The 57,671-nt window shown below is 46.1% G+C and carries 42 protein-coding genes; 31 read left to right on the top strand and 11 right to left on the bottom strand.

Features of this window, described 5'->3' with window-relative positions:
• The first annotated feature begins 699 nt into the window (after window positions 1-699).
• The 3 genes from ASG89_RS03125 (at window position 700) to ASG89_RS03115 (ending at window position 4,823) form a co-directional block, all read left to right on the top strand.
• Window positions 700-1,413, top strand: coding sequence for an ABC transporter ATP-binding protein (locus ASG89_RS03125; protein WP_057308850.1), 714 nt, complete (start codon window positions 700-702; stop codon window positions 1,411-1,413).
• Window positions 1,414-1,430: 17 nt separating this feature from the next.
• Window positions 1,431-2,651: an ABC transporter permease gene (locus ASG89_RS03120; protein WP_057308849.1), complete on the top strand. Its 1,221-nt coding sequence runs from the start codon at window positions 1,431-1,433 to the stop codon at window positions 2,649-2,651.
• A gap of 138 nt (window positions 2,652-2,789) precedes the next feature.
• Window positions 2,790-4,823, top strand: a complete 2,034-nt coding sequence (locus ASG89_RS03115; protein ID WP_057308848.1) for a Na+/H+ antiporter — start codon at window positions 2,790-2,792, stop codon at window positions 4,821-4,823.
• 171 nt (window positions 4,824-4,994) lie between these two features.
• Here ASG89_RS03115 and ASG89_RS03110 read toward each other — a convergent pair whose 3' ends face one another.
• Window positions 4,995-5,627: a DUF2306 domain-containing protein gene (locus ASG89_RS03110; protein WP_057308847.1), complete on the bottom strand. Its 633-nt coding sequence runs from the start codon at window positions 5,625-5,627 to the stop codon at window positions 4,995-4,997.
• Window positions 5,628-5,819: 192 nt separating this feature from the next.
• Between ASG89_RS03110 and ASG89_RS03105 the strand changes: the two genes are divergently transcribed.
• The 10 genes from ASG89_RS03105 (at window position 5,820) to ASG89_RS03060 (ending at window position 15,526) form a co-directional block, all read left to right on the top strand.
• On the top strand, window positions 5,820-6,518 hold the full coding sequence (locus tag ASG89_RS03105) for a hypothetical protein (RefSeq protein WP_057308846.1): 699 nt from the start codon (window positions 5,820-5,822) through the stop codon (window positions 6,516-6,518).
• Between the two features lie 124 nt (window positions 6,519-6,642).
• The gene (locus tag ASG89_RS03100; protein ID WP_057308845.1) at window positions 6,643-7,929 is read left to right on the top strand and encodes an RAP domain-containing protein; all 1,287 of its coding nucleotides are present in this window, start codon (window positions 6,643-6,645) and stop codon (window positions 7,927-7,929) included.
• 5 nt (window positions 7,930-7,934) lie between these two features.
• Entirely contained in the window at window positions 7,935-8,801 is an 867-nt protein-coding gene (locus ASG89_RS03095) for a hypothetical protein (protein ID WP_057308844.1), read from the top strand.
• A 16-nt stretch (window positions 8,802-8,817) separates the two neighbouring features.
• Window positions 8,818-9,297 carry a DinB family protein gene (locus ASG89_RS03090; protein WP_057308843.1) on the top strand — a complete coding sequence of 160 codons (480 nt, stop codon included), beginning with the start codon at window positions 8,818-8,820 and terminating at the stop codon, window positions 9,295-9,297.
• Window positions 9,298-9,405: 108 nt separating this feature from the next.
• Window positions 9,406-10,893 (top strand): protein adenylyltransferase SelO, encoded by a 1,488-nt coding sequence (locus ASG89_RS03085; protein WP_057308842.1) that lies wholly within the window; start codon window positions 9,406-9,408, stop codon window positions 10,891-10,893.
• A 258-nt stretch (window positions 10,894-11,151) separates the two neighbouring features.
• Entirely contained in the window at window positions 11,152-11,562 is a 411-nt protein-coding gene (locus ASG89_RS03080; protein ID WP_057308841.1) for a GNAT family N-acetyltransferase, read from the top strand.
• Between the two features lie 187 nt (window positions 11,563-11,749).
• Window positions 11,750-12,757: a sulfonate ABC transporter substrate-binding protein gene (locus ASG89_RS03075; RefSeq protein ID WP_057308840.1), complete on the top strand. Its 1,008-nt coding sequence runs from the start codon at window positions 11,750-11,752 to the stop codon at window positions 12,755-12,757.
• A gap of 38 nt (window positions 12,758-12,795) precedes the next feature.
• Window positions 12,796-13,980, top strand: a complete 1,185-nt coding sequence (gene ssuD / locus ASG89_RS03070; protein ID WP_057308839.1) for an FMNH2-dependent alkanesulfonate monooxygenase — start codon at window positions 12,796-12,798, stop codon at window positions 13,978-13,980.
• Window positions 13,949-14,731: an ABC transporter permease subunit gene (locus tag ASG89_RS03065; RefSeq protein ID WP_057308838.1), complete on the top strand. Its 783-nt coding sequence runs from the start codon at window positions 13,949-13,951 to the stop codon at window positions 14,729-14,731. The genes ssuD and ASG89_RS03065 overlap by 32 nt, the downstream gene beginning before the upstream one ends.
• Before the next feature lie 15 nt (window positions 14,732-14,746).
• Window positions 14,747-15,526 carry an ATP-binding cassette domain-containing protein gene (locus ASG89_RS03060; RefSeq protein WP_057308837.1) on the top strand — a complete coding sequence of 260 codons (780 nt, stop codon included), beginning with the start codon at window positions 14,747-14,749 and terminating at the stop codon, window positions 15,524-15,526.
• A gap of 73 nt (window positions 15,527-15,599) precedes the next feature.
• Here the strand turns inward: ASG89_RS03060 and ASG89_RS03055 are convergent, their stop codons facing one another.
• The 3 genes from ASG89_RS03055 to ASG89_RS03045 all read right to left on the bottom strand — a co-directional run bounded on the left by ASG89_RS03055 (window position 15,600) and on the right by ASG89_RS03045 (window position 20,717).
• Complete coding sequence (locus ASG89_RS03055) at window positions 15,600-17,072, bottom strand: oligosaccharide flippase family protein (RefSeq protein ID WP_057308836.1); 1,473 nt, start codon at window positions 17,070-17,072, stop codon at window positions 15,600-15,602.
• A gap of 221 nt (window positions 17,073-17,293) precedes the next feature.
• A complete protein-coding gene (locus ASG89_RS03050; protein WP_057308835.1) occupies window positions 17,294-18,910 on the bottom strand; it encodes a response regulator in 1,617 nt (538 codons plus the stop codon).
• Window positions 18,903-20,717 carry a sensor histidine kinase gene (locus ASG89_RS03045; protein ID WP_057308834.1) on the bottom strand — a complete coding sequence of 605 codons (1,815 nt, stop codon included), beginning with the start codon at window positions 20,715-20,717 and terminating at the stop codon, window positions 18,903-18,905. Before ASG89_RS03045 ends, ASG89_RS03050 begins: the two co-directional genes overlap by 8 nt.
• 183 nt (window positions 20,718-20,900) lie before the next feature.
• Here ASG89_RS03045 and ASG89_RS03040 point away from each other — a divergent pair, with 183 nt between their 5' ends.
• The 6 genes from ASG89_RS03040 to ASG89_RS03015 all read left to right on the top strand — a co-directional run bounded on the left by ASG89_RS03040 (window position 20,901) and on the right by ASG89_RS03015 (window position 31,706).
• Entirely contained in the window at window positions 20,901-22,244 is a 1,344-nt protein-coding gene (locus ASG89_RS03040) for an ABC transporter substrate-binding protein (RefSeq protein WP_057308833.1), read from the top strand.
• Between the two features lie 89 nt (window positions 22,245-22,333).
• Window positions 22,334-23,215 (top strand): carbohydrate ABC transporter permease, encoded by an 882-nt coding sequence (locus tag ASG89_RS03035; protein WP_057308832.1) that lies wholly within the window; start codon window positions 22,334-22,336, stop codon window positions 23,213-23,215.
• Window positions 23,216-23,225: 10 nt separating this feature from the next.
• Window positions 23,226-24,050: a carbohydrate ABC transporter permease gene (locus ASG89_RS03030; RefSeq protein ID WP_057308831.1), complete on the top strand. Its 825-nt coding sequence runs from the start codon at window positions 23,226-23,228 to the stop codon at window positions 24,048-24,050.
• 5 nt (window positions 24,051-24,055) lie between these two features.
• Window positions 24,056-25,768, top strand: a complete 1,713-nt coding sequence (locus tag ASG89_RS03025; protein ID WP_063867666.1) for a glycoside hydrolase family 66 protein — start codon at window positions 24,056-24,058, stop codon at window positions 25,766-25,768.
• Window positions 25,769-26,024: 256 nt separating this feature from the next.
• A complete protein-coding gene (locus ASG89_RS03020; RefSeq protein ID WP_057308829.1) occupies window positions 26,025-28,931 on the top strand; it encodes a glycoside hydrolase family 66 protein in 2,907 nt (968 codons plus the stop codon).
• A 15-nt stretch (window positions 28,932-28,946) separates the two neighbouring features.
• The gene (locus ASG89_RS03015) at window positions 28,947-31,706 is read left to right on the top strand and encodes a glycoside hydrolase family 15 protein (RefSeq protein WP_057308828.1); all 2,760 of its coding nucleotides are present in this window, start codon (window positions 28,947-28,949) and stop codon (window positions 31,704-31,706) included.
• Between the two features lie 64 nt (window positions 31,707-31,770).
• Here the strand turns inward: ASG89_RS03015 and ASG89_RS03010 are convergent, their stop codons facing one another.
• Entirely contained in the window at window positions 31,771-34,125 is a 2,355-nt protein-coding gene (locus tag ASG89_RS03010; protein ID WP_057308976.1) for an immune inhibitor A domain-containing protein, read from the bottom strand.
• A gap of 454 nt (window positions 34,126-34,579) precedes the next feature.
• Between ASG89_RS03010 and ASG89_RS03000 the strand changes: the two genes are divergently transcribed.
• From ASG89_RS03000 to ASG89_RS37415, 4 genes are read left to right on the top strand one after another with little or no spacing between them, the layout of a single operon-like run.
• Window positions 34,580-35,062, top strand: coding sequence for a GNAT family N-acetyltransferase (locus ASG89_RS03000; RefSeq protein WP_057308826.1), 483 nt, complete (start codon window positions 34,580-34,582; stop codon window positions 35,060-35,062).
• 27 nt (window positions 35,063-35,089) lie between these two features.
• A complete protein-coding gene (locus tag ASG89_RS02995) occupies window positions 35,090-35,584 on the top strand; it encodes a dihydrofolate reductase (RefSeq protein ID WP_057308825.1) in 495 nt (164 codons plus the stop codon).
• Window positions 35,584-36,213, top strand: a complete 630-nt coding sequence (locus tag ASG89_RS02990; RefSeq protein ID WP_057308824.1) for a hypothetical protein — start codon at window positions 35,584-35,586, stop codon at window positions 36,211-36,213. The genes ASG89_RS02995 and ASG89_RS02990 overlap by 1 nt, the downstream gene beginning before the upstream one ends.
• Window positions 36,182-36,559 (top strand): hypothetical protein, encoded by a 378-nt coding sequence (locus tag ASG89_RS37415; RefSeq protein WP_414813240.1) that lies wholly within the window; start codon window positions 36,182-36,184, stop codon window positions 36,557-36,559. Before ASG89_RS02990 ends, ASG89_RS37415 begins: the two co-directional genes overlap by 32 nt.
• A gap of 123 nt (window positions 36,560-36,682) precedes the next feature.
• Here ASG89_RS37415 and ASG89_RS02980 read toward each other — a convergent pair whose 3' ends face one another.
• The 4 genes from ASG89_RS02980 to ASG89_RS02965 form a co-directional block, all read right to left on the bottom strand.
• Window positions 36,683-36,988, bottom strand: coding sequence for a hypothetical protein (locus ASG89_RS02980; RefSeq protein ID WP_057308822.1), 306 nt, complete (start codon window positions 36,986-36,988; stop codon window positions 36,683-36,685).
• A gap of 153 nt (window positions 36,989-37,141) precedes the next feature.
• Window positions 37,142-38,008: an ABC transporter substrate-binding protein gene (locus ASG89_RS02975; RefSeq protein ID WP_057308821.1), complete on the bottom strand. Its 867-nt coding sequence runs from the start codon at window positions 38,006-38,008 to the stop codon at window positions 37,142-37,144.
• A 101-nt stretch (window positions 38,009-38,109) separates the two neighbouring features.
• Window positions 38,110-38,934 (bottom strand): AraC family transcriptional regulator, encoded by an 825-nt coding sequence (locus tag ASG89_RS02970; protein ID WP_057308820.1) that lies wholly within the window; start codon window positions 38,932-38,934, stop codon window positions 38,110-38,112.
• Between the two features lie 62 nt (window positions 38,935-38,996).
• Complete coding sequence (locus tag ASG89_RS02965; protein ID WP_057308819.1) at window positions 38,997-39,902, bottom strand: helix-turn-helix domain-containing protein; 906 nt, start codon at window positions 39,900-39,902, stop codon at window positions 38,997-38,999.
• Window positions 39,903-40,070: 168 nt separating this feature from the next.
• Here ASG89_RS02965 and ASG89_RS02960 point away from each other — a divergent pair, with 168 nt between their 5' ends.
• The 8 genes from ASG89_RS02960 to ASG89_RS02925 all read left to right on the top strand — a co-directional run bounded on the left by ASG89_RS02960 (window position 40,071) and on the right by ASG89_RS02925 (window position 55,931).
• A complete protein-coding gene (locus tag ASG89_RS02960) occupies window positions 40,071-46,154 on the top strand; it encodes an S-layer homology domain-containing protein (RefSeq protein ID WP_057308818.1) in 6,084 nt (2,027 codons plus the stop codon).
• A gap of 213 nt (window positions 46,155-46,367) precedes the next feature.
• The gene (locus ASG89_RS02955; RefSeq protein WP_057308817.1) at window positions 46,368-48,113 is read left to right on the top strand and encodes a sensor histidine kinase; all 1,746 of its coding nucleotides are present in this window, start codon (window positions 46,368-46,370) and stop codon (window positions 48,111-48,113) included.
• Entirely contained in the window at window positions 48,110-49,699 is a 1,590-nt protein-coding gene (locus tag ASG89_RS02950; RefSeq protein ID WP_057308816.1) for a response regulator, read from the top strand. The genes ASG89_RS02955 and ASG89_RS02950 overlap by 4 nt, the downstream gene beginning before the upstream one ends.
• A 147-nt stretch (window positions 49,700-49,846) precedes the next feature.
• On the top strand, window positions 49,847-51,448 hold the full coding sequence (locus tag ASG89_RS02945; protein ID WP_057308815.1) for an extracellular solute-binding protein: 1,602 nt from the start codon (window positions 49,847-49,849) through the stop codon (window positions 51,446-51,448).
• Window positions 51,449-51,523: 75 nt separating this feature from the next.
• Entirely contained in the window at window positions 51,524-52,483 is a 960-nt protein-coding gene (locus ASG89_RS02940; protein WP_057308814.1) for an ABC transporter permease, read from the top strand.
• Window positions 52,484-52,496: 13 nt separating this feature from the next.
• Entirely contained in the window at window positions 52,497-53,396 is a 900-nt protein-coding gene (locus ASG89_RS02935) for a carbohydrate ABC transporter permease (RefSeq protein ID WP_057308813.1), read from the top strand.
• Window positions 53,397-53,428: 32 nt separating this feature from the next.
• Window positions 53,429-54,406, top strand: a complete 978-nt coding sequence (locus ASG89_RS02930; protein WP_200963416.1) for a glycoside hydrolase family 43 protein — start codon at window positions 53,429-53,431, stop codon at window positions 54,404-54,406.
• A gap of 1 nt (window position 54,407) precedes the next feature.
• Window positions 54,408-55,931, top strand: coding sequence for a sulfatase (locus ASG89_RS02925; protein ID WP_057308811.1), 1,524 nt, complete (start codon window positions 54,408-54,410; stop codon window positions 55,929-55,931).
• Between the two features lie 270 nt (window positions 55,932-56,201).
• Here ASG89_RS02925 and ASG89_RS02920 read toward each other — a convergent pair whose 3' ends face one another.
• Together ASG89_RS02920 and ASG89_RS37410 are read right to left on the bottom strand one after the other, a co-directional pair.
• Window positions 56,202-57,176 (bottom strand): aldo/keto reductase family protein, encoded by a 975-nt coding sequence (locus ASG89_RS02920; protein WP_057308810.1) that lies wholly within the window; start codon window positions 57,174-57,176, stop codon window positions 56,202-56,204.
• A gap of 115 nt (window positions 57,177-57,291) precedes the next feature.
• On the bottom strand, window positions 57,292-57,435 hold the full coding sequence (locus ASG89_RS37410; RefSeq protein WP_235549574.1) for a hypothetical protein: 144 nt from the start codon (window positions 57,433-57,435) through the stop codon (window positions 57,292-57,294).
• Window positions 57,436-57,671: the final 236 nt, after the last annotated feature.

Below are 57,671 nucleotides of genomic sequence, written 5' to 3'. Positions count from 1 at the left end.
TTACATTTAATTACTTATTTTGGTTGAAATTCGAAAAAATAGATGTAGAAAATCCAGTTAGTTGTCAGCGAATCGGGAACAGGTGGGTGAGCGACCGAGTGAGTGAGGGCAACATGCAATATGTAACTCATGGATGGGGGAGTCTATGAAAGCCTATGAAGTCTTGAGCAGAAGCGGTAAATGAAAATTTGTAGAGTTAAGCAACTGGTGGTGTGTTAGTAAGAGTTGATGTTATATTACTTAACATAAAATAACGTTAAACGACATAATACAAATATTTCATATTTAAATGTCACTATACTTGACATGATTATGATCGCCATGTATACTCTAATTAACCGCACGACGATGTGCAACTAATATTCGAGGCAATGGCGCCTATCCTACCACAGGATAGGCGTTTTCTGTCTTTTTGAAAGGGTGAATACGATGATGAAACACATGAAGAACCTTGTTTTGTTTATCCAATGTCTGCCTGTTGCTTTGAGATGGTACTAATTATTTCATGTTAGGTTTTACCACGCGAAATCTCAATTAGTTATAGACAACCTTTAAACGCGGTCGCTCATCCAGGGTGACCCCGCTTAAAGGTTTTTCTCATTTTTATGTTACATTCATACTTTGGGCAAGCTTTCATGATAAGATGTTGGCAAAGCGATATGAAAAGGGTGTACGATCAAGAGGAAGGGAAGTCACGGAATGTCAGATGAACAATTAGCAGTATTAGATGTATATATTGAGCAGGCCGGCTATGATGAGGTGCCGGATATTATTAAGGGGATTCATTTTACAGTGAGGCAAGGGGAGCTCGTAGGATTGTTAGGTCCGAACGGTGCTGGCAAAAGCACGACAATCAAGAGCCTTCTCGGTTTGTTGAAGGATTTTAAAGGCAAAATCTCCTTCATGGGTGAGAACAAAAGTTATGCCTATATTCCCGAGCACCCCATTCTGTACGATGAATTGACGTTGTGGGAGCACATGGAGTTCGCGGCATCGGTCTATGAGTTAGATCGCACCGTATTCTTAGAGCGTGCTGACGATCTCTTGCATCGGTTCCGTCTATTAGACGAGAAGCATCAATTACCTGGGAAATTTTCCAAAGGGATGCAACAGAAGATCATGCTGATTCTTGGTTTTTTGAATAAACCCGATGTGTACATCGTGGACGAGCCTTTCATTGGACTAGATCCGAAGGCGATCAAAGATTTCTTAGGGATGCTGGAAGAGGAACGGCAGCGCGGGGCAGGCATTCTGATGAGTACCCATGTGCTAGATACAGCGGAGCGGATTTGCAGTTCATTTGTGCTGCTTTCGGGTGGCAGATTGGTAGCGAATGGAACTCTGCAAGACATTCAAAAGCAATGCGACATGCCGGATGCAACGTTGTTCGACTGCTTCCATTCCTTACTATGAGAGGGGGCGACAGCGGTTTGAATAGTAGCTTTCAGGTTTTTACTCGCAGAGTACGTTCGGATTTGAAGTTTCAGTATCGAGCCTTACGCATGGCAGTTGATTGGGTCATTGCTATTTATTTCGTCATTCCTCTGCTAATCGTGGCGGGCTATCACTATTATGCGTGGTACATGACGCCACCTGCCTGGTTAAGCGGGATATCCGTACATACGGTTGCAACACTTTTTTACATTTTCACATGGCTAGGCACGTTGCGTTACTTTGTTGAAGAAGGCGATCAGTTATTTCTCCGGCAAAATGAAAGCTGGTTTCGACATCTCAGTCATCTCGGCTATCGGTATTCGGTGGTGCTGCAAGGAGTCACTTCTATGCTGGCAACGCTTCTTTTTCTGCCATTACTAGTGCCTGTTTATTCGTACAGCATCACACAAGTCGTGTGCTTCTGGTTGTTGACTTATGTAGTCAAGCTTAATGTAGGGCTAATTCGACAATTGCTAGCGCTTCGCTTCCATCGGTTCCTGCTTTGGTTGCTGCGTATTGTGATTTTTGCAGGAGGCTTATTCGTATTTCAATGGTTAATCGTGGAGATTAAGGATCAGCTTCTGTACAGTGGGCTTGTTCTCATAGTACTGATCGGAACATTCCTACTTCTAACTCGGACACGGCTACGCGAAAAAGGTACCTTCTTCGCGGATGTCGCGCGTGAACGCGATGCACGCATGCGGATTGTTTCTCTTATGCTAATCCGTGTGATGGAACGCAAAAGAAAACCTATGCGCCGATACCCGCTTCTGTTCAGCAGATCTCAGCGGTTGCTCAAAGGGAAAGGAGCCGGCACAGGAATTGCAGAGCTGCTAGTGAAATCGTATTTCCGAAATGGTCTGCAATGGCGGCAATCCATTCAGTTTGTCGTCGTCATCAGTGGAGTTCTGTTTATTCTGCCAGGTGCGATTAAAATCCTCGTCTGGATTGTTGCGGCTGTCCTACTTGTCTTCTGGCGCAAATCATTCTGCAAAGATGAACTGACGGCACCATTCCTGTCCCTATTCCCGATTAAAGACCCGATGAAACACCAAGCGATTCAGACGGCGATCCCTATTTTGGTGCTGCCAGCGATGATGGTCATTAGCCTAGTGACGGGTATCTCGATGCATACTTGGTGGGGTCCGGTTGTCATGATGGGAGCAACGGTACCGCTAACTTACGGAACTTCTTCGGTGTTTACTAGTTGGTATTGAGTTACTTGTTAAGTTAGGGAACTAAGGGGGAGTCAGGATGTTCTGGCTGCTCCTTTCCTCATGGAATAGAACTATACGGAATAGCGGATGCTACCCAATAATTCCCTCTACAAGGAAATGAAAGAGAGGCAAGTTTTGATGGAACTTTTGTTGCCTTTATTCATTGTGGCAGCAGTAATTGTAACAGCTACACTGCTCAATAAGCGTTATCCTCGAATCCCGTTGCCCTTCTACTTAATTGGTTTGGGCGCTTTGGTGTCATGGCTCCCATTCGTTCCTACGGATTTCGATTTTGAACCGGAAGCCTTTATGGTCTGTCTCATTGCGCCTATTTTATTTGGAGATGGACGTGTCATCTCACGCAAAGAATTGCTGGAGTACCGCAAGCCCATTCTGCTAATGGCGTTATGGCTTGTCGTCTTTACCGTCATAGGTATCGGATATTTTATTCACTATCTGATCCCTGCAATGCCACTACCCGTCGCATTCGCCTTAGCAGCAGTCATGTCGCCAACGGATGCCGTTGCTGTGAAGTCGATGACAAGGGGGCGGACGTTCCCCAAAGGTTTAATGCCGATCTTAGAGGGGGAATCGTTGCTCAACGATGCAGCAGGATTAGTTTCCTTCAAAGTAGCTTTGGGTGTTGTGATGACAGGTGTCTTCTCGGCCAAATCAGCAGCTTGGGAATTCCTGCTTGTCGCCATAGGTGGTATTATCGTTGGACTCGTACTAGGAGCGCTTTTGGTGAATTTCAGACTATTTCTACGAAGAAAAGGGCTGGAAGAAGTCAACTCGCTCGTCACCATTCAGTTGCTAACGCCGTTCGTGATCTTTATGGTTGCTGAGGAAATCCACGTTTCAGGTATCTTGGCCGTCGTTGTTGCGGGGATTGTGCACGGGTTAGAACGTGATCGGTTACAGCAAACAACGACCAAGCTGCACATCATCTCGACTAATACATGGTCAGTGCTGAGCTTCATTTTGAATGGACTTGTTTTTGCCTTGCTCGGCTTATTGCTGCCAGAGGTCATAACAGGATTAGTGCAGAGTGGCGAGGCTTCAATCTTGAAAGAGCTCGGATTAGCCGTAGCGATCTTTGCGGCGCTATTTGCGGCGAGGTACATCTGGGTCTATCTTTTTCACGACGAGTTCGTTCCTTCTAATCAAAATACGACGGAGCCAAATACTCAGACGAGCAGAAGGAGCTTTGCTCTTGCGGCTAGTTTCTGCGGCGTCCATGGTACGATCACGTTAGCAACAGCTTTATCGATTCCTTTTGAATTATCAGATGGAACGCCATTCCCTCTGCGCCATACTATTTTGTTTATTTCGGCTAGCGTCATCTTGATCAGTATGTTAGCTGCTACATTCGCCATGCCGTTTATTGGCAAGTCTGTCACCGCGGCAACTTCCGACCAGGCAGCATTGTCGTTGAAAGAAGCAAGTATTCAGTTGGCGAAGCGAACGATTCTAGCGCTCAAATCCGAGAAAAATGAGGAGAACTACGATGCTACTCTCGCGGTTGTTCAACAGCTGGAGGAGCAAATTCGGATGGACTGTTATGGGACGGTCAAGGTATCTGGTCCTTATATTCGAGAACTTCAGCAAATTGGCCGAACAGCCGAAGCCGTTAGGCTAGCTGAATTGATTGCGCAAGGTGTCATTTCGCCGCAGCTGCAGCCCGTGTTTGCTTTACTTCATCAGCCACAGTCGGAATCATTCTTTCTTGCAAAGCTGCAATACATGTGGGTTAGATTGAAGTTGAGTCTACTTAATCGCAAGATTCAGCAGCACCGGAGAGAAGGGATTCCAGAGAAATTCAGATCCGTCACCGAGATGTTTGAAGAGCTGCAAACGATTGAAAAACAGCTGCAAGAAGCAGCCGTTAAAGCCATTCGCAATCAGCAATCGCCGAAGCATCAGTTAGAGGCGCTGCTCGTTATCCAACACTACACTCGCAGTCAGAAACACGACGGTAAGCTTTTTAGCGAGCATTCGGAAGATGAGTTTCTACAGCAGTTGAGAATTGTTCAATTGCGAAGCGTACAGATGAAGCGGGATGGGATCCAAGAGTTGGAAGAGGCTGATCAAATCTCAAGTGGAACTGTGCTAGAATTATTGCAGGCGATTAATTATGAGGAAATGCTTATTTTGGATAATGGCGAGAAGTAGAATGGATACGTACTAACCGTTCATTCGCAGCATGGAAATGTGCAAGGAGATTAGGAGGAAGTTATGCCTTCTAATCTCCTTTTTTGTGCTATGCAACTAGTGTGGAAAATGCAGCAGTGCAACCTTTTTTTTATTGAATCAACCTGTCTATTTGAAATGCATCTCTCTTTCTCATTTCATCCACCGCAGCAAATACCATTCAACGACAACAAGATTAATGATTAATCCGAACCACACGTTGATGTTGAGAATCTCCGCAACCATCTGCTCTCGACCACCTTCAGAAAGATGGAATCCGTGCATAGCCAGATAGAGGAGAATGCAGATCGGCACGACAACCCTGGCAGATACAGCAACGAGTGTGACAGCATAGCTTCGCATCATCCAAATCCGATGCTGAGCGAGCTGTCCTTTGACCGCAAAGCGGAAACCATTCCACGTGGTGATTAGCCAAAGTACGCTTAAGACAAGGAATGCCATGGCTTTCGTGAAGTTTTCCGCGTAGAAGCTTAAAACAAGACCTAGACATCCGCTTAGCATGATGCTGAAAACATAGATGCGTCCGAGCGCTCGATGCCAGGCCGGATAGTTGGTGCGAAAGCGTACATGAAATTGGAACAAACCGCTGATCAGGGCAACCAGAGCAAGTGCAATATGACTTGTCAGCACCATGTAGTGCAAGGGGAAATTCACATCAAGCGCAACGCGGCTGTTCTCTGGATCTAAGGTGATATAAGGGAATACGGCTATGATGGCAACCGCAATAATGATGATAATGGAGATTATTCCTAGTTTTTTACTCATATATGGCTATAACCCCCGTCAATTGACTCACTCCTCTCTTAGTGTAAATCGTAGATCTAAACTGCTGTTTATTTATTTCTTAAAAGATTCTAAAGTGCGGGAGTGTGCAAGGATCGTTCACAGGCTATGTCACCCAAATTGTGGTAGTATTATAAAATATAAGCATTTGTAACTTCTTGGAGGTGGATCGGAATGGGTACGACTAAAATACCGCAAATACTTTCAATCATCGTGATGGCGGGTCTGATGACTTTGGCCGTTGTGAATGACGTCTCTAGCCGCAAAGTTATGAGTGCTCCTGAACTTCAGGTGGATGATAAAACAGACAATAGTTCAACGTGGTCAGCTTCTCCTGAACCGTTATTCGATAATAAAAATAACGAAAAGCTGAAGCCATTTATGGGGCTGATGTCTGGTTCAATTGCGATTCAATATCATGGGCCGCAACAGAATCTAGCAGTCGGTTTTGATTATTGGAATGATGGCGTGAAGAAGAATACGTCAGCGGGGATGAGCATGAGCATAATGGAGAAGGACAAAGACGAGATGGGTAATTACCATTTCGAAGGCGATTTTGTCTATTCGTTTAAGGATCGCCAAGATCCTAGCGGTGCTGTTTATAGCGAGTTGGAATATGCAATTATCAACCATAATGGTTATTATAGTTCGACAGTCAGAGTGGATAAACCGGTGGGAATCGGCATGACAGGTGAAATGAAATTACAACAGAGCGTCAAAGTCCCGCAAGATGAAAGCATCGTGGTATGGGGTTTGCAAGGAACCGATAAACAATCGATGTTATCGTATTCCACCATAGCTGAAACGCTGAAGATTGCTAAATGGGCCATGACCGTCCGACTAGGTTTTATTGGATTGAATGATGAGATGTAATCGGTGATGTTATGTATTTTAGTGCAAATTTATATGTGATTCAATGCATGTAATCTTATAGTAAATACCACTATGATAAGTTCATGAGTTCATATTATAGTGCAAAGATACTGGAGGGGTACTTATGCTGCATCCATTCATGGGAATCAAGGATTGGGATCGTATCGGCATGTCCGTAGAGGAATCAGCCAAAACCATACAACGCATTGCTTATGTCGATCGTCAACTTATGCGGATTGAGGCTGCGCATATGGCGGCTAGACCGGAGTATGAAATTAAAGGTGCGCTTGCGCGTTTGAGCTCGCAGGATGCGGAGCATCACGATCAATTCCGCAATCGAATTAAACAGCTGCGCATGAGCACGGTAGCTTTCGATAAATGTCCAGACACATCGCTGAACGAGCTGATGCAAACGGTGCTGAATTCAGCAACAACCTTGTGTTTGTTGACTGCACTCTTTGATGTAGTGAAGCCCGCGCAGAATGCGGCCCTTCATGCCTACAAAGGCAAAGCGCAGCCTCTCGTTGATGAACCTACGCTTCATATCATGAAGCATCAGCTTATCGACCGAGAAGAGCAAATGGATTGGGGGCGCGAGGCGCTTCAACGTGTGCTGGAATCGGCATCGGAGACGGAGAAGGAACAAGCGCAGCGCTGGAGAATGTATGTAGAACAATTGCTCGCAGCAGCGGGTGGTATAACAGGATGGGAGGAACGAGTTCCCGTAGAACCATCTGCGAGGATCGTAGCGGAGCCATTCGTCATGCCGCAGTTCAGTACGCGAGACAGTCGTTTCACCCCACAGGTCGTGAAAATGCAGGGCATGAATCTCCCTGACAATACGGAAGGAAGATTCATGACGATGATGCTGTCGAGGTATTACGAGATGTCGCCAGCGGAAGGTGTAGCTTATGTCCATTTCACAACAGAGGGCAAGCCATGGCATTTCTACCGCGATACGGCTAGACATATGTGGGATGAGGTTCGTCACAGTTGGTTTGGTGAAGCGGCACTTCGTGCGAAAGGGTACGATGTGTATCAATTCCCTAATTGGACGGGATGGTACGATATGACAGCGCAGCTTTTTGAAGGAACTGAGGCCTATTCGCACCTCACGATTGCCATTGAGAAGGCAGCGATGAAGTATCCACCAGGCAAGCGCGAGGAGTGGGAGTTCTGCCGCGATATCGCGAAGGATCCGCTTATGACGACATTTCAAGATTTTGACTGGGCAGATGAGGTTGTACATGCAGGCTTTGGACAGCGTTGGATGATTGAAGATGTTCATGGCGGCGATGCGCGCGCAGCTCAAGAGGAAGCTGAGCGAACAGTAAAGAAGCGCGCGGTATACATGGAGGCCCATGGTGATCTGAATAAAAATAAACCTGCGGGCAGCCTAGGAGGCTATTAATACGAATGATGGATCAATTCGAAATGACCAGGATCAATGATGGCTCTAATCGCCCGCCGCGGCTCGAAATTCATCAATCCATGTGGGCGATGATGGAGTTAGAAGAAGAGCTTCCGTTGGAGGCAAAGCTAGAGCGCATTGCGGGTGCAGGCTTTACTGGCATCTTGGCGAGAGTGCCGGAAATCGATGCTAGGGAGGAGTGGAAACGGCTGCTGAATCAATACAGTCTGAGCTTTGGCTCACATTGTTTTCCATTCAGCCCGAGTGACTTATCGTCCCATATTCAGCATGCGACAGATATGGATATGCTGTATGTGAATGGGCAGGTGGCGGACTCTTTTGTGATAGACCATGAGGCTATTGATCTGCTAAGTGGATTGGCCGCTGTATCGGCGAAGCAGAGCATGCCATTTTATGTTGAGACGCATCGTGGCAGAATTACACAAGACTTGATCCGCACTGTCCACTACGCGCAAGCGCTGCCTAATCTGCGGTTTACGCTGGATATCTCCCACTACGTGCTGGCAGGGGAAATGACGGAGAAGCAAGAAAAGGCGGAGCATCTTCTCGATACGGTGCTGCAACGAACCTCAGCGATTCATAGCCGTATATCGTCTGGTGAACAGATTCAAGTCGATGTAGGTTACTCGGATGCACTAGTGGCTCGATATGCAAAATGGTGGACCCAAGCGATGCGCTATTGGTTGCAGGAGGCTAAACCTGGCGATGTGCTTCCTTTCGTCTGCGAACTGGGGCCAGCTCCTTATGCGATTATGGGACAGGATGGACGAGAGCTCTCCAGTCGGTGGGAGCAAGCCTTGATTTTGAAAAAAGTGGCGCAAGATTGCTGGAAACATGTTACAGTAGAGTAAAAAGCGAGGATACCTTATGAAGCAAATCACTCTAAACCAATTGGATTTTATTCGCCAAGCAACCATCAAAGCGGTTGCAGGACTGTCGGAAGACACAATCGACCACATGCCCGATGGATTTAATAACAATATTCGATGGAATTTGGGGCACATTTATGTTGTGCAAGAGAAATTTGCCTTTCATTTTGCTGGAGAGCCGTTACAATTACCTGAGAACTTTGAGCGTTTATTTGCAAAAGGCACCAAACCAGCAGATTGGAACGAGGAACTTCCTTCGCTTGAGGAATTACTTGCGTTGCTTGCGGAGCAACCCAAACGGATTCAGAGTATCTTACAGGATCGCTTAGATGAGCAAGTCAAACAGCCTTTTACAACAGGCAGCGGTCTACGCCTAAATACAATTGGAGAATTCCTAAACTTCACGTTATATCACGAGGGTATGCACTTTAATACGATAACTACACTCAAACGATTTGCAACAAAGCGTCAGCCATAGCAACGAACGATAAGGAAAACCTCTTCGCATATGCTTATGAAGAGGTTTTTTTGTCGACTATGATATAATTGGGAAAGTAGCATGTTGGAGTAAGAAAGAGGAGATACGATGACAGATCACATTGCAAAACAAGATACAGGTTGGAATTTGGATAACAGTTACGCACGACTTCCGCAATCCTTCTTTACGAAAGTTGATCCTACGCCTGGGCGCGCACCGAAGTTGATTATTCTAAATGAACCCGTGGCAGAGGCGCTGGGATTACATGCTTCGGCATTGCGAAGCGAAGAAGGTGTTGCTACACTCGCAGGCAATCATATTCCAGACGGTTCGACACCGCTTGCGCAAGCTTATGCTGCGCATCAATTTGGGCATTTTAACATGTTAGGGGATGGCCGGGCTATCTTGCTGGGCGAACAGATCACGCCTCTAGGGGAACGGGTGGATATCCAACTGAAGGGCTCGGGCAGAACACCCTACTCCCGTCGAGGCGATGGCCGTGCAGCCCTTGGACCCATGCTGCGCGAATACATCATCAGCGAAGCAATGGTCGGACTTGGTATCCCTACGACGCGAAGCTTAGCAGTTGTTACAACGGGTGATGTTATTTACCGTGAAATCGAGCTGCCTGGCGCAGTTCTCACACGACTAGCGGCAAGTCATATCCGCGTTGGTACTTTTCAATATGCTGCGCAATATGGCACCATCGAGGATCTTCGTGCGATTGCGGATTACACCATACAGAGACATTATCCAGAGCTAGATGCGCAGGGTGACCCTAATGAGCACCGCTATCTTCGCTTCCTTCAGGAAGTGATTAAGCGTCAAGCCAAGCTCATTACGAAATGGCAGCTCGTTGGCTTTATTCACGGCGTAATGAACACCGATAATATGGCGATTAGCGGAGAAACGATTGATTATGGTCCTTGTGCCTTTATGGATGCCTATGACCCTGCCACGGTGTTCAGCTCCATCGACACGCATGGTCGCTACGCCTATGGTAATCAACCGCGTATTGCGGTATGGAATCTCGCAAGATTTGCAGAAACACTGTTGCCGCTGCTGCATGCTGACGAGGAGCAAGCCATTAAACTAGCTGAAGGTGCGCTGTCCGAATTTTCCACGACCTATCAACAAGCGTGGCTTACGGGAATGAGAGCGAAGCTCGGGATCTTTCATGAAGAGCAAGAAGATCTTGCGCTAATCGAAGGCTTGCTAAGCATGATGGAGAAGCATAGTGCAGACTATACGAATACTTTCTTAGCATTGACGTTTGATACAATAGAGGAATCAGTCCTGTTCGGTACGCCAGAGTTTGCCCCTTGGCAGGAACAATGGCAGGCGAGACTAGGCAGACAACAGGAAGACCAGACGTCGTCACAGCAATTGATGCGCAGCAGCAATCCTGCCGTCATTCCTCGCAACCATCGGGTAGAAGAAGCGTTAGAAGCCGCGGTCGAACATGGTGACAACAGCGTGATGGAGCGACTTCTTGCTGTGCTTGCGAATCCCTTCGCACACGCACCTGAGCAAGCAGAGTATGCCGCGCTGCCGGAGCCTTCGGCTTGTGCGTATCAAACGTTTTGTGGCACCTGAGTACGCGATCCCATGACTATCCGCTAATGGAATCCGCACCGCGCGCTATCCCAGGGGCGCGGTGCATGTCACACGGTGGGTTACGCGGTGGCCCTCAAATCCGATTAACTGGATTTTCTCCATCTATTCCTGGAATTAAGGGAAATTGGCCAAATTTAACTGTATGTTTTCCATCTAAACTGTCGGCTACCTACCCCGCGCCATCGAGCAAAAGTTGCAGATGTTGAGCGGATTACGTTACGTAGGAAGGGGATACTGATGCAAATTGCGGTTGCAACTAATGCTGACTATGCATATCTACAAGTACGTGACCATCACGTTCTACAGAGCTTAATTTTAAAGAAAATTAATGATCAAGAAATATATATGCTGCGGGACGAAAATGAGAATAATATCGGATGGATGAGATTCGGATATTTCTGGGACAACACACCATTCATGAACATGCTATGGCTCGAAGAACAATATCGAGGTCAGGGATTCGGTAAGCATGTCGTCCTTTATTGGGAAAAAGAAATGAGGAATAAGGGCTTTAAGGTAGTTATGACCTCCACTTCAGCTAGTGAAGAGGCTCAGCACTTCTATAGAAAATTAGGCTATCGCGATGCAGGATGTTTGTTACTCGATAATGAGCCGCTAGAAATGATTATGACCAAGAAATTCAAATAAACTATTGACGAACAATAAGATTGCTGATAAATTAAAACCAAGTAATCTTATAAGAATAATTATGTATCGACCGGACCACCGGAGACACAAGCGAAACTTCCATGAATGGGGAGAGCTGTGTCTCTTTTTTGTATCCAATCGGTGCACGCTGTAAACAAACTATATAAGAAATAAGGGGGGCTTTATCATGAGAAAAAATCTACTCACGAGTCTTGTATTATCCACTTTGCTAGTTACGGTGTTGAGCGGTTGCGGAGCGGCATCTAAGTCGACAACGGGTGCAGCAGTCGATACGAAAGCGCCTGCGGCTACAACGAAATCAGAGAAAAGCACAACACTGCGCATCGGTTATCAGAAATACGGCACCGTGAACTTCCTGAAAGCGAACGGCGAGCTCGATAAAGCGTTAAAAGAAAAAGGCATCACCATCCAATGGACGGAGTTTCCGGGTGGGCCGCAGCTGCTAGAAGCGATGAATGTTGGCAGCATTGATGTGGGGCATACGGGTGAGGCGCCACCGATTTTTGCACAAGCCGCAGGAACGCCGCTGGTTTACTTAGGGCATGAACCAGCAAGCCCTGCTAGTGAAGCGATCCTCATCCCGGAGAAGTCGGAAATTAAATCTGTTGCTGAGCTGAAAGGCAAGAAAGTTGCTTTGAACAAAGGTTCTAACGTGCATTACCTGTTAGTGAAGCAGCTAGAAAAAGCTGGGTTGAAATATGAAGATATTCAAGTTGTTTTCCTCCCTCCAGCAGATGCTAGAGCAGCGTTTGAGAAAGGCAGCGTCGATGCTTGGGTGATCTGGGATCCCTTCTTCTCAGCAGCAGAAACTTCCGCCAAAGCGAAAATCTTGGCTGACGGCAAAGACACCGTTGCGAATCATGAGTTTTATCTAGCTACTCGCTCCTATGCAGAAAATAATAAAGATACGGTCAAAATCGTATTAGATCAACTGGCCAAAGTAGATACATGGTCCAAAGATCATCCCAAAGAGCTTGCCGAGACGTTGTCTCCGCAGTTAGGTATTGACGTACCTTCCTTGGAACGCGCTGCAAAACGCAGAACATACGGCATTTTACCGATTGATGATGCGTTGATTATTGAACAACAGAAAATCGCCGATACCTTTTTCAAACTAGGACTGATCCCGAAGGAAATTAAAGTGAAAGATGCCGTATTGCCAGCTACGAAATAGGTTCGAGCTATTTATAAATGATAAGGGAGACGATGAAGATGGAAGTATTCTGGTTCATTCCGACACACGGAGACAGCAGATACATTGGTACAACGAAAGGGGCACGCGCAGTTGATTATGGCTATATGAAGCAGATTGCGCAAGCGGCTGATCAATTAGGTTATGGTGGCGTGCTGCTGCCGACGGGTAGATCTTGCGAGGATGCATGGGTTGCGGCATCTTCCTTAATTCCCGTGACAGAGCGGCTAAAATTCCTAGTCGCAGTCAGACCGGGCTTGATGTCGCCGACTCTTTCGGCCAGAATGGCTTCCACCTTCGATCGGTTATCGGATGGTCGGTTATTGATCAACGTCGTCACAGGCGGCGATGCCAAAGAGCTTGAAGCGGAGGGACTCTTCCTGGAGCATGATGCTCGCTATAAGTTGACCGATGAATTCCTGCACATCTGGCGCAATGAGCTGGCTGGTGAGCAAGTCGATTTTACAGGTGAACATTTGAAAGTCAAAGGCGGGAAGATTGTTTATCCGCCAATCCAAGCACCATACCCTCCGATCTATTTCGGTGGTTCCTCAGAAGCAGGAATTGAAGTAGCAGCAGATCATGTCGATGTGTATTTAACGTGGGGAGAGCCGCCAGCTCAAGTCGCTGAGAAAATCAAGACAGTTCGCGAAGCAGCAGCGAAGCGAGGCCGCACGGTGAAGTTTGGTATTCGCTTGCATATCATCGTACGTGAAACCGCTGAGGAAGCTTGGGCAGATGCCAATCGCCTCATTTCCCATTTGGATGATGAGACCATTGCTTCTGCGCAGAAAATATTTGCAACCATGGACTCTGTCGGCCAACGCCGAATGGCAGAGCTGCACAAAGGCGATCGGACCAAGTTGGAGATTAGTCCTAATCTGTGGGCAGGCATCGGGCTTGTGCGCGGAGGTGCAGGGACAGCATTGGTCGGTGATCCGGAGACGGTTGCTACGCGAATGAAGGAATATGCAGAGCTAGGCATTGAGACGTTTATTTTCTCAGGCTACCCGCACTTGGAGGAGGCTTATCGGACAGCAGAGCTGCTATTCCCGCATTTGCCTCTGCAAACCAATAAGAAACGCTCTTCGGAATCTGCGAATTACGTAAGTCCTTTTGGAGAACTCATCGCCAACACCGAGTTGCCGAAGCCAGCAAAGGGGGTTCGGTCCGATGACAACCAACCTGTCAAAGTCTCTGGGTAATGGGCTGCTCCCTTGGGCGCTTCCAATTGTACTTCTTGTTTTATGGCAGCTATTAGGACAGTTTGGGGTGATATCCACCCGAATTCTATCTACACCTTCGGCTGTATTCGCAGCTGGCGTTCATTTGGCAGAGAAAGGAACCTTGTTTACGTATATCGGTGCTAGCTCCAAACGAGCATTTATCGGCTTTGCGATTGGCGGCAGTATCGGTTTTGCTCTAGGTTTAATTAATGGACTCTATCCTATTCTTGAAAAAGTGACGGACACATCCGTACAAATGCTGCGGAATATTCCTCATCTAGCGATGATTCCGTTGGTCATCCTCTGGTTCGGTATTGGAGAAGAAGGCAAGCTCTTCCTAGTTGCGTTAGGTGTCTTCTTCCCCATTTATTTAAATACCTTCCATGGTATTCGATCTGTAGATCCGGGTCTGATCGAAATGGGTCGCGTTTACGGGCTTCGCCATTTTCATTTGTTCCGCAAAATCATTATTCCCGGTGCGCTGCCCTCGATTCTAGTTGGGGTTCGTTTCTCTCTAGGTATTATGTGGATAACTTTAATCGTGGCCGAAACGATTTCGTCCAGTTCAGGGATTGGCTATATGGCGATGAATGCTAGAGAATTTTTGCAAATGGATGTCGTTATTCTGAGTATTATCGTCTATGCTCTACTTGGTAAAATATCCGATTATTTAGCAAAGCTACTGGAACATGCATGGCTGCAATGGCATCCTAATTTCTTGAAATCATAAAGGAGAGTGGGTACGATGGCGGAAGGTACTGGCATTCGATTACAAGTGAAGCAGGCTGCGAAAGTTTTTGGCCAAAAGCAAGTGCTGCAAGGTGTAGAGTTGGATGTAGCACCAGGCGAGTTTATTGCGATTGTCGGGCGAAGCGGATGCGGCAAAAGCACACTGCTGCGCTTAATCGCTGGGTTGGATAAGCCTTCGAGCGGCCAAATCGAGGTCGACGGCCAGGCGCTCAAAGGCATCCATTCTGAAACACGTGTGTTGTTTCAGGATGCGCGCCTGCTTCCGTGGAACCGCGTGCTCGCGAATGTTCAGGTTGGGGTGAGAGATGGCTCACGTTGGAGAGCCGAAGAGGTTCTTGCGCAAGTGGGGCTGGCGGATAGGACGAATGAATGGCCGGGAGTACTGTCTGGGGGGCAACGCCAACGCGTTGCACTGGCCCGTGCTTTGGCTGGGCAGCCTCGCCTGCTGCTGTTGGATGAGCCGCTCGGCGCGCTGGATGCGCTGACACGCATTGAGATGCAGCAGCTCATTGAGCGGCTGTGGTACCAGCAGAAGTTTACGGCGCTGCTCGTTACGCATGATGTTTCCGAAGCCGTTCAGCTGGCGGATCGTGTTATTTTAATCGAAGAGGGCCAGATTGCCCTCGATGTGAAAATCTCGCTCCCACGCCCACGCGTGCGGGACAGCGGGTTCGCCTATTTTGAACAGTTGATTCTGGATCGCATCCTGGTGAAGGAGCAGAATCCTGCTCTAGGGGATATTACACCAAATAACAAGTACGCGTATTCGATCTAGCGTTTGCATATAAAAAGCACTCCAAGGCAGCATGACTGCTATGAAGTGCTTTTTGTGTTTCAGCAGTGTGTATTTAGCGTGCTGCTGGTGTATGTACATCGTGACTGGGACGTTTTTCAATCATAATCGTTAAAATGAGTAGACCTAGTAGGCCAGCAATGATGAAAATGGGATACCAACCTTCGGCAAACGAGCCAGCTTCCATGATAGCCATCATCCCGATTGTAGGTAGAAGAGGTTGTCCGTAAGCCTTCCACCAATCAAGCGGAAACTTTTCATAGTAGAAAAATCCAATCATGGCAATCGCGGAGACAGCCCATCCACCAGTGTAAATACAAACAGCTAAGACGGGACTTTCAGCTGCAATGAAGGGGACGATGGCAACGACGAAAATACCAGCCACAATCATGACCCAGAAGTTAGACTTTGTTTTGCCAATTCCAGCTAAAATGCTGCCGCCAAGTCGACCTACGGAGGAGAATAAGACGCCCAAAGCCATCAACCTAATATAGGCAGCGGAATCCCCTGATGTGAAGCTCTCCCCGAATAGAAAGCCGTTGATCTGATCGGGATATAAACAGATGAGCGCTGTTAGCGGATACAGAAAAATGTTGTTATATCGGACACAGCTCGTCCCACGTTGCTTGCTTTCCTTCAAATCCTGCGCACTCTCGGCCACGAATGGGAAGGTGACAATCATGAACGCCCAAGTAATGATGCCGATGAAGCCCGTTATACGGAATCCATTGGATAAATAACCGACGGCGATAACGGAACTGGAACCGACCATCATGACCAGAAAAGGTTGTTGGAATGCTTTCGCAATATTGCCTGCCCAAGACGGTAGGCCGTATGCCATCATACTCCGAACCTCTTGGAACGGGATGCCACCGAACCATTTCGGATTATGCACACGTTCAACTTTCCAGCCGATGAAAAGAGCCGTCAGGATCGCCCCTACGCTCATCCACAGCGAGATGTTTTCGAGAAGGTTTAACGAGCCTATGGGTAGTAAAACGCCGACAACCGTACCTGAAGTGGCAAGTGTCGTCGTAATAACCATGAAGAAGGCTTGGACGCCAAAATCACGGTTTCCAGAGAAAGAAGCGACTCCAATATTGATGATGGAGTTGAAAACAAACATGATCGAACTTAGGATCAGGGCTCCTTTTAGCTCAGGCAGATGATAATAATTCGCTAGGATGGGTGCGAGTAGCGCGAGTACGATCCCGAAGATAACCCCGAATAGTGAGCTCCCGAAAAAAGCAACGCGAAAATTAGTTTGTATCGCCTGGTCCGGCTTCCTAGAAAAAGTATAGATTAAAGAGGAGTTGAATCCGACATTCAGAAATAACGATGCCATGCCGAAAATTTGCAACAAGAGATTCACTTGACCGAATTTGGTAGGATCGTCCAGTACACGAGCTAGAACGATGCTTCCCACTGTTTGGAGCATTTGGTTAATGAAGAGACCGAGCACAATGATGGACACATTTCGAAGCAAAAACCGCTGCGTATCCGTTAACATGATATTCCGATTCAGCATGGGGGTTGCCCCTTTTCCCGTTTATAGGTCTTGTTATCCAAAGAGTAGCAGACCCCTACGAGCTTGACAACCGAAGGAATGGCAGGAAACCGGAGATAAATGGAGATATTCAGAGATTATATGCCACCTCGAATGGTTGAAAGAGTAATACGGGGATTGCACATCCCCTAGTATGTTAAACTTAAAATATGCCGCCAGGAAGATCTTCCTGACGGCTTTTCTCACGCTTTTAACGCGGCAGCTTGCTTTTCCTGATATTCTCCAGGGGGCATGTAGAAGTGCTGCTTGAATACATGGGAGAAATGCTTCACACTCACGTACCCTACTTTGTCTGAGACATCAATAATCTTCTCAGCAGGCCTTGCTCTCAATAGCTTGGCGGCTTGCTCCATCCGTACTCTGGTTAAAAATTTAATATACGATTCATTCACGCTTTTATGAAAAATATTGCTCAAATAACTAGCGGAAACGCCTATTGTATCTGCGATAATAGCGAGAGAGATAGGCTCCGCGTAGTGCGAATAAATGTATTCCTTAGCTTTGGCTACAAGGTCATGCTCGTTCTCGTTATCAAGCCTCGGCGTGGCATGTAGGATGAAGGATTTGAGAATTTCATAAAAGATAAGCAGCACTTCTTCCTTTGACGGTGCCTGTAAAGTGGGGCTTTCCAGCTTCCTCAGGATCGTCTGCGCAGCTTGTATGCCTTCATCCGTAAAGTTCGGGTTCATGGCCGCTATACTCCTAATTAAATGAACGCCATATCGGTAAACAACGGGGAGCTGATAACTGTCCATTAGCTCGGCATAGTGCCGAACGGAAACCATGTAGTTCGTTTCATTTCTATCGAGCAAACCGGATTGAATAGCCATCATTGTTTTATCCAATTCTAGAATGGTAGGCATATCCCTACTCTCATCGCTGAAGGCGAAGCAGGAGTTACCGCCACCCAGCAAACGGCTCATTAGCATTTTGCGCGCTTTGCGGTAGGAGGAGTTCAATCGAAGCACATCGTTGACACAATTACCAATAGCACCGGAGATCGTAATACCTGTGCTCCTATAGATCGCGTCAGCTACTTTAGCATGGATGGCTCTGCATTGTTCAATTAGGTCATCTTGACAATCGCCGGTTACAAGTATAATTGTATTTTCCTCCGAATCGTAGAACACCCGTCCTTCCTCCACAATTTCAGTTGCAATCTGTTGTAAAATATATTTAAATACAGGAATATCAGCGTATGGAATAGATTTTCTAAGGATCATATCTTCATCCAATGAGAGGATCATTAGATTACCTTCTGTCTCGATTAAGCTCACCTTTAGACGGAAGAGAAGTGGGTAGAGAACTTTAATCTCCGCATTACTGTCTACGATAACGGCTTTCAAGAAATTTTTGACCACATGGTTTTTGGAATCCTCAGAGAGAATTCGCATGGATTGTTGGGTCAGGAGCTGACTTTTCTCTTTATCCAAATCTTGTGTAATATGCTCGAGGACGACGCGCAGCTCTTCCTTAACAATAGGCTTCAGCAAATATTCATTCACACCATAGGTTATGGCCTCTTTAGCAAAAGTAAACTCATCATGGCCTGACAGGATGACTGTTCTTGGGCGAGGAGACATTTTTGAAACGATTTTACATAAAGTGAGGCCGTCCATGACAGGCATTTTAATATCGGTGAGGATTAAATCAACAGCATGCTGTTCAAGAATCTCAAGAGCTTCCTTGCCATCTGAGGCGACATGCGTGACCTCCCACTCAGGATTGATCTGCGGAATAGTTAGCTTCAGGTAGTCTCTAGTAAGTGACTCATCATCGACCACGAGCATTTTATACATGCCGATTCTCCTTTCTGGCGTCTAATTTGGGTAAAATGATCGTGACGCATGTGCCTACTTCCGGCGTACTATCAATCGTAAGTCCATACTCAGTCCCATACTTCAGCTTGATCCGCTTATTCACATTGACAAGACCGATTCCTGTACCTGCACTATGATGTAAACCGTGGAGATCTTCGTTATACACTAACGATTCCACACGTTCCCGCAGCTTTGCCAGCTTATCGGCATCGATCCCTTTTCCATTATCGCGAACATAGAAATAGAGATTAGTGTCATCTTCATCACTATATATATGTATGACCGTTTTCTCTTTCTTCATCTCACACCCATGAATAACGGCATTCTCAACGGCAGGCTGTAGGAGGAGCGCAGGAATATAATAACTGCCCAGCGAATTAGCAATCGTAATTGTGTATTCCAGTCTTCCATTGAATCTGCTGCTTTGAATACTGAGGTAAGCCTCGAGTAAGCTGATTTCCTGCCCAATCGTGATTTCTTTATCCCAGTTCGTCATACCCCTTAGGAGGGAACTAAGCTTATTAATTTGATCTACGGCTTGCTCCTCTTTGCCGCTCTGCATCAGAAGGCTGATCATATTGAGTGTGTTGAAAATAAAATGCGGTCTAATCTGGTTGAACAATGCTTTGATTTGGGCTTCCTTTTGCAGGAAATTTGCCTCATACACTTCTCTGACAAGTTTCGTGTTCTCTTCGAGCATCTCTTGAATGCGGTGAACCATCTCATTAAAGGAGGACCCTAGGTAGCCAATTTCATCATGCCTGTGGTTTGGGAAGGTGACGGATAAATTGCCATGATCAATCTCTTTCATCAGCTTAACAATGGTTAGCAACGGATTGAGATATCTTTTGATGAAGAAGAAATAGACAAGTATAGCGAGAAAGGAGCTAATAATCGCCATTAAGAATGCGATATTTCTTGTTTTGACGGCATTGTGATTGAGTTCGGCAACGGAGTTTACGGCAACAACGGTCCAGTTAGCTCGTGAAATGGGAGTCGCATTAAGCAGATAGTTCTCATTATCCAAACGGATCGTCGTCTTAGAATGGCTGGTTTTCAGCATGGTTTGAAAGAGGTCCAGCTCATGACCGCCTTTGACATTGGAAAATATAAGATTCTGATCTGCATCCACAATGAAGAGCCCACCTTTGCTGCCCATGTTCACCTTATTGCCAATCGCTTCAATACCGCTGTAATTGGCATCCACCTTAATAATACCAATAATTTTCTCCGTATCCTTGGTGCTGCGAAGCTGTCGTACGATCGAGAAGACTGTATTCTTCGGGTTCTTAATAATCTGCTGCATATGCGCGGGAACGAAAATAGACTCTTGAGTTGAAAGCGCTTCCGAGTACCAATCGAAGGTGTGAAAATCGACCTTTGAATCGATGTTGGTCTGCACCCTGCCGCTCGAGTATGCGGTGTCCGTTAGTACAAATACAGTAAGAATATCATTTCTTGGAATGATCATAATTTCATCCAGAAAATCTTCAATTGTGCGAGTCTTCTTGAGTTGTTCGATCTCCGATTCAATTTGGGTGGTTTCCAGTGCAGCCATCACTGCCGAATTTCGGTAGGGGGCGACCGATAAACGCGATAAGTCATCCAGATAATTGTCGATGTTCAGAGAGGCTTGCTCGATGATCTGTTGAACCCTTTCGGTGGATTGATTCTCGAAGTCTTTGGTGTACTGATGGTAGGAGACGAAGGAAACCAAGATCACGGATAGTAGAATTAATAGGCCAGTCATGATTAGCAGCTTGAACTTAATGCTCCATTTCTTCATCCCATAACCTCCCTCTATGCCCAATATATCACATCAGGTTCAGTAACATCAGCACTTCTAAAAAAACCGCACTCCAATCAAGAAAATTAAGGTCTTAACGAATGATTCGAATGAAAGTAAGATGAAATAGAAAGAACTGTTTGATAAGTTTTCTTATATATAAGCGAAAAGGGAGGAAACAACATGTTGAACAGATCTCTATCCATGGTCATGTGTTTTTCAGTTATTTTGGGTATTGCCGCAGGTTGCGGAACCAAGGAAGAGGTAAAGCCAACGGCAGCCATTAGCAGCGAATCGGCCAAAGCAACGGAAAAGCCAACAGAGAAACCAAAAGAAGTCGTTACACTAAAGTTTTTGACAGGTAAAGTAGAAACGGTAGATTTGGTTAATCAAATGATTGCCAAGTTCCAGACCGAGAATCCAGGTATCAAAGTTGAGCAGGAATATCAGAAGGATGCCAGCAATGTGATCAAAATCAAGTTCGCATCCGGCGATGTACCTGATATCACTACGGTAGTTAGCCAAGATTACATTGATCAAGGGAAATACCTCGACTTATCGAACGCTGCCTTCTGGTCGAGAGTGCTGCCGGCTGTCAAAGATTTGAATACGGATATTAAAACGGGCAAGCAGTTCTCGGCAGCAGCAACAGTTACAATGGGCGGTATATTTTACAATAAGCAAATTTTCTCCGAATTAGGCTTAAAGGAAGCACTCACATGGGCTGACTTCAAAACAAACTTGAAAACAATCAAAGACAAGAAAAAAGGCGTCGTACCGATGTTCTTACCCGGTAAAGAAGCATGGTCGATGGGACATTTGATCGAATTTATGGCTCATGGCATCATCAAGCAGCAGTATGGTGTTTATGAATCACGCAAAGCGTTCATTAACAACGATGGGGCAAAACTTGCGTTTGATGCCCCAGGCGGCAGTATGGAGACGTTCGCTGCTCGCATCATGGAGCTTAAGAATGAAGGGTTGATCAATGCGGATGCATTGACGGCTACCTATGATAATGAAAAAGAGGATTTTGTTGCAGGGAAAACAGCCATGTTCAGCCAAGGCATGTGGGTACTGGGTGATTTGCTCAAGATTAATCCGGATTTTGCCAAAAATATTGGCTTCAGCCCATTCCCTGCTTTACAAGATGGAGGTAAGCCAGTCGTATTATCCGCCGAGGATTCCAAATATGCGATCACTTCTGCATCTAAGCATCCTGAAGAGGCTAAGAAATTCCTTGATTTCCTCTTCAAGGCAGAGAATCTAAAGTCATACAGTGAAGCGATTAAATCACCATCTGCCTTCACCGATGTGAAAGCTGATTGGGGCCCGCTCCAAGATCAAGCAACACAAGCACTGAAAACCGGTGTAAACATTGCCTTCACTGATACACCTTCCGGCTTCTCAGGCGATGATGTAGGCCGTATGGTGCAAGAGTTGATTGCCGGCAAATATAAGACCCCAGCTGATTTCGCTAAGACGTACAAGGAGACGTGGGACAAAGGCTGGAAAGCTTCTAAGTAAATAGAATGAACCTGCGAAAAGGGAAGGATCACCGATCTCTTCCCTTTTTCACAAGCTGTTCATACATTCGGGTTTAGGAGAGGATTGCTATGTATCTCTTGCGCATCATTAATACCAATCTGCACAAATTTATGGCAGTACCTGCCATCCTATTATTCGCGATGTTCTTCATATACCCACTTACACAGGGGATAGGAATTAGCTTAACGAATTGGAACGGAGTGTCTCAAGCTGAATTTGTCGGGCTGCATAATTTCATCGATTTCTTCCATGATGACAGAGCCAAGCACGATCTGTACAATACGCTGTTTTTTGCGCTTGGAAGTGCGCCGCTGCTCAATATTTTCGGACTCGTGTACGCGCTTATCTTGGATCGGAATTTCAAGGGGAAGGGCGTAGTTAGAGCCATCGTATATTTGCCGGCAGTCATTAGTCCATTAATTATGGGGTACGTCTGGTATTTCATTTTACAGCCGGGGCGAGGCTTCCTCTATCATATTTTGGAGAATATGAACCTAGGATTCATGAACACGAATTGGCTTGGCGATAGTTCATCTGGGATGAAGGTACTCGTGTTGGTCAACGTCTGGCAGTTTGTAGGTATGACCATGATTATTTATCTGGCAGGGCTTCAATCCATACCGGCAGAGTTATATGAATCCAGCAAAATCGATGGAGCTGGCTACTTTGCCACCTTACGCTCGATCACCATTCCATTGCTGTACCCGGCTATCCAAATCAATGTCGTAACGAATATCATAGGCTCCTTGAGCGTATTTGAAATTATTGTCGCCTTAACAGATGGTGGGCCAGGTTACAGCACAGAATCTTTAAGTATTTATATTTTGCGCATGCTGTATGGCAGTTTCACAGGGTATTCAACAGCAGTGGCGTTAATTTTATTTGTAATTATTGTGATTCCTGTCATCATCTTTATGCGCTTAACGAAATCCAGAGAGATTGAGATGTGAGGAGAAGGCGATGCGAAACTCAACACTTAGGCTAGGAAAATATTTCGTCGTAACGCTCATGGTCCTCTTATCGCTCATTCCATTCTATGCACTGCTGTATTTATCGCTGAACACGCCGTCCAGCTCCTTCTTCGATGGCAACATCCTGCTGCCGGATTTTCACTTTGCTAACTATGTGAACGCTTGGAAAATATCCAAAATTGGAAATGCCATTGTAAATTCGCTAATCATTACCGTAGGATCTGTGGCTATTATCGTACTGTTCGCAAGTGCAGCAGGCTATTCCATTGCCCGTTTTAACAGCCGGTTTAATCGGATTGTATTTCAGCTGCTCTTACTTTGTATGATGATTCCCGCAATTATTATTACGGTTCCCCTCTATACCTTGATGAAATCGATTGGCGGTATTAATACGCATTGGGCGATGATTCTTCTTACCGCAGCTACTGCCTTGCCGTTATCTGTCTTTCTCTATGCTAGCTTTATTAAGCAGCTACCTAGAGAGGTTGAAGAATCTGCGATTATGGATGGGTGCACCTATTTTACTGCATTTTGGCGCATAACCTTTCATTTCGTTAAGCCGGTGACCGCTGCTGTTGTGATTTTATCGGGACTTGGGATATGGAACAATTACGGTCAGGCCGTCTTTTTCCTGCAAAGTCAGACGATGCATACCGTCCCCCTCGCCATCTCCATTTTTTTTCAAAAATATGGTGCACAGTGGAATTTGATGGCCGCCGCAGCAGTGATTGGGCTCGCTCCAGCCGTACTTGCGTTTCTTATTTTCCAAAAATATTTTATTAAAGGCATCACGGCAGGTGCATTGAAGGGATGAGAAGAATGAAGCCATATATACATGATGTTTATCCGCTAAAAGCACAGTTCCTACGAAATCAACCGATCACCATTGCAGTGGAGTTAGATCTCCCTTTTGCGTTGGATGACGGTCAGACTGAATTGGAAGTGAAAATTTACGATTTGAATCTGGAGATTGAAGTCTATCGTCACGAGATTGGAAGATCTAGTCCTGGACGGCAGACTAATCAATTGATGATTAGCCCTAAGGATGTTGCATTTAAAGGCTTTGGTGTTGATGTTCATTTGTATCTGGAGGAGGAATGGCTTCAGGTAAGTTCAACATCTTTCGATGTGGTGACGAACTGGAGACAATCGCCAAGGTATGGATTTCTAAGTGACTTTCACCCGAATGAAGCTGGCGACAGTGAAGATATCAAGCAAATGACCAAGCTTCACATCAATCTCGTACAATTCTACGATTGGATGTATCGTCATGATGATCTGGTAGCAACGGTGGATGTCTATTCCGATTTAATGGGCAAGGTGTCCAGCCGGAAGGTGATTGAGGAGAAGATTGCCTTGTGCCACAGCGTTGGTATGAAGGCGATTGCCTATGGCGCTGTGTATGCGGCAAGTCGTGAGTTTTATGAACAGCATACCGATTGGGCGCTTTATGGCAGCAATGGAAAGGTTCTCGATTTTATTCACATTTTTTACTTGATGAACATAGCTGAAGAGTCACCGTGGCATCGCCATATCATTGAGCAGTATAAGCGGACGATTGAGGAGTTGCAATTTGACGGTATTCACATGGATACGTATGGTTCACCGAAAATAGCGATATCCAAGCTAGCTAATGAGGATAAGATTGTGAGGCTGGATGAGCACTTTCCAGTACTGATCAATAACACGCGTAAGCTACTTGAGCAGTGTACAGAGGACTTATGCCTCATCTTCAATAATGTGGGGAATTGGCCGGTCGACACGGTTGCGTGCGCTGAACAGGACGTTATATATATTGAGGTTTGGAAACCTTATGAGCGGTATCATCATATCGTACAAATCTTAAGCTGGGCGCAGCAATACGGTAAGGGGAAGCCGGTGATATTGGCAGCTTATTTAAAGCCCTTCATGGAGAAAGGGGATGCATCCATGGACCGAGCAAACTATGCTGCGCTGATTCTAACGGCAGTGATCTCGGCCAGTGGCGGTTACCATTTGCTGTTGGGCGAGAATAAGGGTGTATTAACGCAAGGCTATTATGTTGATTACTCTTCGTTGTCAGATGCCTTCTTCCGAGACTTACGATTGTATTACGATTTCATTATTAGGTATGCTACTGTCCTGTATGACCCAGAGTTAAGGGACGTTTCGATGACACATGTGGATGGCGATAATCTTGAATATGTTTTCGAGAAGGTTTCATACAGTACTTACGGTGAAGCGAACAAGGTTTGGACACTAATCAAAGAAAAGCCGGGACTAAAAGTGGTGAACCTGATTAACCTTTGTGGTGTATCAGACGATTATTGGAATACGGGGAAGCAAAAACCAACTCCGCAGAATGATTTTTCATTAACTATTTTGCTGGAATCCGAGGTGAAATCGGTCTTTATTTCGACGCCGGATAACGAGATGGGGAGGCCGCAGCAAGCACAATACGAGATAGAGGATAGGGATCGCGGCAAAACACTCGTTTTGACAATCCCACACCTTGATATTTGGTCTTTAGTGGTTATTGAGCTATTACAATAAAAAAACGCACCAAAATAGCAATTTTAAGGTGTTTCAAGTGCAATCAGATGGGCTTACAATGAAGCTGTACCAAAGCTAAAACTTCAATTCATGAAAGACTAGCAACCCTTAATCGAACGGAAAAATGGCCATTTTTCTAATTGTATCGATTAGGGGTTTTTCTGTCTTGAAAAAGGAGGTGAGCAGGAAGACAGATCGCGTAACTTGCAGCCAATGGAAGCAATTATTGTACAAATCTTAAAGGAGGAATTCATGTATGTTGTCAACGATCTATAGAAAAGCAGTTGTGTTAGCTGTGATCAGCCTCGCAATTGGCATGCTCTTCGTCGTTGTAGCTAATGCCGCAACCAGCGGTATCGTAAAGCGAGTATATACGGACAAAGCGCGGTACAACACGGGAAACACGGTTACAGTTTCGGCAGAACTGACCAATGATACAGGCACTTCCTATAGTAATAATATAACAATAACGATTTACCAAGGAGAAACCCAAAAGTATACGACATCGACATCAGTATCTCTCGCGAATGGAAGTTCTACAACGGTAAACTTTACTTGGACCCCGCCGTCAACGAATCATATCGGATATTTCGTAAAAATTACAGCCGGGGGGTCTGCAGGGACAGGTGCTACAGCCATTGATGTGTCCAATGATTGGATAAAGTATCCGCGATATGGATTCATGAGTGAGTTTCCAGTTGGGGAATCCAGCAGTACAACAGATGCTCGTGTCAAAAAGACGATGCAGGATTACCACACCGTGTCGTTCCAATTGTACGATTGGATGTGGCGCCATGAGAATATGATCAAACGGACCTCCGGCGTGATTGACAGCTCCTGGACGGATTGGAGCGGGAAGCTGACCATTGCATGGCCAACAATTCAGAATTTAATCTCTTCCATGCATAATTATAATGCAGCTGCTATGCCCTATACGATGACCTATGCGGCGCTTCAAGATTATTCCACCATTTCTGGCGTGAGTAATCAATGGGGTATGTTTTATGATGCAGCCCATGCTAATCAGTTGGTTTTTGACTTCGTGGATAACAATCCAACTACCAACTTATGGTTGTTCAACCCAGCAAGCACGAGCTGGCAGAACCATATTTACGGACAGTATAGAGATATTTTGAACACAGCGGGATTTGACGGTATTCATTTGGATCAAATGGGTCAAAGGAGTGACCCCTACGCGTATAATGGGTCAACCATCGATCTTGATAACACGTTCGCTGGATTCGTCAACAATTTAAGAAGCAATCTGAATGCAAATTCGTTGTCCAATAAAGTAGTAACCTTCAATGTAGTGAATGGTGCTGTGGATGGCTGGGCAGCCCCCGATGTTACCAAGAATGCCCAAGCTGATTTTGATTACAGTGAAATCTGGGAAGGCTCGGATGATTACATCGAACTGAAGGATTATGTCAATTATGCTCGTCAAAATAATGGCGGCAAAGCGTTTGTCCTCGCGGCTTACATGAACTATGAGGAGAATCTCGGTACAAAGTATGAAGCTGAATCTGCTACGTTAAATGGTGTGGCAGCTAACACCAATCATACTGGGTATACGGGAACTGGATTCGTGGATGGTTTTGGAGATAATGGCGACTATGTCGATTTCACAATTTCTGCACCCGAAACAGGCAAATATGCATTAGTGTTCCGCTATGCGAATGATACAGGTACCAAATCCACGAGAAACGTATATGTGGATGGTGTGCTCAACAAGGAGATTGAATTCCTGGATCAAGCTGATTGGAACACATGGGCATTTGACGCTTACAGTGTAGTCCAGCTGAGTGCCGGTTCCCATACAATTCGTCTGAAAAAAGATACGGCAAGTACTGGCTTCATTAACCTGGACAGCTTGACGCTCGGTACATTCGAGGAAAATTCCGTTCGGTTGACGAATGCAGCGATTGCAGCCAGTGGTGCTTTCCACATTGAGATGGGTGAGGCTGATCAGATGCTTGGGCATCCATACTTTCCTAACTTCAGCAAGCAAATGAGAAGTACGCTGCGGGAAGGCATGAAGGATCACTATAATTTTATCACAGGCTATGAAAACTTATTGTTTGATACTGACGTAGTCAATAACGATTCGGGCACTCAGTTCGCCAGCATTACGGGTCAAACCGTAAGCGGGGACGCAGCTTCAGGTACGATATGGCAATTAAATAAGCGCAGCACCAACTATGACATTGTGCATCTAATTAACTTAACTAATAATGATACGAAGTGGAGAAATGCGGCTAACGCTCCAACGAACATGTCGAATTTAGCCACAAAGGTTTATATTGGCAATGACGAAACGATCTCAAACGTTTACCTAGCATCTCCAGATATTTCGAATGGAACAACCCAAGAACTAACCTTCACCAGCGGTTCTGATTCCAATGGTAAATATGTTTCCTTCACCGTCCCTTCCCTGAAGTATTGGGATATGATTTATATGAAAAGAACATTTAGTGTGCCAAACAATGATATCTATGAAGCCGAGACAGCAATTAAGTCCAACGTAGCGACGAATACCAACTATGCAAGCTACACGGGAACTGGCTTTGTAGATCAATTTGCGAATTCCGGCGACGGCGTATCTTTTATCGTCAGTTCTGCATCAGATGATGATTATGTACTCAGATTCCGCTACACCAACGGAGGAACTAACGCAACAAGGGACGTCTATATTGATGGCAAATTTGCGGGAACCGTTCAGCTCAAGTCAACCGGAGGATGGGGGACATGGGGGTATGGTGAAATGACCGCACATTTGAAGCCTGGTCACCATAGCATCGTGTTATGGTACAACAGTACGAATGCCGGAGCGATAAATCTGGATCATCTGGATTTGGATAAAACGTATATTTGGCAATTTGATCGCCAGATTACCACTGTTCCAGCAGGGTATAGGATCACGTACCGGGTAGGTGCACCGGGCTGGGTTCATTGGGGTGTAAACAACTGGACAAATGTCGTAGATACCGCATTGGTATCTAATGGTTCTACCAACGGCAATTTGGACTATGAGATTTCAGTTGGCCCCTTTACGACAAGCACTACGGTAAACGCGACCTTCCTTTGGGATGATAATGCCAATGGCGTGGCTGAGTACAGCACGGACCGCTGGGAAGGTACGAACTACAATATAACCATCAATTAACTAGGAGGTTTAACCATGGTTCTTATGCGCACTTATAAATCTAAACTGGAACTATTCCTTGCGTTAGTGTTAACTCTAAGTTTATTGCTTGTTTCAGTGCCAGCCTTTGCCCTGACCTCTCCCACTTCGCAGTCCATTACGAGCCTATACATGTCCAACTGGACGAATGCCATGAATATTTGGATGGCTAGCAAGCTGTCTCAGAATGACACGGGCACGTTCGGACCAAGGATTGGCGAGATGCGGATCAGCGATGATTATACGACAAATCAAATCGTTGATTACTCAAGCTTTTTCCGAAATGAAACCAGCTCGACCAAATATGATCAGCCGCATAATTTCAATTCTGAAGCTTATTACGATAACAACGGGATTTTACGTACCAAATATTTGGATTATAGCGGGACCAACATGCCGATTACGGTAACGAAGGATTTTGCTATGGTGCCAAATGATAATTTCACGGTTGCGACTTTTACGTTTACGAATTCAACAGGCTCTGCCATTGATTACAACATGTTGGAGCAAATTCATGTCAACAATAAAACCAAGGGAGGCACGAATCAAACGAATACCGGTTCCTATGATGCGGCTAGGAATACTTTATTTGTCAACATGAGCAATTCAGGACAGTATTATGTGGCTCTGGGTGCTTACCAAACGATGGATGGCTATCAGGTTGCTGATGATACGCAGTCTTCACTCGCTGCCTCCGATGTTGCGGCATGGTACACCTTCGACAACAACGGAACCGTTAAGAATAACGCTAGCAAGACAGCTGTAGACATCAGTGTAGCGTTTCAAGATCGATTTACGATTCCGGCGAACAGCTCAGTCACGCGTTCTTTTGTAGCGACAGTGCGCAATTCACTCGCGAATGCACAAAGCTCAATTGATACGGCGCGAGCACAAACAGCCTCCTATTGGTTTACCCAAACCGGAACTTCTTACACAAATTGGTTAACAGGAACCGGTAAACAAACCGTCAACTTCACGGATACTGGCATCAACGATACGTATAAACGCGGCTTAATTACGATCAAGAACGCCATTCAGCCAACTTCCGGAGCAATGCCGGCAGCAACGAATCCGATCGCTTATGGGTATAAGGTTTGGGCAAGGGATTCAGCGGTGACGGCCATGGCACTCGATCAAGCAGGATTTACCGATGAAGCGGAAAAGTATTGGTATTGGCTGCAGGACCGCCAGCTATCGGACGGCAGTTTTAAGACCACATTTGATTTATGGAACAATAATTATGTATCCTTCGTTGAGCCCGAACATGATTCTATCGGCATATTTTTAATTGGTGCTTACCTGCACTATGTAAAAACGGGTAATACTACGTTCCTCAATAATATTTGGACCAAATATAAAAAATCCGCTGATTTCATTTGGTCGAATTTAGGGTCTGACCCGTATCAATTCGGCGTACCGGATAATAGTATTTGGGAGGAGAATGTGGAGTACAACGCCTTCACACAAGCGGTCTATGTAGCTGGGTTGGATGCGGCACAATACATGGCGAAGGCGAAGAGCTTAAACAGCTTAGCCGATGATTATAATGGTGCAGCCAGTAAAATTCGTTCCAGTATCCAAAGAGAAGATACATGGAATCCCAAAGGTTTATGGAATATTGCAAATAACTATTACAACCGGGCCGTAACAACATCCGGAGGCGCCAATACGTTGGTAGACGCATCATCAGCGGCGCTGATGGCTTATGGGGTCGTAGACGCCAATTCTTCACGAGCAAGCAGCCATATTAACAAAATAAAAACGAACCTGCAGCATGATAACTATGGCATAGCCCGTTATGATGGGGATACCTTCTACTACACCGCATCGTTCAGTCCCGCAGGTAATGAAGCGCAAAGCGATGAGCCTTCATGGCCGCAGATGAGTCTCTATATGGCCCTTTATCATCTGGATCGTGGAGAAACAGCGAGTGCACTTAATTATTTGCAATGGGTCGTATCCAGAACGGCGGTCGGTTATATGTCAGCAGGGGAAGCTGTTTCGCGGATCACACTCAAGCCGCTGCCGAGTACATCCGTTGAGCCTGTAACTGCGGCTTGGTTTGTCCTTGCGGCCTTGCAGTATGAAGGAAAAGCGGATATTCGGATTACACCTCCGCAATCTAATGCTGGTGCTTACAAAGCTATCACAGTTACGACTACTGTAGCGAACGATCTGTCACAATGGAGCAATGTTCCTTACTATATCGATAAGGTTTCAGACAGTTCCTCAAGTTCAGCAGATACAGACATTAAGAGGGTATATGTTAGTAACGATGCTAATAATTTATACGTCCGCATCAAAAATAATAGCGGTACCTTATCAGGCTTCAATGCCACACCGCGATTTGGAATGATGGTGTACGCTGAGGACTTTAAGCACAGTGCAGCCTCGACCAAGTCGACAGGGATGTATGGAGGAACCTTGGATCGACCTTTTCAATATTTGGTTGGGCGTTGGAGTGATGGAACGAATCTTTCTAAATTTAATGTGCAAAGCGGGAACTGGACATTTACCAACCATATTACAGGAGTTACCATTCCTCAGTGGGACACAACTACAGGCGAGATGGAGATGGTCATTCCACTTAGCCAGTTGGCAAGCTCTGCGGTGGCTACAGGGGACTTTTCTAATTTAAATATTGTCCTTATACGTCAAAATCCAAGCACGCTAGCTTGGACGGAGGACGATAGAATTGCTCTGAATTATCGGATTATGACGACAGGTGAAGCTTGGTATTACGGCAACGTCGAGTAAGTTACTAATAACAAAAACCCCTTAGCTGAGTAGGCTAGGGGTTCTTGTCTTGTTCATATTATCCTTACTTATGGAGCCAAATTAATCCAGCAGAATTATCCTTGGCTTCACCAACAACTCGGAACTTTAATCCAAAATTAGGCACTAGGCGACCGGCATCTGGAATCAATGCATTCATGTAGCTGTTGGAATCGGAGAATTCCTCAACACCTTTGAGGGATTTATACGTATATTCGCCTCTCGTTGGGTTGTTGATGTACCAGGATGGTGTTTTGTCCAGTGAGAAAGCTGCGTCCGCTACTTGATAACGTGTCGTTTGCGAGACGGAATCTTGTCCATCTTTCTTGAAAATCATCGCATCCGCGTGAGAATCTACGACACCTAGGAAGCCTTCTCCAGGGTGAATACCGGTCCAGTTGTCCAAATAGCTATCATCTGCATACCAGACAACAAGTCCAGTATTGTATTTGACACCACGGCTAAAAGCTAGAGCTTTATCAGATCCCGCGTAGTTTCTCCACTCCAGGTAGTAATAGTGCTTCTTAAATTCAATACCGTTCGAGACGACAAAGCCATCGAGGTTAAAATGAGAAGCGCCTTCGGCATCGTCGGAGAATACGACTTGACCATTCACGGTTAATTTCGTATTATCCATCGCAAAACCATTCAACGCGAGCCCGCCATCCGTGACGTAGTCAAAGTGGAGGGTTACTTTTTTACCAGCAAAATGGCTTAAATCATAGGACTTGTCTACCCAAGCTCCGTTCGTGGTTTCTGCACGTGCGTCGCCATTCGTATCATTGTCACCAATAATATCGAGGGTTACTTGCTCGTTGTAGGTCGACGCTGTCACCGTTAAGTAGTCATACTCAAACTCGACCTCATACAGCGTTTTAAAATCAAATGTAGCTGTCTGTGCTTGGGATAAATCAAACTCCGGCGTTGAAATTGTCGTATGCAGGTTATCGCCCTTCGTGCTGTAATAATACTTCGTCCCGAACGCCGGCTGGATGCCTGCCACTGCTTTATCCGGCAAAGTGACTTTGACAATACCTGGATTGTTGGACTTCGTCACACTCTGATCAATGATGGCTGCCTTACCTAATTTCGTAATGTTGGAAGAGTCAATTTCAGTCACATTGGCCCAATTGCCACCCATGGTTTTCTGGAAGAACTCTTTATTTTGAGGTGAAAAAGAGCTAGGTGTTGTACCCGCAATGTTGCCGTTCCAGCTGCCGCCGCTCATGATGGACCAAGAGGCAATCGGCTCACCTTGCCCGGAATACTGGGTATCATACTCATCCGGTAATCCTAAGTCATGGCCGTACTCATGAGCAAAAACCCCTACAGCACCATCTTCAGGTTGAATTGTATAATCATAAGCAGCCATTTGGCCACCCCAATAATCTACACCTGCTGTCGTTCCGGGAATCGCATACACACTACTAAGTGTCCAGCGATGAGACCAAATGGCATTATCACCTAATTGTCCGCCGCCAGCTTCTTGGCCCGTACCCGCATGAATAATCATCAGATGATCGACTAGACCATCAGGTTCATTCTGATTACCATCTCCATCTAGATCATATAAGTCAAATTTGTCATAATCAGCAAGATTAAGGCCGGTTGCAACTGCAGCGTTCAGCGCATCCTTCACCAGATCCCGAGGTCCTTTGGGGTTGAGGTTATCATGACCTCCTGTAGGGTTGTCATCACCATATTCCACGGCTTTGCCTGGAACAGTTAACCAATCGGAGACATAGCCGTCCACCGTATAGCTGCCACCGGATTGCTCTTCGTAGTATTGTTTGAAGGTTTTGATCGTAGAACCGTCGAATAGATTGAAATCTTTATTGCCGAACATGAGCTTCTGATAATGGTCACGGTTAAAATCTTTGGCAAACATGAATCCAGGTTCTTGCTTCACATTGTTATGCTTAAAGTCCGAAAATTCGGTCAAAAGAACAAGGACTTTATCCTCACGCACGGGGCCGTTGTAGGCATCTTGTTTGGCGGATGGAATAGGGATGCCACCCGGGAGACCATTCTTCAAATCCTGATGCCCTTTGTTCAGCTGCGATAAAAGTTTACTTTTTTGCTTCGTAATGAACTCCTTCGATCTTCTGTCGATCTCATTATTTTGCTTGTCGATTTTGGTAGTTGGAGCCATTTTATTGTTCTTGGCGGCAACATACGATCTAACAGCTTTACTGATTTGTTCAGGCGTAGCGCTTTTACTTAATACACCTCGGTCCATTAAACCTTTGGCTAGTCGGTCATCATCGACAATATTCAAATCGACCGGTGGTGCTTCAAGTGCGTTAGCGTAATCGGTTTCTGCTGCGAACGCAGATGTTGTGAAAGCTGCTGATGAGAAAAGTCCTGCGGTTAAACTTGTTGCTAGTAAAACTCTAGTCATCTTCGAGGTGTAGTTTTTCAATAGGAAACCTCCTGCAAAATAGAGTATGAAACCAACCTATGTAATTGACCTATGGTCATTTCAATTAAGTACTAGATTCGACTAGTCTAGTAAGTGCTTATGGTCCTGCTTACTTGGACCCACCTATATATTTCCTTATTCGACATGAACACTCTGATTTTGTCGTTTGATAGAGTCGCGGATGCCAAAAAAGGAAACGCGGGTTTCCTCTCGAACTTGTATGGCAATGAGCAAGAAGAGGGTTGGGGCGGCGCGCGGCGCGGAAAAGGCATTTTAACGCCCTTTTCGGGCGTTAATGTGATACCCGCGCAGGCGTGCAGTAGAAATAAGGCCCATTTTGGGCCTTAAAGTGCTCCCGCGGCCGCTGCGGCCACATCCGCAATCGCGTAAATTCGCTTTCATTTTCCGCATATTGATAAAAGGAGGGATATCTATGTTTACGTGTAGACCTGCAACGAATGAGGATTTCAACACAATTAGTTCCTTTCCGCGCAATGCGGAGGAGCTGTATTATATGTCACCTGTGCTCCAATACCCGCTTACGTCTGAACAACTCGTGGAGTCAACCAAGAGTAGGTTGAAGCAAACAGTTGTGGTGGATGGGAAGGGGCAGTTACTGGGGTATGCGAACATTTACGGTTTAGAGGAAGGTAAGCAATGTTGGCTTGGCAATGTTATTGTTTCCCCAGGGGCCAGAGGCACGGGAGCAGCCGAGTTTTTAATCCGTACGATGATTGCTAGAGTGAAAGATGAGCTAAAAATACAAGAGTTGCATCTCGTTTGTCATAATGTAAACACAAGAGGATTGATATTTTACACCAAGCTAGGGTTTAAGCCCTATTTGGTTGAGAAGAAAATGAATCATGTAGGGGACACGATAGCGGGCATACGGATGAAATTAATTGTTGCGGAGTAGTACATCTATTGGGAGGCAGTGATCACTTTGACAATTTCATTTATAGTAGCTATGGACAAGAATCGCGTGATTGGTAAAAATAATGATCTGCCGTGGAGACTACCCAAAGAGTGGCAGTATGTAAAGAAAACGACGATGGGGCATTCGATCGTTCTAGGGAGGAAGAATTTCGAGTCGATTGGCAAAGCGTTGCCTGGGAGAAGGAATATCATCCTAACTAGGGATACGAGCTATTCCGCCCAAGGGTGCGAGGTCGCCCATTCCGTTGCAGAGGTATTGGCGATGTGCCGAGGAGAAGAAGAGATCTTCATTTTTGGCGGTGAAGAAATTTATCGATTATTTTTACCCTATGCAGACAAGCTCTATGTGACCAAAATCGATCATGAATTTGAAGGGGATACCTACTTTCCAGAGATTGACTATACGGAGTGGGATGAGGTTTCCACTCAACAAGGCATTACGGATGAAGAGAATCCGTACACGTATTATTTCTATGTGTATGCAAGGAGGGCTGTGTTCTAATGAAGTTGTTTCATATTATGCCGGAGAGTGGAGAGCGGCTGTTGCCAGACCCTCTCAAGGAAATCGGCGAGGGCACAATAACGAGCTCGGAGGAATGGATTCGATCTCGTAGGGATAGAGTGTTGAGGCTGTTCGAGGAGAATGTTTTCGGAGTTGCACCTAACATGCCCCGAGAAAAAGTCTCATTTGATGTGGAGAAGAAAGAAGGCATGATGGGTGGGGCAGCCGTTCGCAAAAAGGTGCGGATTTGGCTAGAAGGACCTGAGGGCAGGGGAGTCATTCACATGCTACTTTTTGTGCCAACTCGTGCGGCTGAACGACCTGTACCTACTTTCCTTCTCATTAATAACAGAGGCTCCGAACATATGGATCCGACGAGGGGAAAGCAATCCTCATTTTGGCCGGCTGAATCCATTGTAGCACGAGGCTTCGCAGCTGCTGTTTTTGATTATACAGACGCAGATCCCGATTACCATGACGGTTTTCGTAACGGCGTACATGGATTGTTTGAATCATTCGGTTCGGAACGTCCGAAGGAAGCTTGGGGATCGGTCGCAGCATGGGCCTGGGCCGCAAGCAGAGGAATGGACGGGGAAAATTGGGGAGACTATCGCGCAAATAAACGATAAGTTCCCGCACTGGTTTAATGAAAATTATAAAAAATTCAATGGCAACGAGTACGCGCTTCCAGTCGATCAGCATATGCTGACGGCTTTAATTGCTCCTAGATCCATTTACATCACCAGTGCCACAGAAGATGAATGGGCGGATCCGTATTCGGAATTTTTAGGGCTGAAATACGCAGTACCTGTTTACAGTTTGTACGGCTTGAAGGGCATTTCTCAACAGCCAATGCCCTCGCCGGATTCACAATTACATACGGAAGGCATGGGTTACCATTTGCGTAACGGTAAACATGATATGACAGAATACGATTGGCAGAAGTTCATGGAGTATGCAGAACGCTATTTATAGAATCAAAATTAATTAATGAAAATATATGCACATTTTTCGAAAACCATTAGAGTGAATGTGAGCTAAGGCGTTTCATCCATGCTGTCTGCCTGACACGAACAAGTGTCGGGTGGTCTTTTTAACTTAACGAGCTAACACTTTAATGCCCATTACAATATTCCAGATAAAGACGACCAAATAGGCAAGCCCAGTTAGTATCAAAGGAATGATGAACTGTGACATGTGACCTCCATTAACTATGCTGTTTAAACCCAATAGCCAGGTAAGAATAAAGCCTGCGATGGGTAAGCAATGTGAGAGGAACGCCCATTTGGCGTGATGCTTGACCTCGCTGTCCGTAACAACGAAATAAATAATTATTGGCAAAAGAAAAGGAGCGAAAAATACGCTAAAATAGCTTAAAGCGGATAATAGATGTCGGTTATCCATAAAAGCCTCCCGTTTACTAATTTGTTAGATTAAAAAGTAATACGCCTCGGATTGGGTATTTATTACAAGTATCTTAATGGTAAATATAACCTATTCTATAATAAAAAGCCGCTCTTAGGTCTATTGACCTTAGGAACGGCTTCATTGTTTAGCTTATTTGGCAGCAAACAGCTTACTCATATAGTCGAGACCTTTAACTTGCCCCATGGCCAGCGGACCTAGAATTTCGGTGTCTACAACGAACATTTTTTTGTTTTTGACGGCAGACAAGGAGTTCCAAACCGGGTTCTGGCTCAGCGAATCCAAGGTAACCTCACTTGAATTCGTGTAATCCTTCCCAATGAAGATGTACTCCGGATTCAATTCGCTGATTCCCTCCAGCGTAATTTCACCGACGTTTTTCATCCCTTCAAAAGGCTTGAAGCCCAACTTCTCGTAGTAAATCGCCATACGGGAACCGCTCCAGTAAGTAAATCCTTTCTTCCAAGGCATTACGAAAAGCGCTGTTTTTCCTTTTACCCCTGATTTCTCGATCACGGTACTGACTTCCGTTTGTTTATTTAGGAACTGATTGACATAAGTTTCGGCAGCAGCCTCTTCCTCAACAGCAGCGGCAACTCCGCGAATCGTTTCTTGCCAATTTAAAGTGGCTTTCACCGTGACGGTTTTGGCAATTTTATTCAATTGCTCTAGATCCTTCTGATCAGCATCCGAAGCGATAATTAGATCGGGGTTCAACAAATCGTAAACCGGGAAATCTTGCAACGATTTCAGATTAACAACGCCTGCTACGGCATCGGCTTTACCAAGTGCAAAGAGGTGATCCGCATATGGGAAATAGGTGACGACGATTTTGGAAGGGCCTTTTTTGACAGGGGCCGTTGTAGCAGCCGCTGCACTAGAGGAAGCAGGCGTAACGGTTGAGCTTGCCGTACTGCCATTTCCGCAGCCAGCTGCGAGTATTGCAAAAACACATAAGATACTGAATGTGAGCATCCAGCCTTTTTTCAATAGAAACATAGTTCATTCTCCTTGATAATGATTTTCATTACCAATAGACTATATCAAACAAGTCATCTTTCTGAAAATGGACAAATGAAGAATCCGATATGGATTATTCGCTAATTCCGTTGGGATTGGCTTGGGGTGTAACCGAAGTGCTTTTTGTATAGTCGGCTAAAATACAGGGCATCTTCATAACCAACGCTTGCAGCAACCTGCTTGATCGTGTAATTGCCCAGCGTCAGCAGCTCCTGAGCACGTTTCATACGGTGTTGAATCAAGTAATCAATCGGGAACACACCTGTGTATTTTTTGAAAAAATAAGAAAAAGACTTCGGGCTTGTCCCATGAATATCAGCTAGCTTTTGTAAATTTAAAGTATCCATATAGTGATTATGAATGTAGTCTCTAACGTGTGAAATCATGTCCTTACTGCTCCCATTGAGTCGATTGAGGCAGGAAGCAAACAACTCATAAATAATCATATGAAAAAGAAATCCAGTTCGAAGTAATGCCATCTGACCTGGTGTGAAAAAGGAGTCATATAATTGGTTCAAGTGTTCACTCAGTAGGGGACCAGGGCCTGGCTCTAATTTGAAATGTTCATTGGTTAGTAGAGGCTGAGCAGGAAGAGCTGTAGATGCTACGTCGTCCAGCGAATATCTAACGAGAATATATTCCAACTCCGAATCCTCTGTCGACATGGTCAATGTCATCTGGGGGCCACCATGGACAACCATGCCAGCTTGAAGCGGATAAGTGGTTTCGTTAAAAATGAACGAGCCGCTCCCTCTCACGATAAACACATAACCAGAAGTTGGTGTGCGGCGTTCCTTGGTGTAAGAATGATAGGTACTATTCGCGGGTATCACGGCTTTAAACACGCCGGCAACCGTTACGACTCGACCCGTATATTGTGCAGCGAGCTCATTGATATCAAGCATTAGAGTCACCTCTTTTTCACGTGGATGCAAAATAAACTGACGCTTGTTGCGCGGATCCGCAGCTACACCTGAATGCTGCCATAATAACGCTTTCGGTATTGGATGGCTGGAACGGACTCATATGTGCTAAAAACCCGGCTGAAATGATTCAGCGTTTCGAAGCCAGAAAGCTCAGCTATTTCCTTCAACGAGTAGGACGTATTGACGAGCAGGTCCTTCGCATGCTGAAGGCGGAGCTGGCGCAAATACTCCGAAGGCGGGACGCCCATTGCTTTGCGGAACAAGAGGCGCAGATGACTTTCGCTTACATATAAGTATTGTGCTAAATCGGGCATCGTAAGCCGTCTGTCCAGGTTCATCTGCATATACGTGCAAAGCTTACTGATGCGCGGGTCTATCTCTTGTGGCTCGGCTGGTAAATAGCATCGCATCATCTCGAGAAAACGGGCGAACCAGTCGTGGAAAGAAGCGTTTACGGCGAGCAGTGCGACCGTTTCGTCGGTATTGACACTGCTGACGATCAGGTGGGGCTGATCCAAGGCATTAAGCGCTTTAATCACTTTCAGCGATTGCACCAGGAGCTTCCCAGTCAATTGCGAAATTTCTTCAAAAGCAGATCTATCGGCAATCCGTGTTCGTAACGGAAGATTGTACAGCTCAGTAAAGTTTAAAGATCCGATCTTAATATCGCAGCCTATGGAATAGTAGTGAAACGGTCCAGAAGCGGGGGCACTTGGCAAAAGGATTCTAGCCGTTTGAGGCGGAATGATGACAATATCCCCTGCCTGCACGTCATGAAGAGAGCCGTTCACCTCGATCGTTCTTTTGCCTTCCACTATAACCCATATAATCGTTTTTGGGTAACTCGCACGAGGGAATTCTGTTTCGACGTTCACAACATTTTCGATAACCCATGCCATTCGTATAAACAGGTCCTCGATAAATCTGATTCTGCTTAGTATGGCCACTCGTGCCAGCCTCCCTCTTCATCTATATCAACATAATCGAAAATGCATAATTCTTAATCGGTTGTGAAATAACCCAGTATGCTACTATTTTATTGTAGCACATTCACTTATTGAGCGTGTGGCAGCGTTTACATGTAATTGAAGAAAAATAGGAGGGGAAACATAAAAATGTTAAATAATGGGGCGAAACGGATGAAGCGAATAATTAGTTTGTTGTTGCTTGCGCTTCTTGTATGCAACATGACGTTGTTCGGATTTGGAACTGTGAGCCATGCTGCACAGATCGAAAATGGAAAGGTGCTTACTTCGGTAGCGTATAATGGCAATTCTGATAATCCAGTGTACATGGCTGTTGGTGCTGGTGGTATCATGTACAGATGTGAAGGATCAGACCTATCTTCGGGTAAATGGGTTAAAATGAATGCAAGCAGTATTTTAAATGCCAGTGGCACTCCTTTGACTACGTTTACATTAAACCTCAATGCAGTTGTCTATGATCCTGATGACGAAATATTTGTTATAGGAGGGCAAAATTCAACTACATTGGTATCAACGGATAACGGCCTTACTTGGTTTGATAAATCAACTACGCTTAGTACCGCTACCGGCGCAAGAGCTGTATGGGGATTAAGCTATCATAAATTGAGCAATGGGACAAAGGTATTTATTTCGGTTCTCCCGACCAAAACACCAGCGAATAGCCAGCAGGCTTTTGTCGGGCAGTGGAATGGATCTGATTTTACATGGGCAGCCCTATCGCTTTCTACAAATAATTCCCATTCAATAGCATGGAACGAGGATAAGCTGCTTATAGGCAGTGCATCACAGGGCGCGAGAGGCATCATCCATTATTTTGACTTCGCAGGGTATTCAGGAGGAAGCCCGCCTACATCACCGACAGGAACATCAGCTACCAATTTTAGTCCTTATGCCGGAGATACAGTAACTGGAGATTTAAGGCCAATAAATGGTCTTACCTGGTTTAATTCGGAATGGATCGCGGTTACAGGCAATGGCGGTTCAGGGCGCGGTGGAATTTACTTCTCAACCACCGCAAACGGCATGCCGAGTGGAACGAATGGTACTTGGGCTGAAACCGATTTTCGTATACGGCAATCTTCCGATTTTCCTGCTCAATTCTTGGCTGTCGCCAGCAACGCGACGGCCGTCGTTGCAGTGGGTACTGCAGGAGCAATATTCCACTCGACGGATGGCGTCAATTTTACGAAGAAAACCTCTGGAGTTTCTGCCGACTTAAAGTCCATTTTCTATGACGGCAGCAGATTTGTTATCGTTGGTGCTAACGGACAGGTGTTAGCGTCTGCTGACGGTGAAGATTGGTCAAGTTTGCAATCACCTGGCGGAATGACGGAACCCTATGCCTATACAGGAAAGATGGATGGCAATCAAATGCTTTTGGATGAAACCTTCGAGAACCTTGATTTTTCGGTATTAACCGAAACGTACCGTTACATTCCGGCTAAGGATCCCACTGACTTAAGCGGTAAGCCTCCTATTGCGATATCCCCATCAGCAATCACGCTGTATGACCAGGGGGTAGAAGATAATCGTGAAGCGACAACGGTGAAATTAGCACTCAATAATGATGTCTATATGCAACCCGCTGTCAGTCAATCGCGCAGCACCTTCATTAACCAGATAGAGTCGGTTACCAGAAATAGCGGAACGTCAACCAAGGCATTGAGGATCAAATCGTCAGACGGTTATGGGAATACAGTGCTGGGATTTGGGTTTCATGCACCTCAAAAGGGTACGATTGATCTTGAACTTGATGTATTTTACCCCGGTATACAAGCGAACGATACGAGACGGCCAAGACTCTATGCGGAATCCGGCATACCGATCGGCACGCGTGATCAACTGACCACACTGATTTCGAGTACAAACATGCCCTATTTTCAGATAAACAACGATGGGACAGGTACGATTAGCGGAGGACAGACAACTGGCAATTCTCTAACCGATGGCAAGTGGCGAAGGGTCAGGTTCATTGTGGATACGGAGACCGGGCAGGTCAGAACGGTTATCTATAATTTGGATGGCAGATATGCGCAAGATTTTGAAACGTATGAATTAAATAAACTGGGAAATATCAGTTATAACTTTGCGGATGGTTTGATTCATCTGGGATTTGCAGACGATCAGTTTGGCAATAACGGTATTCTGATCGACAATCTGAAGATATACAGGGAAGCTTATTATAAAGACCCTGTCAAGCCAGGCACCATCAGCGTGTTCCAGATCGACGGTACCTATTATCAGTATGCTGTTGATGCAGTTAATAAGGTTATCAAGGCGCGTTCATCTGAGGATATGATAATTTGGAAAGATGAACCGGATGTTCAATTAAATGGTACATGGGCAACGTGGAACAATGTATGGCATGATTTTTGGGCAGTCGAAGTGTACAAGTTTAATGGAAAGTATTATTTGACCTATAGCGCCAAGAAGAATACAACGATAATGAACGAAAATTTCGAAAGCATGGATTTTACATCACTTCCTGAGATCTATCGCAGTGACGACAGCTGGTCTGCTATTATAAAATCTCCTCAGAAATTGGCATTGACGGATAACGGCTCAACAGGAGATTTGAATACAGCAACGGTTGAATTGGAACTGAATCCTAGTGTCAGACTCAAGCCTTCACTGGGAACTGCAAACTCTCAATTGAATGTTGAAGTTGTTGCAGCTCCTAAGGGTTCCGATACAACGAATAAGGCGCTGCACATTTACACAGACTCAGATGAAGCAGCTAGTCAGGCATTATCATTTTTGTTCAATACGAACTATAGACGGGGAGAGACGGTATTTGAGGCAGATGTCAAATATCCAGGGGGAGTCGACCGCAGGATGTATGCGGAATCTTCGGTGCCATTAGCGACTCGAGATCAATTGACGACAATTATCGACGATCCGAATAGGCCTTTTCTGGAGTTTGGCACCACGGGTGCTGCTGTCATGTCAGGTGGCCAAAATCTCGGCAGCTACAATCTCTCAGATAGCTGGTATCATCTGGTGCTTAGAGCCAATTATGAGACGGGTATCGTGACGGCAAGCATTGGGAATGAGTCGGGAACCAATACGATAGGAACAGGACAGTATACTTTTAATCTTACAGATGCTACAAAGAATGGCGTCTTTCATGTCGGCTTTGCAGACTCGCAATTAGGCAAACAGGGAATGATCCTCGATAATGTCAAGGTATGGAACACCGATAACAAATCTTTTCACCGTTTGGGTATAGCGGAGAGCGATAGTGTTTCGGGGCCATTTACGGATATGGGCAGACCACTTTTTGACTCGTATGCGGCCATTGATTCACACATTTTTCAAGACACCAACGGAAAGTATTATATGTATTATTCGAAGGACGTTTCTGGCAATTATGTGACGGTCAACGGTGTTGAGGAACGTCAAAGCAACATTTACGGTGTTGAAATGAACAGCGATTTGAGGTCGATCAAGGGGGAACCGGTGTTGTTATCGGCACCGACTGAACCTTACGAGCGCAAATCAACGGATGTTGGCGTGTACTGGAATGAAGCGCCGTGGGTGCACAAATACAATGATAAATATTATTTGTTCTACTCAACGAATAACTACAATTCCATGTATTATAATTTGGCGTATTCAACCTCGGACAGTCCTCTAGGGCCATTTATTAAATACAGCAATAATCCGATTGCCCAGAGCGACGGCTTGTTTCCAAGTACTTTAATGCGAGGACTAGGGCATAACAGCATTGTTTCTTCACCCGATGGCAGCGAACTATTTATCACCTATTGTCCGAATCAAGCAGATGGCAGTTCGGGAAGCACGTCGGTACCGGAAGAGAACAAGGGTTCATTTTTTAACCGAATGGGCTTCAGATCGGATGGCACCGTCTATGTGAACGGACCGACGCTTCAGCCGCAACCGTTGCCTTCCGGGATTTATGGATACACGAATATTGCGCGATTCGCAACCCTGACAGCCTCTTCGACCAAGCCAGGATACAGCCTTGGAAGCCTGAATGATGGCGAGATCGGTATTTATACAAAGTTTGCGGATCTGTATGAGTGGATGAGCAATGACGAGAAAGCAGGAACTTGGGCAGAGCTTAATTGGCCACAAGCAAAGTCGATAACCAGCGTAGCTGTGTATGATAGTGCTTCCCCTGATAGAAAGATTTCAAAAGGAAAACTGACGTTCAGTAACGGAACTACGATGAATGTGACATTCCCTAATGAGCATGGAGCTGCAGCGATTGCAACCTTCTCGCCAATGCATGCAAGCTGGGTGAAATTTGAGGCGACAGAAATGCTGGGTACTGGTTATGCGGGATTGTCCGAGATTGTGGTTTTAGGACAGGACGAACATGACGCGGAGAAACCCATTTGGAGCGATGCTGTTCTCACGCCATCGAACGTAATGCAAACGGGACTTTCGCTTGCATGGCCGGCAGCGGATAACGTAAATACGATAAACTACGCGGTATATAAGGAGGGCTTGCTGTACAAGACGGTTGCGGGAAATGTGTATAGTACAGATGTAACCGGTTTGGCTGCTGGTACTGCTTACACGTTCAAGGTGGAAGCTGTCGATGCGTCGGGCAACTGGACAACAGACGGACCCTCCGTTCTGGTCAGAACGCTGGATGTACCGACGGTTTCATCCCTCACCTTAACGATGAGCCCGACCTATGGCTCGGCAGGTGATACGATTACGTTGACAGGAACGACGTCCGCCAATACTGCTATATCCGTTCAAGTCGTCAAGTCAGACGGAACTCCGGTAGCTGTTATGACAGCTCCAACCTCTGATGAAAGCGGAGGTTTTACCGGCTCGTTTACAATTCCTGTGGATATGACATCCGGTATGTTATACGGGTCGACAATGGAAGGAACCCCTCAAGCGATTGCCAATGTGGTCGTTGTCCCGGCAGGCATGGTTTACAATGAGCCTGAAGAGATCGGCTTAACTGAAGTAAACGTAAGCACAGCAAACAAGCAGCTTGCTGTCACTAACCAGACTTCGGCTCTCGCTGCGCCAATCAGCATAAACGTACCTTCCTCCGTAACCGACGCATCAATCAGTGTAACTCAACTGATCTACGCGCCATCTGGAGGTACTGTCGCAACTGCCGGACTCCCGGAATTAAACGTGTTGACGGTAACCTCGATGAGCTCATCGCCGATATCGGTGAGCTTTCCGAAAGGAACTACGATTAGCGCTCGTACAGCAGACAACTGGGATGGAACGATTCATCTGCCGCAAATAGTGGCAACTCATTCAGTAACCCCCGTACCTGACATAGGAAAGTCAGCGGCAGTGAATGCCGTCATTGAAGTGGGCTTCGGTGATGTTCCGCTGTCGCTGAGTAAGGCGGTCAGAATGGTTATTCCTGGCGCAGCGGGCAAAGATGTAGCTTTCTCTAGAGGAACTTTATTTTCAAAGATTACAGGCCACGTAAGCGCAGATATGCAAGCTGCGGCAGATGCGGAGATTGCAGCAGGGGGAGAAGCAACAATAGATGTCGGTTTGAATAAGGTGATTTGGACGAAGCACTTCACCAAGTTTGTTGTCTATACACAGACTGCACTCATACAGGAAAGCGATGGAAACGATGACCATAGCGGAAGCGGAAGCGGCAGTCCTTCTGGCGGTGTGACCGGAACCATTACGACTGGGAATGAAACAGCGGTACCTCCGGATATTACCGTAAAGCTTACGGATATTGCTGAACATTGGGCGAACGCAAATATCCAGAAACTGATCGCTTTAGGCGCAGTAGAAGGCTATCCAGACGGAACCTTTAAGCCGGACAACAGCATCACTCGGGCGGAATTCGTGAAGTTCCTTGTCGCTGCCTTGAAGCTTCAGTCGAAGTCGGGCAAAGTATTCAAGGACACCAGTTCTCATTGGGCGAAGGATGACATCTCGACGGCAAGTGCTTATGGAATCGCAAGCGGCTACAATGACACAAGTTTCGCTCCTGACGACTTAATCAGTCGAGAACAGATGGCTGTCATGGCAGTCAATGCAGCTAAACTGGCAATGTCCGAAGATGAAATTACCTTTAGGGACAAGGGTGAAATTTCCTCTTGGGCAGTAAGTGCTGTAAGATCAGCGCATAAGCAAGGCCTCATCGAGGGATATCCAGACAATAGATTCTTGCCAGCGGGATATGCAACGAGGGCAGAAGCGGTTACGGTAATTATGAAGTTGATTGCATCGATAAACCCGTAAGCTATGTGATCTTGTAAGATAAACGAAGCAGTATAACGTTTACATTCATCCATTTGCACGATAATATGACAATAACAGTTGCTTAAAGAGGCTGCCATAGATCTTCTGCCACCGAAAGCGGCACCTTGGCAGAAAGCACAATAAGCCACCTTTCCGAATAATGTGTCGGTTAGGTGGCTTTTCATGCCAATAAGAAAGCGGAGGGGAAGATGAATGCGCACGATCCAAGGGAAAATGTTCCTGGCCTTCAGCATCATGATTTGCTTGGCCATTATCCCGATTTCTTATAGTACGTATCGAAATGCCTCACATGTCATTGAAGAGAATGCGACGACATTCATTTCCGACAGCATCCGAAGGGCGGATGAAAAACTCCGCTCCACAATGGAGGAAGCTGACCAAATTGCTAAGGTAATCGTTACAAGGGATATAGTTGCGCAAAGCTTGCTTAGTACCACAGCTGCTCCATCCTATGAATGGTTTCAGGAGAAGAAGCTGGTTGAGGATTACATCGCTTCTATGGCAACTTATAAAACCTATATTCAACGAATTTCTATCATTGGGTATAACGGTAAGATATTCCAGAACGGCTTTACGAGAATAGGACAGACCAAGTTGCAAGGACTGCTTGAGCAAGAGGACTTGCAGGAAAATCGAAGGCATGTGCGATTAGACGCTTCCATGGAGAATTCCATTCTTCTTGTCAGGCCCTTGCTAGCAGGAGGTAAAAGTATCGGGCTTTGCGTGATTGAATTCAATACCGATTTTATGAAAAGCGTCTTTGAAATTCAACCATTGAAAGGGAGTCTTATCGGAGTTGTGGATGACCAGGGCAAGGTCATTTATCATAGCGGTTCGAATTGGAGCGGAATATCTGATCTTGCCTCAGTGATCGAGAAAATCTACAGGGAGCAAAGAACAGAACAGGGTGGGAGCTTTGAAACGGTAGACGGAGATAAGTACCTAACTGTACAGATTGTATCCGACCTCATCGGCTGGACAACGATTGGCATAGTTCCGACAAGTGAGTTGCTGCGAGAGGTGCATCAGATTCGAAGAGACATGATCTTGGTTACAGTGCTAGTGCTGCTTGCCGTGCATATCGTGTCGATCGTGCTCTCCAAGCAGATCACCAAAAACCTTAAGCGGTTGCATAATACAATGAAACGTGTTCGAGGAGGACAGTTGAAGGCAAGACCGCACATCCATACAGAGGATGAGGTTGGTCAGCTTAGCGATATGTTCTCTTCCATGATGACTCATGTGCAGGAGTTAATGGAGGAGACGGAGGAGCGGGGAAGACAAAAGCGGGAAGCTGAATACCGGGCGCTGCAATCCCAAATTAATCCTCATTTTCTCTATAATACACTGAACACTATTAATTATTTGTCCAAAATTCAACAAGTCCCTAATATTGGTGAAATTTCAGCTGCATTGGTCGAGCTTATGCGGTTCGCAGTAGATCAGAAGCGAGATCTTATCCCAATTCGTGAAGAGTTGGAGCTGTTGAAGCGGTATTTGAGCATTCAGAAGTACCGCTTTCTGGATCGTGTAACCGTAAGTATCGATGCGGAGGAAAGCACGCTGGATTGCTTGATCCCGAAGCTTGTACTTCAGCCGATCGTGGAGAATGCGCTGCTGCATGGTTTTGGCGTCTCACCGGAACGAGAGGGGAGAATTACCATTAAGAGCTATTGCCGTGGATCCTCTGATGTCATTATTGACGTTACAGATAACGGTGTGGGGATTTCAGAAGAACAAATTGAAGCCATTCATAAGCACGAACCTGAGCATAATGTGCAGGGAGGAACCGGTATCGGCATTAGCAATGTAAGGGACCGCATCAGATTGACCTTCGGTGAAGAATACGGAATATCGATAGTTAGTGTACCAGGGATATTGACTACGGCAGAGCTGCGGCTCCCGCAATTTAAAGAGAAAGGCGAGGAGGACAGATGAACTGGAAAATCGCATTCATTGATGATGAACCACTGGTACGCAATCACCTTCGATCTCTTTTGGAATGGGAAAAGGAAGGCTTCGCGATTTGCGGAGAAGCGGGAGACGGCTTGCAAGCGCTGGAGCTTGTCAAGTTGCAGCAGCCAGATGCGGTGATCGTGGATATGAGCATGCCAGGAATGAACGGACTGGCGTTGACCCGATATTTACTTACAGCAAACCCTCGTTTGAAGGTCATCGTGCTGAGCAGCTATGATTCCTTTGAGTATGTTCGGGGATCCCTTAGCTATGGGGCGGTGGATTATTTATTAAAGCATCGGCTTACCTCCGAGACGTTAAGCACTGTAGTCGGTAAGGTCCGCAGTCAGCTTGAGGAACAAGAGGCAGAGTCGAGAGTGAAGGAGCAGGCAGACATCGCTTTGGCACGATCAATTCTACGTGATCATCTTATGGGGGTAGAGGTTGACCTGCAGCTATTGGGGCAGTATTTCTCGGATAATAAATCTAGTATCGATAAACCGCGGTGGGTTCTTATGCTCGTACAGCTTGCTCACTATGATGTGCTTACAGCACGTCTCAAAGAGCAGGAATTGATCCCTTATCTTCGGTCGGTGACGGATCTATGCGAGCAGGCAGCGGGAGGTTATCCCTTGAGCTGTACCGTTGCCATGGATCGCGGACGCTGGGCAGTACTGCTGAACTGTGGCAAGGAGCGCAGCGAATATACGGTGGCCCAGTGGGTCTCTGCAAAGAGCGCCCGCTTAGAATCTTCACTGAAGCTTTACATGAATTTGGCAGCAAGCATTCATATTAGTCCGATTATCTTATCACTTGACCATAGCCGAGAGGATTATCACAATTTGGTTCAACAAGTAGAAGGACAAGCTGAGCAGTTTATTCATGCTAGGCTTTCGGCGAAAGGACCTTATGTGACCATTGGACACGAGAAGCGGCTACTCGCTGCCATGGAAGCAGCCGATGCCCAGGAAGCAGTCGAGATCATTCAGGGAATTATGGGCACAGAGATGCAGGGGAAAGACGAAAGAGTATTTCAGGAGCGAGTGTCCGCGGAATTGGTGCAGATTGCAGCCAAAATTGCCCGGAAGGCGGACGTATCAGCTGACTGGATGGTGGAAGGACTTTCGATTTTTCAGCGTCCGGGACTGACGAATGAGCAGGCGCAAGCGGCGGTATGCGGCATCTATACAAGGCTGGCTCAGGAGCTTCAAAGACTTAACTTTTCTTCTAGTCATTCGCGTCATGTGAGACAAGCATTGCAGATCATTGCGGCCCGATATCGAGAAGGAATTACCTTGGAGGAGACCGCAGAAATGTTGGGAATCACCCCTTCATATTTAAGCCGGCTTGTGAAGGAAGAGAGCGGTCGTACGTTCACGGAGCTGCTGACGGAGCATCGTGTCGAACGGAGCAAGCTGTTGCTTCTTGAGGGGGACACACCGCTTAAGGAGCTGCACACTAAATTGGGATTTAGCAGCAACAGCTACTTTATCCGAGTGTTCAAAGAGGCTACTGGGGAGACGCCCAACGTCTACATGCAACGTAATAAGGAACGTTCCGAATCGTAACATCTGCATAAATTTGATATGAAAGTACATAAATGTGAAACGCTTTCAGATTTATGTTCGGATTATAATCAGATCAGATTCCAAGATGAAAGCCTTTCCAACAAGGGCTAGGGGACCTATATATGAAAAAAAGGGGATGGAACGTTAATGAAGGTAAAGACAAGAAAGCGAATGACAATGATGCTTGCTACCGCCTTAACTGTAACTGCGCTTACTACCGCCTGCAGCAAATCGAATGAGGAAGCAGAAGCAAATAAGGGGAGTGCGGAAGTTGCGACGAACCTCACGCAAACTGGCTTTCCCATCGCGAAGGAGCCCGTCACCCAGAAAGTATTCGGTTGCAAGGACCCGAACCATGCAGATTGGAAGGATGTCCTTATTTTCCAGGAATATGAGAAAATGACCAACGTCAAGCTGCAATTTGACCAGCTTCCATCTAATGCACAGGGATGCGATGAGAAGCGAAATCTGCTCTTTGCAGCTAATGAGCTGCCAGATATTTTCCTTAGGGCAAACCTGACGAATACGGACATCGCACGCTACGGCCAACAGGAGAAAATGCTGATTCCGTTGGAGGGCTTGATTGATAAAAATGCGCCGAATCTGAAGAAAATCTTCGAGCAATACCCTGAGGTCAAGAAAACAGTGATGGCTGCGGACGGTCATATTTATTCGTTGCCCAGCGTACGTCTGCAAACCTCAGGCCGATCGGAAAAAATTTGGATCAACAAAGAATGGCTCGCCAAGCTCAATATGAAAGCGCCTACGAATGTTGATGAACTATTCACGTTGCTTCGCGCGTTCCGTGACAACGATCCGAACGGGAATGGCAAGAAGGACGAAATTCCGCTAGGTTTACGGGATATTGGCATGGTGTATTCCACATTCTCAGGATCCTTCGGCTTAGAGCAGCAGATGGGATACCAGATCAATATTAAGGATGATAAGGCAAAAATATGGTTGACAGATGACCGCTTTAAGGAACTGCTGCAATTCCTCAATAAGCTGTATAGCGAGAAGCTCCTGTGGCAGGACTTCTACTCGGGCGATATACCGAAGTGGAGGAGTAATTTGTCCCAAGCGCTTATGGGCATGTTCTTCATCCAGGCTTCCGATCCATTCTTGCAGGTTGAAAATCAATTTACAGGGATGACGCCAATTAAGGGGCCTCACGGAGATCAAACGCATTCCGCTACCGGACCAATTGCCGCACCAATCGGGACTTTTGCGATCTCTAAGGAAAACAAAGATCCGGAGGCCGCTATTCGCTGGGTGGATTACTTCTATAGCGATGAAGGCTCGAAATTTTTTCAATATGGCGTTGAAGGCAAAACATATACCATGAAGGACGGCAAGCCGGTCATCAATGATTCGATTAAGAATGACACCCGTGGCTTTATGGCCGCACTTGGTCAAGTGAATCTAGTGCCGGGTGGAAGTTTCCCAGGTGTGGTTTCAGACAAATTCGGCAACATCGTAGAGAATGATAAGGTGCTTGAAGTCAACAAATTCATTGAAAACTACTTGCCGAAAACCGTGTATGGGGCTCCAATCTTCGATAGAGAAGTCTCGGAGCAAATCATTCCGATCAAAGCCGATATTGATAAATATGTGAAAGAATCGGTTGCGAAATTCATAATTGGCGAGTTGAGCTTTGATAAGTGGAATGAATATGTAGCTACTCTGAAGAAGATGAAGATCGATGATCTGGAGAAAGCGTATCAGAAAGCTTATGACGCTAAGAAATAATGGAGGTTTGCTGGGGAGTGGCAGATCGTATGCTGCTCCTGGCTCTTCTTAAGATGTAAATAGGAGTGTGAAGTCATGCAAGCGGAGGCTGCAAAAGCAACAACACCAACGGATGCTGGGTGGAAGCCAAAGCATGTTCTATGGAAACGAATGCTAGTTCGGTATGAGCTCTACTTGATGCTTATGATCCCTGTCATTTGGTATATTTTGTTCAAATATGTTCCGATGTATGGTATCACCATTGCCTTCAAGGACTTTTCTGCGACCAAGGGGATTCTAGGGAGCCCTTGGATTGGATTGAAACATTTTGAACGCTTCTTCTCATCGGTTTATTTCTGGGATCTGCTGTGGAATACGATCTCATTAAGCTTGTTTCAGCTGTTGGTAGGGTTTCCAATTCCCATTCTGCTGGCTCTGTTGGTGAATGAGATTCGGAGCCGATGGCTTCAGAAGTTGCTGCAAAATACAACGTATATTCCGCACTTTCTCTCGATCATCGTGCTGGTCGGGATGCTGAACATCTTCCTCGATCCCGATACAGGGAAGCTGAATCAAATCTTAACCATGCTTGGCATAGATTCCATTAATTTTATGAAAAAGGCAGAATGGTTCCAAACAATCTTCGTAACCTCAGGGATTTGGCAGCATATGGGGTGGGGTTCGATCATCTACCTTGCAGCGCTCAGCGGTATTGATCCAACCTTGTATGAAGCGGCTAAAATCGACGGAGCCACAAGGTTCAAGAGGGTTCTACACGTATCGATTCCAGGGATAATGCCAACTGTCATTATTTTGTTCATCCTGCAGATCGGTCAGCTGATGGATGTAGGCTTCGAGAAGGCGCTGCTAATGCAGAATCCGCTTAACGCCGCCAAAAGCGACATATTACCGACTTTCGTATACAAGAACGGTATTCAGGGAGGCCAGTTTAGTTATACGGCTGCAGCGGGCTTGTTCAATGCTGTGATTGACTTTACCCTTCTGCTGTTAGTGAACTGGTATGCACGGAAAAAGACCGATTCGAGTCTATGGTAGAGGAGAGAAGAGAATGCATACAACGATAGAAAACAAGCTGCGATCACGCGATGACAAGCTCTTCGATGCCGCTGTGTATATCATTACCGCAGTGCTGTTGATTATGGTAGGGTACCCCCTGCTGTTCGTGGTTAGTGCTTCGTTCAGCAATCCGATTGACGTTGTGGAAGGCCGGGTCTGGCTGTTGCCAGAGGGCTTCACATTGGCACCCTATAAGCAAGTATTCGAGAATAGTAGTATATGGCACGGGTATGCGAATACCATTTTTTATGCAGTAGTTGGCACCTTCATCAATCTAGTGATGACACTGCTGGCAGCGTACCCTCTCTCCCGGAAGGATTTGCCGGGGCAACAATTTCTCATGTTTTTCGTTACATTCACCATGTTTTTCAGCGGGGGGTTGATTCCGACCTACCTCCTGGTGAAGAGCCTCGGCATTACTAACACAGTGTGGGCGATGCTGATTCCTGGTGCCATTGCGACCTATAATCTCATCGTGATGCGGAGCTTCTTCCAGAACAATATTCCCAATGAGCTGCAGGAGTCAGCATGGATGGACGGCTGCACCTATTTCCGAATGTTATGGAGCATTATCATACCGCTATCCAAGCCGATTCTGGCTGTTATGGTGCTGTTCTATGGTGTAGGGCATTGGAATGCTTATTTTAATGCCTTGATCTATTTGAAGGATCGGGATCTCTTTCCACTACAACTCATTCTGCGGGAAATTCTCATCCTAAATCAGGATGACATGGCAGGCGGCGGTGCCGCTGGTATGACAGAACGTGTGATGATGGCCGAAAGCATCAAGTACTCCGTCATCATTGTATCGAGTGTTCCTGTGATGCTGCTTTATCCATTCATTCAACGTTATTTTGTAAAAGGCGTCATGATCGGTTCGATTAAAGGCTAACTTATATAACTTATCGCAAAGGAGTGATGACCGTGACTGTCACTTATACTAACCCCATTCCTATTCAGAATATTGGTGATCCCTTTATTCTCAAAGCATCGGACGGTAAGTATTACTGTTATCCCACTTCTGCAGTCGATGATGGGTTCAAGGCTTGGTCTTCTATGAATCTCGTCGATTGGAAGGAAGAGGGGTTCGTATACGAGAAGAGCAAGAATGCCAAAGCGTGGGGCTACAAGCAGTTCTGGGCCCCTGAGGTGGTAGAGTTCAAAGGTAAATACTACATGTATTACACGGCTCGTTGGCAGGAGAAGGACAGCCTGCGCATTGGTGTTGCCGTAAGTGACAACCCAGTTGGACCGTTCGTGGATGTGTTCGATCAGCCTATGTTCGATTTCGGTTATGCGGCTATTGACGCTCATCTGGTGCTTGACGAGGATGGACGAAGTTACCTGTATTATTCCCGTGACTGCTCGGAGAATGTGGTCGACGGACGTAAAGAAAGCCACATCTATGGCGTTGAGTTGAATTCAGACCTGCTGACCGTGAAATCGGAGGGGCATTTGCTGCTTAAGCCGGATCAGGAATGGGAACTCAAATCCGGCAACGAATATCGCTGGAATGAGGGACCATTCGTTGTGAAGCATAGTGGTCTCTACTATTTAATGTACTCGGCCAATTGTTTTGCACACAGGGATTATTCCGTCGGCTACGCAGTTTCGAAGCAACCGCTTGGCCCGTTTGCGAAATATGAGGGTAATCCAATTTTATTCACGGATACACCGGATATTTCTGGCCCTGGTCACCACAGTGTAACCGAATCTCCGGATGGTACGGAGCTGTTTATTATTTATCACACGCACACCGATCCTCAGGATGGCGGTGGTAATCGTCAGGTATGCCTGGATCGTATGAGCTTTCGTGAGGACGGTTCGATCGAGGTACATGGGCCGACCATTACTGAGCAGTCTGTGCCATCGCGAACAAATTGTCAGATGGGAGGATCATGATATGGATAGCAGGCCTAATTTACTTCTTATCCAGACGGACCAGCAAACGGCGGAAACGCTTAGTCTTTACGGAAATCCTGTCTTAAAGACGCCTGTATTGGAGAGCTTGGCTGAACGCGGTGTTGTCTTTGAATTTGCTTTCTGTAATTATCCGGCTTGTTCCCCGTCTAGATCATCGATGTTTACGGGAAGGTACGCTTCTACCATCGGGGTCCAAGCGAACCATATGATGATTAACCCTGCGGAAGTTACGCTGCCGCAAGTGCTCAAGGAGCACGGATATCAGACAGCAATCATCGGGAAGAATCATGCTTTTATGGAAAACACTCAGACTTACTACCCAGGTGAAATCGCGGACCGCGAGAAGGCAAGTGTGCTGAGACAAGTATTCGATTATGTCCGGCTGGCTGATCATGGGCATATGGTCGACGGTTACAGAGACGATCCCGAATCCAAAGCGGCACATGAGTGGTCACATACCTGTTGGTTGAGCCCTATGGGTCATGGCACTAATCCTGCTCGTCCAGAAAAATGCGGTACCTATCTTCTCGGGGATACGATGATGGATTACTTGGAGAATCAGCGTGATCCAGACAAACCCTTCTTCACTTGGCTGTCATTCCCAGATCCGCATACACCTTATCAAGCTCCAGAGCCCTATGCGAGTATGATTGATCCCGCCGAGGTGCCGCTTCCACCTAAGGATAACCTTGAAGGAAAGCCAGAGCGGCAGCGGGTGGCTTATCTTATGGACGCGATGGATACAGCGGATGATGACCTGATTCGCAAGGTTCGGGCGATTCATTATGGCATGATTCGTTTTATTGATGATACGCTCGCTCGTGTGTTCGCAAAGATGGACGAGTTGGGCATAACGGATAATACCGTTGTTGTCTTCACATCAGATCATGGCGACTCGATGGGTGCCCATGGGTTGATCCAGAAGCATAACATGTTTTACGACTCCTTTACCCACGTGCCCTTCATTGTAGCAGCCCCGGGGTATCAGGGAGCAAAGAGGACGAATCACCTGGTAGAGCTGGTGGATATCATGCCCACCTTCCTAGACATGGCTGGTATACCGATTCCGCCAGGTGTTCAGGGCAAGAGCTTCGCGTCTTACCTGAGAGGTGAGGACTACAGACCACGTGAATACGTCGTTATCGAGAGCGGGGAGGAAGGTGAGCCTCTGCGTGTCTCCGATATTACAGTTCGTCCGGAACATCCGTTCGATAACCGCTATTTCGTTTGGTGTGCCTACCGCGATGCATGGGTGGGGAAAGGCAAGAGCATTCGCACGCTGGAATGGAAGCTGAACATTTACGCCAACGGGGAGGGCGAACTCTACGATCTAGTGAACGATCATGACGAACTGCATAATTACTTCGACGATCCTGCCTTCACAACGATTCGTTCTGAGCTCGAGCGCAAGCTGCTATATTGGACGATGGAGAAGGAAGATCGTCTTCCCTTGAATTCGACTGTTCAGTTGAATTACTCAGAAGTTAAAGCCAAGCATGCATGATGCGCTATGGTGAGCCGTGGCAAATTGACTACCAGTAGAATAACTACAAGGGACAACCGATTATCGTAAGCGAATTAGGTGGCATCGCCTTCAAATCTGACAATGGATGGGGCTACGGCGGAGAGGTCGCTTCAGAAGAAGTGTTCCTCGATCGAGTAATCAATCTTGCCTGAAACGATAAGGGCAAATGAGTGATGCGCAATAATAAGAGGACAGAGCTTGGTAAGCTCTGTCCTCTTATTATTGCGTTGAATGATGATCCGCTAGCGATTATCGTGCCGGAGAGAAGTCCGCGACTTTCTTCAGTATAGCCTCGATTTGCTCCAATGTTTCTGCTCCGAGCATGACGTCCACAGCCTTCACGTTTTCCTCGATCTGTTCAGGCTTTGTCGCACCAATTAATGCGGAGCTTACGCCTGGTTGACGAAGAACCCAGGCGATCGCGAGCTGAGCGATCGAGAGATCCAGCCCTTGGGCAACTTGCTCAAGTTCATGAACAGTCTGCAGTACACGGTCATTCAGATAACTGTTGATGACACCATTGACAGAATCGTTCGCAGCGCGACTATCGGCGGGAAGAGGCTGTCCCAGCTTATATTTACCCGTCAGAATGCCTTGCGCAAGCGGTGAAAAGACGACCTGACCGATCCCTTTATGCTCGGACACGGGAAGTACCTCGCGCTCGATATAGCGCTCGAACATATTATAGATCGGCTGATTCGAAATCAGCGGACGTAGACGGAGGCGCTCAGCGATACCTGCAGCTTCGGTGATTTGAGCGCCGTTCCATTCGCTGACGGCGGGGTAGACGACTTTGCCTTGCGCGACCAAATCGTCAAGTGCACGAAGCGTTTCCTCCAGCGGTGTGTGAATGTCATAGCGATGGCAGAAATAGATGTCGATGTAGTCGACGCCAAGTCGTTTCAAGCTCGCATCACATTGCTCCATAATGTGCTTGCGGGACAGTCCGCGATCGTTCGGGCCATCGCCCATCGGGAAATAAACTTTCGTCGAGAGCACATAGCTCGAGCGATCATACCCTTTCAGCGCGGCTCCCATCGCTTTCTCGCCTTCGCCACGATTATAAGCATTCGCGGTATCGAAGAAATTAATACCGCTGTCAAAAGCTTTCGCGATGCAAGCATCCGCCGCTTTTTGCTCTGCAGCTGTTCCATATGTAAGCCAGCTTCCTAAGGCGATTTCACTTACTTTTAACCCACTGCGTCCCATGTTTCTATATTTCATCTGCTATAATCATCCTCTCATTTACCTTTGTGCTGTAAGTATAAGGGAGGTAGGGTTGGCCGACAAGAAGGCACTATTAGTTCACTTAGTTACGTGGAGTTAAGTAGTGGGCGGCTTAGGTAACGTTCTTCCAGTAGTAATAACGCTGCTCAGTAAAGCATCCCTGTAGCTCTCTACAGTAGCTTTCCTTAGTCCGCCTCAGTAACTCCTCATCCGTCATGCCCCATGCAGCCCCCAGCAACGAATAACTGGAAAACATACAGCTATTTTCGTCGGAAATCCTCCATTCCACCAATTAGATGTAAAACATGCACTAGCGTTGCATTAGACCTTACACATCATCAACTTGGTACATCTTCGTGCAAAAATTCACAAAGTTTTAAACTAACATAGTTAAAAAGCAGCTCCACCTAAACGTAGGTACCTTTTTCCCAAAAATTTCTATTTATCTGTTTCTCTTCTTCGGTTGGCGAATCTCCACACCAGATGTCTCTT

This window comes from Paenibacillus sp. Soil766, assembly GCF_001428105.1.
In the GTDB taxonomy this organism is placed as follows: domain Bacteria; phylum Bacillota; class Bacilli; order Paenibacillales; family NBRC-103111; genus Paenibacillus_E.
Note: the sequence above shows the minus strand (reverse complement) of the source record. Positions and strands in the feature narration are given on the sequence as shown.

Coding starts and splice junctions, on each gene's coding strand:
- ASG89_RS03060 (WP_057308837.1), top strand. CDS start 14,747: ATGGCGGAAGGTACTGGCATTCGATTACAAGTGAAGCAGGCTGCGAAA.
- ASG89_RS03010 (WP_057308976.1), bottom strand. CDS start 34,125: ATGACTAGAGTTTTACTAGCAACAAGTTTAACCGCAGGACTTTTCTCA.
- ASG89_RS03125 (WP_057308850.1), top strand. CDS start 700: ATGTCAGATGAACAATTAGCAGTATTAGATGTATATATTGAGCAGGCC.
- ASG89_RS03030 (WP_057308831.1), top strand. CDS start 23,226: ATGCGAAACTCAACACTTAGGCTAGGAAAATATTTCGTCGTAACGCTC.
- ASG89_RS02975 (WP_057308821.1), bottom strand. CDS start 38,008: ATGTTTCTATTGAAAAAAGGCTGGATGCTCACATTCAGTATCTTATGT.
- ASG89_RS37410 (WP_235549574.1), bottom strand. CDS start 57,435: ATGTTTTCCAGTTATTCGTTGCTGGGGGCTGCATGGGGCATGACGGAT.
- ASG89_RS03050 (WP_057308835.1), bottom strand. CDS start 18,910: ATGTATAAAATGCTCGTGGTCGATGATGAGTCACTTACTAGAGACTAC.
- ASG89_RS03065 (WP_057308838.1), top strand. CDS start 13,949: ATGACAACCAACCTGTCAAAGTCTCTGGGTAATGGGCTGCTCCCTTGG.
- ASG89_RS02980 (WP_057308822.1), bottom strand. CDS start 36,988: ATGGATAACCGACATCTATTATCCGCTTTAAGCTATTTTAGCGTATTT.
- ASG89_RS03115 (WP_057308848.1), top strand. CDS start 2,790: ATGGAACTTTTGTTGCCTTTATTCATTGTGGCAGCAGTAATTGTAACA.
- ASG89_RS03085 (WP_057308842.1), top strand. CDS start 9,406: ATGACAGATCACATTGCAAAACAAGATACAGGTTGGAATTTGGATAAC.
- ASG89_RS02950 (WP_057308816.1), top strand. CDS start 48,110: ATGAACTGGAAAATCGCATTCATTGATGATGAACCACTGGTACGCAAT.
- ASG89_RS02935 (WP_057308813.1), top strand. CDS start 52,497: ATGCATACAACGATAGAAAACAAGCTGCGATCACGCGATGACAAGCTC.
- ASG89_RS02960 (WP_057308818.1), top strand. CDS start 40,071: ATGTTAAATAATGGGGCGAAACGGATGAAGCGAATAATTAGTTTGTTG.
- ASG89_RS03075 (WP_057308840.1), top strand. CDS start 11,750: ATGAGAAAAAATCTACTCACGAGTCTTGTATTATCCACTTTGCTAGTT.
- ASG89_RS03020 (WP_057308829.1), top strand. CDS start 26,025: ATGTTGTCAACGATCTATAGAAAAGCAGTTGTGTTAGCTGTGATCAGC.
- ASG89_RS03035 (WP_057308832.1), top strand. CDS start 22,334: ATGTATCTCTTGCGCATCATTAATACCAATCTGCACAAATTTATGGCA.
- ASG89_RS02970 (WP_057308820.1), bottom strand. CDS start 38,934: ATGCTTGATATCAATGAGCTCGCTGCACAATATACGGGTCGAGTCGTA.
- ASG89_RS02925 (WP_057308811.1), top strand. CDS start 54,408: ATGGATAGCAGGCCTAATTTACTTCTTATCCAGACGGACCAGCAAACG.
- ASG89_RS03040 (WP_057308833.1), top strand. CDS start 20,901: ATGTTGAACAGATCTCTATCCATGGTCATGTGTTTTTCAGTTATTTTG.
- ASG89_RS02955 (WP_057308817.1), top strand. CDS start 46,368: ATGCGCACGATCCAAGGGAAAATGTTCCTGGCCTTCAGCATCATGATT.
- ASG89_RS03110 (WP_057308847.1), bottom strand. CDS start 5,627: ATGAGTAAAAAACTAGGAATAATCTCCATTATCATCATTATTGCGGTT.
- ASG89_RS03095 (WP_057308844.1), top strand. CDS start 7,935: ATGATGGATCAATTCGAAATGACCAGGATCAATGATGGCTCTAATCGC.
- ASG89_RS03015 (WP_057308828.1), top strand. CDS start 28,947: ATGGTTCTTATGCGCACTTATAAATCTAAACTGGAACTATTCCTTGCG.
- ASG89_RS02945 (WP_057308815.1), top strand. CDS start 49,847: ATGAAGGTAAAGACAAGAAAGCGAATGACAATGATGCTTGCTACCGCC.
- ssuD (WP_057308839.1), top strand. CDS start 12,796: ATGGAAGTATTCTGGTTCATTCCGACACACGGAGACAGCAGATACATT.
- ASG89_RS03045 (WP_057308834.1), bottom strand. CDS start 20,717: ATGAAGAAATGGAGCATTAAGTTCAAGCTGCTAATCATGACTGGCCTA.
- ASG89_RS03000 (WP_057308826.1), top strand. CDS start 34,580: ATGTTTACGTGTAGACCTGCAACGAATGAGGATTTCAACACAATTAGT.
- ASG89_RS03025 (WP_063867666.1), top strand. CDS start 24,056: ATGAAGCCATATATACATGATGTTTATCCGCTAAAAGCACAGTTCCTA.
- ASG89_RS03090 (WP_057308843.1), top strand. CDS start 8,818: ATGAAGCAAATCACTCTAAACCAATTGGATTTTATTCGCCAAGCAACC.
- ASG89_RS03105 (WP_057308846.1), top strand. CDS start 5,820: ATGGGTACGACTAAAATACCGCAAATACTTTCAATCATCGTGATGGCG.
- ASG89_RS02940 (WP_057308814.1), top strand. CDS start 51,524: ATGCAAGCGGAGGCTGCAAAAGCAACAACACCAACGGATGCTGGGTGG.
- ASG89_RS03100 (WP_057308845.1), top strand. CDS start 6,643: ATGCTGCATCCATTCATGGGAATCAAGGATTGGGATCGTATCGGCATG.
- ASG89_RS02990 (WP_057308824.1), top strand. CDS start 35,584: ATGAAGTTGTTTCATATTATGCCGGAGAGTGGAGAGCGGCTGTTGCCA.
- ASG89_RS02920 (WP_057308810.1), bottom strand. CDS start 57,176: ATGAAATATAGAAACATGGGACGCAGTGGGTTAAAAGTAAGTGAAATC.
- ASG89_RS03080 (WP_057308841.1), top strand. CDS start 11,152: ATGCAAATTGCGGTTGCAACTAATGCTGACTATGCATATCTACAAGTA.
- ASG89_RS03055 (WP_057308836.1), bottom strand. CDS start 17,072: ATGCTGAATCGGAATATCATGTTAACGGATACGCAGCGGTTTTTGCTT.